Genomic DNA, 56,417 nt, shown 5'->3' on the forward strand with positions numbered 1-56,417 from the left:
CCAACGACACCAAAAGCTTCGCGGCCAACTTCACCTCGGCGTTCGGCGCCGACGGCGCGGGCACCCTCACCTATGCCCTGGGCGTGGTGGCGGGTGCCTCGGGGCTGACCGACTCGGCCACGGGTCAAGCCGTCAACCTGTCGCTCAACGGCGGCGTGGTGGAAGGCCGCACCGCAACCAGCAACGTGCTGGTGTTCACCGTCAACGTCGCCACTAACGGTGACGTTACCCTCGACCAATTGCGGGCCGTGATGCACCCCAATGCGACCAACCCCGACGACGCCACGAGCCTGACCTCGGACAACCTGGTCACCCTGGTCGCCACCAAGACCGACCGGGACGGCGACAGTGCCCAGGCCACCCTCAACATCGGCCAGAACCTGGTGTTCGAGGATGACGGACCGTCACTCGCGTTCGGCAACTTGATCGGCACCGGCAGCGTGCTGGCGCAAACCGGCTACTGGACCAAGGTGGCCGGTGCCGACGGACTTGGTACGGCTGGCCTGGACATTTCACTGGTCAACGGTCAGTTCACCCTGGTCCGCCCAGACGACACGACCACCACCGGAACCGGCACACTCGTCGAGCAGTCGCCCTCACCGGACGCCAATGGCGCCTACCACTTCGCCGGTACGCTGACCGGTGACTTCGACAACAACGCCGCCACCGCCAACACCAGCGTCGACTACACGCTTACCGCCTATGATGACGGGCACTACACGCTGGACCTTGTGCAGGGCTTTGCCTCGACCATCGTGCGCAGCAGCGCCGACGGCTCGCTCGATGCCGGCGGCCCGGATCCGGTGCGGACCTTGTTGATTCCAAAAACCGCGGATCCGACCATCCCGTCCACCTCCGAAGAAATCGTGTTCTTCTCCGTGAAGGCGCTGGCCTCGACGTCGGATATCTTCACCGGAATCGGTCTTGGCAAACCCGACCCCACCGAGGCCGCGTTGCAGACCAACCCGCTGCCGTCGTACATCGACCCGACGGCGATGAACGTCAGCACCTCCGGTATCGGCGTGGGCAACAACCTGCTGCAAGGCGACAGCCTGGTGGCCATCGGAACCGCCGATGAAAGCTTTGTCATCAACCCGGAAAGCCTGCTCACGGGCATGAAAGTCTTCATCGACAACTCCGTGGCCGGCTACGACACGGCGACCGAAGACCTGTATTTCAGGGTCTTCTACCAAGACGGTACGGTCTCCGCCCTCACCGAGGTCAACACCCTGACACCGGAAGCCGGCGGCCAGGTGTCCTTCACCATCGAGAAAGCAGGTTCGGCACTGATCGACGCCGTCCAACTGACGATGGGGCGCGGTGCGATCAAGATTCCGGTGATCCAGTTCATCCAGGAAACCGAGAACCTGGCCAGCGACATCAAGCTGGTGTTCAACGCGACGCTGACGGACAAGGATGGCGACTCGGCGACCAGCTCGTTTGACGCCAACCTGTTCGCCAACGACGCGGCCAACGCCCAGTTCGATTTCACCTTGGTGGGCACCAGCGGCGAGCGCGATGCGTTTAACGTCGACCTGACGTTCACCCAGAACAAGTACCAGGTCACCGGCTTCGACACGACGCCGGGCCAGCACGACACCCTGGTACTCAACGGTGATCCGACGGCAGTGGTCCAGTCGATCAACAACACAGGAGCCGACAGCATCGTGACCATCGCCGAGACCGGCGGGCAAACCACCACCATCACCCTGGTCGGGGTGGACGTGCTCAACACCGACATCGTCATGGGCGCCTGATACCTGACAGGCCTTGAAAAATGCGCGGAGGGTTGAGGAACCACCCGCGCATTGTTTTTTGCTTCACCTGAACGTCAATCCAACTCCACCCACGTCGACTCGGGTGGTTCTTCCTGGTTGGTGATCCCATGCTTGAGCGCATACATCAGCAAATCCATCCGATTGATCAGGTTGAGCTTCTGATAGATGTTGCTCAGGTGGTTGTGCACGGTGTGCTCGCTGATGCCAAGGCGCTCGGCGATGCTGATGTACTTGGCCGACGGGTCACCGACGATGGCATGGATCAGCTCACGCTCGCGCAACGTCAGCCGCGCCTGTTTCGCCTGTTCCAGGTTGCACTTGAGGGGCACATGCCCGTTGGCGGCGTAGCCGCACAGCCCATCGGCCCAGGCCCGGTCCATCCCGATGTCATGGTGGTGGACCGTGAGAATCGCCCGGACGATCGATTCCGTCGGGTCTTCCGCCAGCACGATGCCCCGCGCACCCGCCTCTATCGCCTGGGCCGCCGGCACGGCCTCGTACAAGCCCTTGAGCACCAGCAGCTTCATGCCGGTGCTGCGGGTGAGTTGCGCGACGACTTCCAACGGGTCCAGCGCATCGGGAAAGAAGCTGAAGAAAATCACGTTGGGACGCAACTGATCAGCCAGGTTCAGCGCATTAGTGTAGGTGGACGCCTGGCCGCTGACTTCCATTCGCGGCTTCCTCGCATTGATCAAGTCATGAAGCCCCATGAGCACCAGCGGACGGCAATCGACCAGCAACACACGGATGGTCTTTCGGTGATCCGGCATCATCGTTACGCTCCCTCTTGGAAACCAAGGGTGACGACAACCGTGTCGAGAGTGATGGCAGGCTGTGAAAAAACAAGAAAACCTTCGGCGCTGCCTATAGGAATAACGATCAACAACTTACACATGACAACGTGCCCCTTTCGAGCCCCAAGGCTGTGTACGAAATTGTTTGAAACGCAGGTTAGGCAAGGCAAAAACCGGCGAGGAACGGCCGGGGTCGCGCCCGACTTGACCGGCTGTCAATGAGCATTCCGTGCCGGTTTTTAACGCCGCATAACCAAGTTTCAAGCGATTTCGTACATAGCCTAGGCTGAGTCTAGGCCAGCCCGTCGCACAGCCGCGCGCCTGAGCCCCGGCGCCGGCCTTGGCCCGGAGGGCTTGGCTCGGTGGCGGCGGGCTGTCGCAAGTGTTTATTGCTCGGAAAATCAAGGCATTGCCGTCGTCAACCAATGATCGCGAAGCAAACGCCGTCGCGAGCGCATCGTCAATTAAACGACGAGCGGTGCGACAGGTTCGTTAAGTAGAATAATGCCGTCAATTAACCGCCGAAATCAGGGCGCTAAAGAGGCTTGGCGAGTACCGGCGGGGCTCAACCAGGCGTTCACGCTATCGATGCTTTCCGCCGGCGGTTTGCCTGCCCAACGATTGAGGGTCAGCACGTTGCTGAGGAATTCATATTGCGTCTTGAGCAGGTCGCGCCGAGCGCGAAACTCGTTGCGCACGCTGGCCAGTACGTCGACGGAATTGACCATGCCATAACTCAGCGCTTTCTCTGCGGCCACCCGGGACAGCTGGGCCGAATCCAGGGCCATGCGGTTGGCCCCAATCTTCTCGCCGTTGGAATTGGCGGTCAGGTAGGCGTTGGTGATCTCCTTGACCACCCGACGCCGGATCGCCTCCAGTTCCTGCTCGGCAACCACTTGGTCCTGGTAAAGCCCACGGACCCGCGCCGAGGTCGAGCCGCCGCTGTACAGCGGCACTTGCAGGCCAATACCGGCGACATAGCTGTCGGTGCGCGGCGCCTGGGAGTTGTTGTAGCCCTCGTCGGTCTGCTGCGCGCTCAGGTTAAGGCTCAAGGTCGGGTAGTGCCCGCCCTTGCCGCTGCGCAACGCCGCCCCCGCGGCTTCGACGCCACTCTCGTTGGCCTTGAGCGCCGGGTTCAGCGCGATGCCGTCACGCACCCAACTTTCCAGGCTCTGCGCCGAGACCTGCAATTGCACGTCATCGCGGACACGGTTGAGCTTTTCCTTCACTGGTCGCCCGACGATTTCCGCCAGCGCCTCGCGACTGAGGCTGGCCTGGTTGCGGGCGTCGAGTTCTTGCGCGGCAAGCAGATCCACCCGGGCCTTGAGATCGAGCTGATCGGTCACCAGGGCCATCTGTTTTTCGTACAGCGCGTTGACCCGGTCCAGGCTTCTTTGGGTGGTTCGACGCTCCGCCCTGACCAACTCCAGTTCATCCTCGGCCGCCAACGCGGTGAAGTAGCGCTGCGCCAATTCCACCGTGGCTTCGGCCTGGGTGTCCAGCGCCTGGGATTCAGACTGCTTGGCCAGGCTTTTGAACTTCTGGTAGTTCTCCCACGCGGCCTTGTTGTAGAGGTACTGACGCAACACCAACCCGTAGCTTTCACTGTCGAAACTGCGTTGCAGAAAGTCGTTCTCCTGATGAATACGGTTCTTCCCGGCATTGAACGACAGCTGTGGCAGCAAGGCCCCGAAGGCTTCGTCCTGATGTTCCTGGCCCGCCTTGGCCCGGGCATGGGAAGCGAGTACCTGTGGGTCCTCCAGCCGTGCTTCGCGGTACAACTGCGCAAGGTCGGTGGAAAACGTCGAGGCGCTGACCTCGGTCGGTGTAGCCCCATCGGCTTGCGCCGCATGGGTTTGCGCCCCGACGGCCCCCGCCGCCAACATGAACATCCCCCCCAATAGCATTGCAGACACATCCATGGTCATTCCTCGATCAATGATTGAGACAGGGCATTGCGGGCCGGCTGCATCAAGTACTGCAACAGCGTGCGTTGCCCGGTGATGATCAATACATCCGCCGGCATTCCCGGCACCAGTTTGCGTTCGCCCAACGTGCGTACGCCTTTGTCGGTCACCCGCACCCGCGCCAGGTAGTAGGCGGCGCCGGTCTTTTCATTGGTCAGCCGGTCGGCCGAGACACTGCTGACCTCCCCTTCGATCACCGGCGTGGTGGCGCTGTTGAACGCGTTGAAACGGATGTCGGCCCGCTTGCCGATGCCGATGCGGTCAATGTCCACCGGGGCCACCTGGGCTTCTATGACCAGTTCGGAAATCGACGGCACGATATCGAGCAAGGGCGTCGCCGCGCGCACGATCCCGCCGACGGTGTGCACGGTCATGCCGATCACCATGCCCGCGTCAGGTGCGCGAATCACGATACGGCTGAGCCGATCCGCCAGCGCCGCGGTTTTCTCCTGCAGGTCGTAGAGCTTGGTCTGGACTTCGGCCAGTTGCTTGGCCACGTCGGCGTCGAAATCCTTGTCGACCTGGAGGATCTGCAGCTGTGTTTCGTTGATCTGCAGCCGCGTCTTGTTGATCATCGAGCGGTGATCGGCCACCTCCGACCTGAGCAACCCCAACTTGCGCTCCTGCTCCAGCAGGCGTTGTTTATCGACGAAGCCTTGCTTGAGCAGGTCGCTCAGTTCCGCGATCTCGCCGCTGTAGGAGTTCTCCAGATGAACCTTGGCGTCGATCATCGACTCCAGGCCCTTGATCTGTTGCTGCAACTGCCCGATGCGCTCGCGCAGCACAGCGATCTGACCCTGGCGCGAGCCCTGCCGGGCATTGAACAGCTGGTTTTCTCCCTGCAACGCCTCGACGCCACGTGGACTGCTCGAATCGACCACCTGGGCAAAGCTGATCGCCGGCAGCCTGTCGCGCTCGGCCTTGAGCCGGGCCTCCATGGCACTGGCCGCGACCAGCTGGTTATGGGTCATCTCGTACTCGGAGCGCAGTTGGGCATCGTCCAGGACGATCAGCGGGTCATCACGCTTGACGATGTCGCCGTCACGGGCGAGCACGGCCTTGACGATGCCGCCTTCCAGGTGCTGCACCGTCTTGCGGTAGGCCTGCACGGTGACGACGCCTGGGGCATAGGCTGCGCCGTCCAGTGGCGCAAACGCCGCCCAAGTGCCAAACAACCCGAAGGTCAACCCAACAATGCCAATGCCCAGGCGGCGAATCTTGTGATCAGAGGTTGGCAGTTCGCTGGTGCTTTCAATTTGGCGGATGGGCACTGTGGGGTTCATCGGTATCACCTTTGCTGGTAACGACCGAAGCCATGCCGAATCCTGCTGGCACAGCTTGCGTATGCGCCTGCGGATGCTGCGCGTTGAGTTCGGCCAGCACATGCTCGCGTGGCCCGTAGAGACTGATCACCCCAGCGTTCAGCAGCATCAGCCGGTCAAGTTGCGACACGATGTTGGTACGGTGGGTGATAACGAACAGCGTTGCGCCGCCCTGCTTGAGTTGATGAATGGCCGAAGCCAGGGCACGGTCACCGACGTCGTCCAGGTTGGAGTTGGGCTCGTCGAGGATGATCAGCCGCGGGTTGCCATAAAGGGCGCGAGCCAGCCCGATACGCTGGCGCTGCCCTGCCGAGAGCATGATGCCTTCGCTGCCGATCACGGTGTCGTAGCCGTCGGGAAACTGCAGGATCATGTCGTGGACCCCGGCGATCCGGGCCGCCTGGATGACTTTCGCCGAATCGACCTCGGCAAAGCGCGCGATGTTCTCGCCGATCGTGCCTTCGAACAGCTCGATGTCCTGGGGCAAGTAACCGATGTACGGCCCGAGCTCATGTTTGTCCCAGGCGCTGATGTCCGCGCCGTCGAGGCGGACAACGCCATGCTGCGGCGCCCAGACGCCAATCAGGGCCCTGGCCAGGGTCGATTTGCCGGCGGCGCTGGGACCGATGATCCCCACCACGCAACCAGCCGGGGCACTGAAGCTGATGTTCTTGATGATCGGGGTTTTCGAGCCGGGCGCCATGACCATCAGGTTCTCGACCTGCACATGGCCCTGGGGCGCCGGCAACGGCATGCGCTCGGGCTGCGCCTGTTGTTTGGCGAGGATGTCGCTGAGGCGGTTGTACTGCGAACGGGCCGCAATGAAACCCTTCCAACTGCCGATGATCAGGTCGATGGGCGCCAGGGCCCGCCCCAGCAGCACCGAGCCGGCAAACACCATGCCGGCCCCCACCTGATGGTCCACCGCCAGATACGCCCCCAACCCCAGCACCCAGGATTGCACCAGGAGCCGGAAACTACGGGAAAACGTACTGACCACCGCGCCCCTGTCGCTGGCCTGCGATTGCAACAACAGAATGTTCTTCTGCCGACGCCCCCAACGTTCCATCAGGGTTTCGAGCATGCCCATGGACTCGATGACTTCGGCATTGCGCAGGTTTTTCGTGGTGTGCAGCGTGGCCCCGATGTTCTCGCGGTTGGCCTGGGCCAGCGTGGGGCCGGTCAGTCGTTCATTGAGAAAGGCCAGCGCCAGCAGCAACAGGGCACTGCCGGTCGCCACCCAGCCGAACCAGGGGTGGAACATGAACATCACGGCGATATAGATCGGCAACCACGGCGCGTCGAAAAACGCGAACAGGCCGTTGCCGGTGAGAAACTGGCGCAAGCCGGTCAAGTCGTTGAGCGCCTGGGCCGAAGCGTCCATCCCGCCACTGTCCAGGGCCCGCTTGAAACTGGCCTTGTAGACCTGGCGACCGAGCAGCACGTCCAGCCGGGTACTCACCCGGACCATGATCCGCGATCGGATCCACTCCAGGAAACCCAGCGTCACCACCAACCCGGTCAGGATCAGCGTCAGCATGGCCAGGGTGGTCAGGCTGCCGCTGGTGATGACCCGACCGTACACCTGAAGCATATAAAAGGTCGGCACCAGCATGAGCGCGTTGATGAATAGGCTGAAAAAGCCGACAGAAATGAAGCTGTCTCTACAGGCCTTCAGTGCTTTTTTCAGACTGTTTTCAGGAACGCTCCGCATGGAAACCCCCTGCTGGTGGGACCCTCCCTTGGAGCGTAGATCATGCCGAACGAGTGTGTGGGGCAACTGGCCATATCTTCCATCCGACACCCGGGGACGCCTGTGAGGTGAACACCTTTGTGGCGAGGGGATTTATCCCCGCTGGGGCGCGCAGCGGCCCTGAAACCAGACGCTGCGGTGTTTCAGAATGACTGCATTCAGACTTATTGGGGCCGCTGCGCGCCCCAGCGGGGATAAATCCCCTCGCCACAGGAGTTCACTTCACAAAAGTGTTTACCTCACAGAAGTGTTCACCTCATAGAGTGTTCACCCTCGAAGCCAAAACGAAAAATGCCCCGCATCTTTCGATACGGGGCATTTTTACCTACCGAGGAACGACCTCAGGCGTTCTGGTCCCAAGGACGATCGCCATGCTCATCCTTGATGCGCGTCGGCAGGCCCATCACGTCCAGCGCCTTGAGGAACGCCTCGGCAGGCAGCTCCTCGACGTTGGCCATGCGCTGCACGTCCCACTCGCCGCGCGCGACCAGCAAGGCCGCGGCCACCGGTGGTACGCCGGCAGTGTAGGAAATGCCCTGGCTGTCGGTTTCGGCGTAGGCGTCCTCGTGGTCGGCTACGTTGTAGATGAACATCTCGCGGGCCTGGCCATCCTTGGTGCCCTTGACCAGGTCACCGATGCAGGTCTTGCCGGTGTAGCCCGGCGCCAGCGAACTCGGGTCAGGCAGCACGGCCTTGACCACCTTCAATGGCACGACTTCCAGGCCTTCGGCGGTCTTGACCGGTTGCTCGCAGAGCAGGCCGAGGTTGCGCAGGACGGTGAACACATTGATGTAGTGCTCGCCGAAGCTCATCCAGAAACGCACGTTCGGCACGTCGAGGTTCTTGGACAGCGAATGCACTTCGTCGTGGCCGGTCAGGTACAGGTTCTGCGAGCCGACGACCGGCAGGTCGTCGGTGCGCTTGACTTCGAACATGGTGTTGCTGGTCCACTGGCTGTCCTGCCAGCTCCACACCTGTCCGGTGAATTCGCGGAAATTGATTTCCGGGTCGAAATTGGTGGCGAAATACTTGCCGTGTGAGCCGGCATTGACGTCGAGGATGTCGATCGAATCAATGCGGTCGAAATACTGTTGCTGCGCCAATGCCGCATAGGCATTGACCACACCCGGGTCGAAGCCCACGCCGAGAATGGCGGTGATGTTCTTCTGTTGGCATTCCTCGAGGTGTTTCCACTCGTAGTTGCCATACCAGGGCGGCGTCTCGCAGACCTTGCCCGGTTCTTCGTGGATGGCGGTGTCCAGGTAGGCCACGCCGGTATCGATGCAGGCACGCAGCACCGACATGTTGAGGAAAGCGGAGCCGACGTTGATGACGATCTGCGACTCGGTTTCGCGAATCAGCGCCTTGGTCGCTTCGACATCCACTGCATTGAGCGCAAAAGCCTTGATGTCGGCGGGTTGCTTGAGGCTACCCTTGGCCTTGACGCTGTCGATGATGGCCTGGCATTTGGAGATGTTGCGCGACGCGATAGCAATACGACCGAGTTCGTCGTTGTGCTGCGCGCACTTGTGGGCCACCACCTTGGCGACACCTCCTGCACCAATGATAAGTACGTTCTTCTTCAATTCTTTATGTCTCCTTGCGCCAGCTCAAGAGAGGCTGGACAGATAGTCGTCATAGACAAACTCGCGCACCACCTCGACGCTGCCGTCGAGTTGCTTCACGACAATGGACGGCATTTTCAAGCCGTTGAACCAGTTTTTCTTGACCATGGTGTAGCCCGCTGCGTCGACGAACGACAGCCGATCGCCGATGGACAGCGGACGATCGAATTGGTACTCGCCGAAGATGTCTCCGGCCAGGCAGGATTTGCCGCAAATCATGTAGGTGTGCTCACCCTCGCTCGGCGCCAGCTTGGCGTTGAGGCGATAGATCAGCAGGTCGAGCATGTGCGCCTCGATAGAGCTGTCCACCACGGCCAGGTGCTTGCCGTTGTAGAGCGTGTCGAGCACGGTGACTTCCAGCGATGCACTCTGGGTGATCGCGGCTTCGCCTGGTTCCAGGTAGACCTGTACGCCGTATTTCTGCGAGAAGGCCTTGAGGCGTGCGCAGAAGGCATCCAGGGCGTAGCCCTCGCCAGTGAAGTGGATGCCGCCACCGAGGCTGACCCACTCGACCTTATGCAATAGATGACCGAAACGTTCCTCGATGGTGCCCAGCATCTGGTCGAACAGACCGAAATCGTCGTTCTCGCAGTTGTTGTGGAACATGAAGCCGGAGATCTGCTCGATGACTTGCTCGACCTTCACGGGATCCCATTCGCCCAGGCGACTGAACGGTCGCGCCGGGTCGGCCAGCAGGTAATCGGAGCTGCTCACTTGCGGGTTGACCCGCAGGCCACGGACCTTGCCCGCCGACGCCTCGGTGTAGCGCTGCAACTGGCCGATGGAGTTGAAGATGATCTTGTCGCAGTTCTCGAGCATCTCTTCGATTTCGTCGTCGGCCCAGGCCACGCTGTAGGCGTGGGTCTCGCCGGCAAACTTCTGCCGACCGAGCTTGAGTTCATACAGCGACGACGACGTGGTGCCATCCATGTACTGCTCCATCAGGTCGAACACCGACCAGGTGGCGAAGCACTTGAGTGCCAGCAAGGCCTTGGCCCCGGACTGCTCGCGGACGTAGGCGATCTTCTGCATGTTCGCCAGCAGTTTCTGTTTATCGATGAGGTAGTACGGCGTTTTGATCATTTTCGCGGCCTCCGGCAAGGCGAGCCAAAAAAGGATGCGCATTGTGCCTACACTGACTGCAGATCGAAAGAGCGAAAAGCCCCATTCACGCAATCCGCCGGCTCCTGACCGACGCTTTGCACTTGTGGCGAGGGAGCTTGCTCCCGCTGGGGCACGCAGTGGCCCTGTTTTTCGGGTCTGCTGCGCCCGAACGCGGACCGGCCCAGCGGGAGCAAGCTCCCTCGCCACGGGCGATCGGCCTGAGTGCGCAGTGAATTCCTTGCTCCCACAGGACGATCCTGTCTGGTCGAGCTGTGTGTCAATTCATCGACATTCATCTCGCCCACCAGAAACAGTTAATATCGCCCGCCTTCGTCTACCCTTCACTCTGCGGCGTAGCGTCATCCACGCACGCGTGATCGTTCACTATTGCTTGCCTTCCTGTACCGGAGATTTCCATGTTCAAACGTTCCCTGGCATTGGCCGTTGGCGTGACCCTGTCCTTTTGCAGCCTGCTGACCCTGGCCGCCGACACCTTGAAAGTCAGCGCCATTCCCGATGAGGCACCGACCGAACTGCTGCGCAAGTTCAAGCCGCTGGGGGCTTACCTGGAGCAGCAAACCGGCATGAAAGTCGAGTTCGTGCCAGTGAGCGACTACCCGGCCGTGGTCGAAGCGCTGGCCACTGACCGGATCGACATGGCCTGGCTGGGCGGTTTCACCTTCGTACAGGCGCGCCTGAAGACCGGCAATGCCATCCCGCTGGTGCAACGCGAACAGGATGCCCAGTTCACCAGCAAGTTCATCACCGCCGACCCTGCCGTCAAATCCCTCGCCGACCTCAAGGGCAAGACCTTTGCCTTCGGTTCGGTGTCGTCGACGTCCGGCAGCCTCATGCCGCGCTATTTCATGCTCCAGGATGGCATCAAGCCGGAAAGCTATTTCAGCCGCGTGGGCTACTCGGGTGCCCATGACGCCACGGTTGCCTGGGTCCAGGCCGGCAAAGTGGACGCTGGGGTACTGAACGCCAGTGTCTGGGAAAAACTGGTCGCGGCCGGCAAGGTCGACACGTCCAAGGTCAGGGTCTTTGCCACTACCCCGGCGTACTTCGACTACAACTGGACCGTGCGCGGCACCCTCGATCCGGCGCTGGCGGCCAAGATAAAAGCCGCCTTCCTGGCACTCGATCCGGCCAATCCGAAGGACAAGGAAATCCTCGACCTGCAGGCCGCCAGCCGCTTCATCGAAACCAAGCCTGAAAACTACCAGGGCATCGAGCAAGCCGCGCGCGCCGCCGACCTCCTCAAATGACCCTGCAACTGACCCAGGCCAGCGTTACCCACGCCAACGGCGTCCACGCGCTGCGTGGCGTGGACCTGCACATTGGCGCTGGCGAGCAGGTCGCGATCATCGGCCCATCCGGCGCGGGAAAATCAAGCCTGCTCAATGTGCTGGCGACCGCCCTGCGTCCGGTCGGCGGGGATATGCAGGTGCTCGGTGAGCGCGCCTGGCAGTTGTCTTCCGGCCAGCGCCAGCGCCTGCGTGCACGCATCGGCCTGATCCATCAATCGCCGCCGCTGCCGCCACGCCAGCGCGTGGTCACGGCGGTGCTGGCCGGAAAACTGGGCCAGTGGAGCTTCGGCAAAAGCCTGTTGAACCTGCTGCTGCCCCTGGATGTGCCGGGCGCGCGGGCGGCCTTGGCCCGGCTGGACTTGAGCGACAAGTTGTTCGCCCAATGCCAGCAACTCTCCGGCGGACAGCTGCAACGTGTGGGCATTGCCCGGGTGCTGTACCAGGCGCCCGAAGTGTTGCTGGCCGACGAACCGGTCTCGGCGATGGATCCGGTGCTGGCCGGGCATACCCTGTCGGTGCTTTGCCGCCATGCTCGCGAACACAACGTCACCCTGGTCGCCAGCCTGCACGCAGTGGACCTGGCGCTGGCACACTTTTCACGCGTCATTGGCCTGCGCGAGGGACAGATTCTGTTCGACTTGCCGGCCGACGCCGTCGACCGTCCGTTGCTCGACACGCTCTACGCCAATGAACAGTTGCAGGCTTCTCCAGTGCCTCCCTCGCCCCTGACCGTGCAGATCCCCCGATGCTGACACGCGATACCCGAGACCCCGCCACCCGCCCCCGCCTGCTGCTCGGCCTGTTGGCCCTCGTATTGCTGTGGCCGGCTGTCCAGCTCAGCGAACTGGACCTCAGCGTGTGGGTGGCGAGCGACAGCCGCAGCGAGATGGGCCGGTTCGTAGCAGCCTTCTGGCCTGCGGCCCATGGCGATGAATTCCTTGGCCTGCTGTGGCAAGCCACCCTGCAAACCCTGGCCATCGCCACGGCGGGCATGGTCCTGGCGTTGCTGCTGGCCGTGCCCGCCAGCCTGCTGGCAAGCCGGGCGTTATCCCTGTCGGCGGCTTCCCGGGCCGGTCATCCGGGGCGCTGGGGCCAATGGCTGCGCTGGCCCGTGCGCGGGCTGCTGATCTTCCTGCGCAGCGTGCCGGAAATCGTCTGGGCCTTGCTCTTCGTGCGCGCCGTCGGCCTCGGCCCCACGGCCGGTGTGCTGGCCATCGCCATTACCTACAGCGGCATGCTGGGCAAGGTCTATGCGGAAATCTACGAGTCGGTCGACCAACGGCCGGTGCATGCGCTCTTGCAGGCGGGCAGTGGTCGACTGAGTGCCTTCTGCTACGGGATCCTGCCCAATGTCGCGGCGGAATTGCTGTCGTACACGGTGTATCGCTGGGAATGCGCGATCCGCGCCTCGGTGGTGATGGGTTTCGTCGGCGCCGGCGGCCTGGGCCAGCAGATGGACTTGTCGTTGCGCATGTTTGCCGGCGGTGAGGTCGCCAGCCTGCTGCTGACGTTCCTGGTGCTGGTGTTGCTGGCCGATCAACTCAGCCGCCTGCTACGCTGGAGGCTGGCATGAATCGCCTGCTCAACGCGCTCATTGTCCTGTGCCTGGGCGCGGCGGTCGTCGCCTCGTTCGCCTACTTGGGCCTCGACCTGGGTGAGCTTGGCGACAGCGGCAACCTGGGTCGAATGGTCGCCTACGCACAACGCTTTCTCAGCCCGGACCTGAGCCCGGGCCATCTGCAAGCGATCGGCCATGGCGCCTTGGAAACCCTGGCCATGTCGGCCCTCGGCACCCTGCTGGCGGCGGTCCTCGGCCTGCTGCTGGCACTGCCCGCCGCCGGGCGTTTCGGCTGGCCGCTGCAAAGTGCTTCACGGCTGCTGCTCAATGCCCTGCGCGCCGTACCCGAACTGGTGTGGGCCGCGCTGATGGTCCTCGCCGCCGGCCTCGGCCCCAATGCCGGGACCCTGGCCTTGGCCCTGCACACCACCGGCGTGCTTGGCCGGTTGTTTGCCGAGGCGCTGGAAAACACCCCCGCCGAACCAGCCGACGCCATCCGCCTGCAAGGCGCCAATGCGGTATTGGCGTTCTGTTACGGCACGCTGCCCAATGTCATGCCCCAACTGCTGGCGTACATCCTGTACCGCTGGGAAAACAACATCCGCATGGCCAGCGTGCTCGGCTTCGTCGGCGCTGGCGGCCTGGGGCAAATGCTCTACGTCAGCCTCAGCCTGTTCCAGGAGGCCCAAGGCAGCACGGTGATCCTGGCGATGCTGCTGCTGGTTTTCGCGGTCGATACGTTGAGCGGTTGGAGTCGTCAACGGTGGGTGAAGGCTTGATGTGACATCAGCCCAGACACCGCAAATCCCCTGGGAGCGAGCCTGTTCGCGATGGCGATTGTGCCTTCGCCCCAACACCCAAGCCTAACCACACCCCCTGTGGCGAGGGAGCTTGCTCCTGCTCGGCCGGTCCGACGCCTCGGGCGCAGCAGTCGTAAAACCCGGCAACGCGGTTTGCCTGAAACAATGCAGGGGCCTGCTGCGCAGGCCAGCGGGAGCAAGCTCCCTCGCCACAGATTGGTCTGCGTGATGCCAAGGGGGGCTTGACAAGCCGGCCGTTTCTACAGGCTGGACTCAAGCCGATGCCAGTCCGGCCGATAACCCTGTCAGTGATAGTGCCCAGGCTTCCCTGGGCGCTGCTGGTTGCCTAGGGTAATGGTCGATGGGTTTGCCGCTTCTCAATCGCCTGCTGATGTGGGGCGTCCTGACGTGCCTCGCCGCAAGCGCTTGCGCGGCAGAGGCACCGCTGCGCATCGTGACGGAGGAGCTGCCGCCCTACAACATGACGCAGGACGGTCGCGTGACCGGCATGAGCACCGAAGTGGTCCAGGCCGTGCTCAAGGAACTCGGCATGGACGTGCCCATCCATCCCATGCCTTGGGCTCGGGCCTACGAACTGGCGCTCAATGAAAGCAACGTATTGATCTATTCGATCGTCCGCACGCCCGCCCGCGAGTCGCTTTTCCAGTGGGTAGGCGCCATTGCCCCGACGCAGTGGTACATGTACTCACTGGCGGACCGGCCGGTCAAACTCAACTCGCTGGCCGATGCCCATGGTCACCAGATCGCCACCGTCAATCAGGACGTCGGCGAGCAATACCTGATCTCGAAGGGTTTTCGCATTGGCGAAGAATTGCAGTCGAGCACCAAGTACGAACACAACTACCGCAAGCTCAAGGTCGACCATGTCGAGCTGTGGATTTCCAATGAACTCAACGCACTGTACATGACTCGCCAGAACGGCGAGGACCCGGACAAAGTGCTGGTCCGCTCGCTGGCGCTGCCCGAACTGAGCAGCGCCGATGGCTTCAGCATGGCGTTCAGCCGCAAGACCCCGGCCGAAACCGTGGAGAAGTTCCGCGCCGGCCTTGAGACCATCCGTCGCAATGGTGTCTACGATGCCATCGTGCGCAAATGGTTATGACATGGGTAACGACTTCCGCACCGCGTCCTCCCCGCAACCGCACACCAAGGCCTTCAGTTCGCTAGGCCGGCGCCTGGTGCTGGCGACGCTGTTGTTCTGCCTGCTCTTTACCCTGGCGATGGTCACCTGGCGCACCTGGCAGGCATGGGAAAACAACCTGGCGGAAATGAATTCGGAGCTGGCCCTGATCGACCAGGTGTTCCAGAACACCCTCGCCCACGCCATTTGGGAGATGGACCGCGAGTCCCTCGACCAGCAAATCAGCAGCGTTGCCGCGGCAGCCCCCGTGGGCCGTGTAGTGTTGAATATCCTGCGCCCCAGGCAGGCGCCTGAAGTCGTCGAGCTCAATCGATATACCGTCACGCAATCGGGCGTGGTGCCAGTGTTGCATCGCCAACTCATCGCCCAGCCCTACGCCGGGGCCCATGAAAAAGTCGGCGAGCTGACCATTGAAGGCGACCATAACCTGCTTTGGGAGCGACTCTGGGGCGAAGCGCGCAGCATCGTCATTACCCAGATCATCCAATCCTTGTTGCTGGCCGGGTTGATCATGACCATGTTCAACCGCCTGGTGACTGTGCACGTGGTGCACATCGCCCGGCACCTGGGCGAACTCGCACCGCAAACCCTCAAGCATCACCTCAAGCTGCAACGCGCGGTGCACCGCCAGGACGAACTGAGCCTGCTGGAATTCCAAGTGAACGAATTGCAGGACAATCTCCATGCCCACCTGGAGCGCCAACATTCGGACGAACTGGCCCTGGCCGCCAGCCGCGATCAACTGGCTGAGCTGGTCGAGGCACGCACCGCCGAACTGAAGGCGGCCAACCAGTCCCTCGAAACGCTGTCCCGTCACGACGCCTTGACCGGCCTGGCCAACCGTCGCTATTTCGACGAACTGAAGGACGTCGAGTTTCGTCGGGCGATCCGTCACCAGACTCCGCTGGCCGTGCTCATGTGCGATGTCGATTTCTTCAAGATCTACAACGACACCTACGGCCACATGCAGGGGGACCAGTGCCTGAAAGAAATCGCCGAGACCCTGCGCAGGGTCTTCGCACGCTCTGGCGAACTCACTGCACGCGTGGGTGGCGAGGAGTTCGTCGTGGTCCTGCCCAACATCGACGCCACCCTGGCGTGCGAGGCGGCCGAACGATTGCGCACCAGCCTGGCGGAACGTGAGCTGCCCCACAGCGGCTCCAAGGTCTCGCCGTTCGTCACCGTGAGCGTCGGCGTCGCCGAACTGGACCGGCAGACCATGGACCATTTCGATCAATTGCTGCAACGCGCCGACCAGGCGCTGTACCGGGCCAAACACCAGGGACGCGACTGCGTCGCCCTGTAAAACCGTCGCCTGCCATGAGGTTTGTATATGCACAATCGCCTGTCGCTCTGCTCATGCCTGCTGCTCGCCTTGATCAGCCTGAAAAGCCACGCCGAGGCGATCGAAGTGGTCACCGAAGATTCCCTGTATGCCTATCAGCGTGACGACAAGGTCGCAGGCCCCGGCATTCGCATCGCCGAACAAACACTCAAGAACGCGGGGCTCACCGACTACAGCCTGTCGCTGTACCCGTGGGCCAGGGCCTACGAAAAGGCCCTGCACGAGCCCAACGTGATGATTTTCCCGTTGGACCGCACCCCGGCCCGCGAACCCTTGTTCAAGTGGGTCGGTGAGATACATCGGGTGGCGAGCCGGCTCTATAAGCTGCGCGGAACGGACGGCATCAGCGTCAGTAACCTGGAAGAAGCCAAGCAGTACAGCATCGGCGTGGTGCGCAATGACGCCAAGCAGATCTACCTGCAACAACGCGGTTTCACCCGGCTGGTCATATCGGCCAACAATCACGACAACTTTCAGAAACTGCTGAATCACCAGGTCCAACTGGTGCCCATGCCGGAGAACACCGCACGGCTGATGAGCCAGGATGCCCAGGTGGATTTCAATTCGTTGGAAGAGGTCTATACCCTCGACGAGCAACCCCACAGGGTCAACCTGGCCTTCAGCCTGAGTACGCCGGACGACGTCGTCGCCAAGGCCCAACGCGCTTTCGATCAGCTCAAGGCTTGCGGTGAAGTGGCGCGGATGATGAACGAACAGCGGTAGACTCTGGGAACCACACCGCAAACGAAGAGGTATGTCCCGATGAGCAAAGCGTCCTACGTTCCGCCCAAGGTCTGGAAAAACGACGCCCCGTCTGGCGGCCAGTTCGCCAGCATCAACCGCCCCACCGCTGGGCCGACCCACGAAAAAACCTTGCCGGTTGGCAAGCATCCCTTGCAGCTCTACTCCCTCGCCACGCCCAATGGCGTCAAGGTGACGATCCTGCTGGAGGAGCTGCTGGCGCTGGGGCATACCGGCGCGGAATACGATGCCTGGCTGATCCGCATCAACGAGGGCGACCAGTTCTCCAGCGGCTTTGTCGAGATCAACCCCAACTCCAAGATCCCGGCCCTGCTGGACCGCAGTGTCGAGCCGGCTATCCGGGTCTTCGAGTCCGGTTCGATCCTCCTTTACCTGGCAGAGAAATTCGGCGCGTTGCTGCCCACCGATCTGGCCGGTCGCACCGAAACGCTGAACTGGCTGTTCTGGCAGATGGGCTCGGCACCGTACCTGGGCGGCGGCTTCGGGCATTTCTACGCGTATGCGCCGGAAAAACTCGAATACCCCATCAATCGCTTCACCATGGAGGCCAAGCGTCAACTCGATGTGCTGGATCGTCGCCTGGGCGAAAGCCGCTACCTGGCCGGCGAGCACTACACCATCGCCGACATCGCGGTCTGGCCCTGGTATGGCCAACTGGTGCGCAATAACGTCTACGGGGCCGCGGAATTTCTCGATGCCCAGCGATACACCCATGTGCAGCGCTGGGCCGAGGAAATTGCCAAGCGGCCGGCGGTCCTCCGTGGGCAGCGCGTCAACCGCACGTGGGGTGACGAGGCGAGTCAGGTGCCGGAGCGGCATCAGGCGCAGGACCTTGGCTAAATGCGAAAACCGCGGTCGCTGAAATACCGGGTCAAGGCGGCCACATCTGCTTGGGAATCCGCCACGGCGACGTAGGTATCGGGGCGCAGCAGGTAAGCGGCGTCCCGGCACAAACCGGCCTGCTGATGCGCAGCTTGCCAGGCGAAGGTGTGCAAGGGGATTCGATGCTGGTCGCTCCACGCCTTCAGGTCGGCTCGCGCCTCGCCGTAGACATGCACCTGCCAGCCAATGGCCGAGAGCGGTTCGTAATTGTCTGCACCCGGCAGCGGCACCCACGGTAAACGGTCCCCGCCCCGTACATCGCCCGCCTTGCCGACACTCAACGGACTTTCGTGATAGTGCAGCGTGGTTTGGGAAACCATCCGGAACAGGTATTCGCGTACGTTCTCGTTTTTATAGGCCACGCTGGCGAAGATCGGCGCAATGCGGGTTCGCACGAAGTCGGCGAAGCTGCCTTGGGCGGTTACAAAGGTGAACATCCTGTCCGTCGTTTCCACCAATTTTTGCGCAAATGCCTGGCGCTCTGCCTGGTAGCTGTCGAGCAACGTATCGGCGGCCTGCCCCTTGACCACCGCTGCCAGTTTCCAGGCCAGGTTGATCGCGTCGAGGATGCCGGTGTTCATGCCCTGGCCACCGACCGGGCTGTGGACGTGAGCGGCATCGCCCAGCAAAAACACCCTGCCCCAGCGGAACCGGTCCGTGACGCGATGATGGACCCGGTAAGTGGAGAACCAGTTCACGCCATTGATCGTGATGTTCAAGCCGTTGATGGCGGCATGCCCCACGTCGTCGAACGTGAGGGACTCGGGGTGTTCTGCGCGCTCGTCGCGCACGGTGCCGATCAGGCGATAGCGGTCGGCTTCGCCATAAAAGAACACCAGGACAAAGTCGGATTGATCGAACGCGATGTGGGCCTCTTGCGCAGGATCGAGACCGCTGGCAGAAACGTCCGCCACGTAGAACAACTGCTTATAGGTACCGCCTTCAAAGCCGCTGCCTACCTGATGACGCACAAGCGAACGCGCGCCATCGCAGCCGGCGAAGTAGCGAACGGTGAGCGTTTCTTCACGGCCCTGCGCGTGTCTCACGCGTGCGGTCACCTGGTCGCCACCGTCTGCGAAGGACAGGAGTTCGGTTTGCCGCTCGACTTCGACGCCCAGGGTCTGAAGCTCTTTTTCCAGCAGGCGCTCATGATGATCCTGGGGGTAGATGAGCACAAAAGGATAAGGCGAGACGCCCCGGCCAGCGTCCACCAGCGCAATGCGCGCCTTGTGTTTGCCCAGGGCCCACATGTTCATGGCCGGGGTCTTGTAGCCGTCCTCGATGACCGCCACGGCGAGATCGAGCTGGCGATACAGTTCGAGGGTGCGCGCCTGGACGGCCATGGCACGAGAAGTTTCCCCCGGCCCGCTGCTTTTATCGATGATCCTGACCGCAAGCCCTTGCCGGGTCAGCCATAAAGCCAGGACCAATCCGGTAGGCCCGGCGCCCACGATGAGGATGTCCGTCGCTGCCATGACCGCCTCCCGCAATGCCCCATGACCTTGAGGTGTCACTTAATCATGGTCGAGGCCAAGTGAAAGTCAACGACCTGCCGGCAGCCGGCCATGCAAGCTTTGCATACAGCCTGTGGGAGCAAAGCTTGCTCGCGATGTCGTCAATCGGCCGTCGCAAGCGGCAACCAGACACGGACTTCGAAACCGTCCTGGCGCCCCGTTGCCGGTGACGTCAGCATGACTCGCCCGCCCACGCCCTGCACGATGGTTTTGACAATCGCCAGTCCCAGCCCGGCCCCACCGACGTCACTCTGGCCGCGAACAAACCGCTCGGTCAGGTGCTGCAACACCGGCTCCGGCACGGCCGGCCCGCCGTTGACCACCCGCAACAGCGCCTGGCTCGTGAGGCTGACCTCGATGGGTTGGTCCGGCGCGCCATATTTCAAGGCATTCTCGATCAGGTTGCGCAACAGAATGGCAAAGGCGTCCGGGTCGATGGTCGAGTACACGCTGGCCTGCGCCGGCAGCCGCAGTTCGACCTGGCGAGCGCTACCTTGACGCCATTCGTCCACCACGTGGGCCAGCAATGGAATGAGGTCCTCGGGGGCTTCCGACAACAGGCCACCGCCCTCGGCCTTGGCCAATTGCATGAGTTTTTCCGAAAGCCGCGCCAACTCGCGCAAGGCGTTTTCGATCTTTGCCGCACGCAGCCGCAACGGCCCTTCGGGCGCCTCATGGCGCAGCCGCTGAACCTGCGCCAGGGTCGCGGCCAAGGGCGTGCGCAATTCATGAGCGCTGTTGGCGGTAAAGCTGCGTTCGCTCTCCAAGGCCTTGCGCAGGCGCTCCAGCAGATGGTTGACCGCCTCGGCCAACGGATTGATTTCCGCCGGCAAGCGCGACACCTTGATCGGCGATAAATCGCCCACACCCCGGGCCTCCACGGCACGTCGATAGGCAACCACGCTGGCCAGGCTCATCCGGACGAACAGCCAGGTGCCCAACAAGCTGATCGGAATCAGCGCCAGTAACGGCAAGAGCAAGGCGAACAGGGCTTCCCGTGCCGCCTCACGGCGATGTTTCAGGGGCTCGGCGATCTCGATGAATACCGTCTCGCGCAACGCGCTGGTGCCGTAGAGCCGGTATTTGCGCGTGGTGGCAAAGCCTTCGGTTGGATGCTTGCGAAAGACCTTCGGATTGGCATCGTGGGATTGCATCAGGATTTCGCCGGCGGCGTCGCGCACCAGGTACGACAAGTATTGCTTTTGCATTTCCAGGGACGCGACTTGCTGCGCCTTATCCGGCTTTTCCCGGTTGCTGATCTCAAGCACCGCCAGGGGCAGGATCCGCTGCGCGGTTTCTTGCAATGCACTGTCAAACGCCTCGTCCAGCTCGTGCCGCACCGCCAGCCAGGCACCAGCGGTCGCGCCCAGCCAAAGCAAAGTGATGCCCAAGGTCAGGCCCACGCCCAGGCGTTTTTGCAGGCTCGACGACGACTTCATGAGGATGCCAACCGATAGCCCATGCCACGCACGGTTTCAACCAGGTCGCGCCCCAGCTTCTTGCGCAACCGGCTGATGTACACCTCGATCGTGTTGCTCTCGATTTCGGCGCCGAAAGCGTACAACCGCTCCTCCAGTTGCGCCTTGGACAGCAACGCGCCAGGACGCTGGACGAAGGCCTCGAACAGCGCCCACTCGCGCGCGGTCAGGTCCACCGTCACGCCCGCTCGCTGCACCGTACGGGCACTCATGTCGATGTGCAGTTCACCGACCCTGATCTGCGGGTTGGGATTGCCGCTGTAGCGACGGGCCACCGCCGCCACACGGGCCGAGAGCTCACTCAGGTCGAAGGGTTTGACCAGATAATCGTCGGCCCCGGCATTGAGGCCGGCGATGCGATCGGAAATCTGGTCCTGGGCGGTCAGGATGATGACCGGCGTCGGGTCGCCTGCGCGTCGCTGTTGACGCAGGAAGTCCAGCCCGCGGCCGTCCGGCAGCATCAAATCCAGCAGGATCAGATCGTAGGGGGTGGTGCGCACGCTGTTGCGCGCATGCTCCAGGCGCTGCACCCAATCGACCGCGTGGCCGTCATCGGCGATCTGTTCACGTACCGCATCTCCCAGTCCTGGTGCGTCCTCGACCAGTAAAACCCGCATCTTGGCAATTCCTGTGGTGGTTGTCGTGCTGCACCTTAAGCGCCCTACCTGACGTGAATCTGAAGATTCAGCTGGTTGTCAGGAATGCCCTTCAAGGTAGGCCAACGACGACACCCCCGGCAGGAGACAGATCAATGAAATCCGCTTTTATCGCCAGTACCACCCTGTTAAGCGCGCTGCTGTGCGGCTACGCCCTGGCAGACGACGACTGCAGCGACCCGGTGAATCAATGGCAGCCGCGCGAAACCTTGCGCCAGCAAGTGGAGCAGCAATACGGCTGGAGCGTGCAACGCATCAAGGTCGACGACGGTTGCTACAAGCTCATGGGACTGGACCGCAAGGGCAATGTCATCCAGGCCAGTTTCCTGCCGGCCTCGTTGCGCCTGCGCACGCTCAAGATTTATTTCCAGGACGACGGTGATGCCCGGGATTACCTCGGCATCCCGCTCTCCCAATGAACCGCGTTCCCCCTGCTGCGCTTCAGGTTGCTGTCAGCAAGCAGGTCCACCCTTGCGACCGACCGATCAAAAAGGACACCCCCATGAAAAAGCTCATCGCCGCCACCTGCCTCGCCGGCGCCCTTGCCTTGCCAGCGCTGGCCCAGGCCCGTGAAGTGACCCTGACCACACAGCTCAAGCCCTACAGGGGCAATGATGCGTACCTGGCGATCTACCTCACCGATGCCAACGGCCAATACCAGAAAACCCTCTGGGTCGCCGGCAAGAAAGCCAAGTACTACAAGCACCTGCCCGACTGGGCCCGGGGCAGCCAGATGAACCCGAGCGAGTACGACGGCGTCAGCGGCGCCAGCGTCGGCAGTGGGGACACACTCAAAGTCAGCGTCGAGCTGGCAGACACCTTGATTGACGCCGGGTACCAGATCCGCATCGACAGCGCCGTCGAAGACAAGCGAGATGCCCGCGCCGATGTCAGCGTACCCCTGACGTCCGCAGGATCGGGCCAGCCAGCGACCGGCAACACCTACGTCGAGTCCTTTACCTACGACCTTTAGTGGTCATTCCTGGAGGCTGCACATGCTTCGCCAGTTCCACTCACTGCCCGGCCTGGTGGCTGCCCTGTTGGTGGCGCTGCTGGCCATCAGCGGCGCGTTCCTGTCGGTCGACCCGGCCCTGGAAAGATTGCACGGCACCGCCACCGAGGCCGGACAGGTCAATGTCGCTCAGTTGGCCGGGCGCGTCGCCAGCCACTTCCCGGGCGTGGAGCAAATCCAGCGCACGGCGTCCGGCACGGTCATTGTCTACTACACCGAGCGAGGCCAGGCCGGCGCCGAAAAGGTCGATCCACTGACCGGGCAAGGCCTCGCGCCCTACCAGCCGTCCGACGTTTCACGCTGGATCAAAGACCTGCACCGCTCGCTGTTGCTGGGCACCGCCGGCCACGGCATCGCGGGCTTCGGGGCGCTGCTGATGCTGGTCCTGTCGGTGTCCGGCGCGCTGCTACTGGTGCGGCGGGTGGGCGGCTGGCGCAATCTGCTGCGGCCGTTGCGTGGCGACTTCAGCCAGCGCTGGCACGCGCAGGTCGCGCGCCTGGCGGTGCTGGGCTTGCTGTTGTCGTCGCTGAGCGGGCTCTATCTGTGCGCCACGACTTTCGACCTGATCACTGACGGCAGCCAGGGCGAACCGCCCTTCCCGGCCCAGCTCAGCGCCGGGCCGGCCATGCCGGTGGCAAGCCTGGCCGCCTTGCAGGCGACCGACCTGAACGACCTGCGCGAACTCGTCTATCCAAGCCCCAGCAACCCGCAGGATGTGTTTTCCTTGCGCACGGCCCAGGGCGACGGCTACGTGGACCCGGCCAACGGGGCACTGCTGTCCTATCAAGCCCATGACCCGATGCACAACCTCTACGAACTGATCTACCAACTGCATACCGGCGAGGGCCTCTGGTGGCTCGGCCTGTTGCTGGGGCTGAGCGCCCTCGGCGTGCCGTTGATGAGCGTCACTGGTGTCCTGATGTGGTGGCGTCGTCGCCAGGCCGGGCCGCGCATCCGCCACAACGTTGCCGTCCAACTGGCCGATACCGTGATCCTGGTGGGCAGCGAAAACAACAGCACCTGGGGCTTCGCCAGCGCGTTGCATGAGGCGCTGCACCAGGCCGGGCACCGCGTCCATAGCGCGACCATGAATCAGTACGCTAATGGCTGCGGCAATGCCCAGCGCCTGCTCATCCTCACCGCCACCCATGGCGACGGCAATGCCCCGGCGCAGGCTTCACGGTTCCTGTCGCGGCTGGCCAAGACCGGCCTGAAGCCCGGCCTGCCGTTTGCCGTACTGGGCTTTGGTGATCGACAGTTTCCGCAGTTCTGCCAGTTCGCCCATCAGGTCCAGGACGCCATGTTGCAGGCCGGAGGCCGGCCGCTGCTTGAACTGGAAACCGTCAACCGCCAGTCGTCCCAGGCATTCACCCGCTGGGGCCACCTGCTGGGTCAGGTACTGGGGCACGACCTGACGCTGGCCTACACGCCACGGCAGCAGCCCACCCACGAACTGGAGCTGGCCGAACGTCGCGCCTACGGTGCACAGGTCAATGCACCGACCCACATACTGCGCTTCAAGGCGCCGGCCACCTTGCCGGATTTCGAGGCCGGCGACCTCGTCGCAATCGTCCCTCCGGGCAGTACGACGCCACGGTTCTACTCGCTGGCCAGTGGCTCGCAGGATGGCTTGCTGGAGATCTGCGTGCGCAAGCACAAGGGCGGCCTGTGCTCGCAGTACCTCCATGACCTTGGCATTGGCGCGTCGATCCAGGCGTTCATCCAGCCCAACCCGCAGTTTCGTCCGGCTTCGGGCAATCACCCGGTGATCCTGATCGGTGCCGGTACGGGCATCGGTCCCCTGGCCGGGTTCATCCGCAACAACAAGGCCCGCCACCCCATGCATTTGTACTGGGGCGGACGCAGCCCAACCTCGGATTTCCTCTATGAAACCGAGCTCAAGCATTACCTGGATGACCGGCGACTCACCGCGTTGCGGGCGGCATTCTCCCAGGTCCTGGACGGCAGTTACGTGCAAGACCGGCTGCTCAGCGATGCCTTGATCCTGCGCCGCCTGATCGACAAAGGCGCCCAGGTCCTGGTCTGTGGCGGGCGCGAGATGGCCAAGGGCGTGATGCAGGCCCTGGACGAAGTGCTGGCGCCACTCAACCTGAATGTACTGACCCTCAAGGCACAAGGACGCTACCGTGAAGACGTCTACTGAACTGAAACGCTACAGCCTCAACGGCGAGACCATGGGCACGCGATACACCGCCCTGTTCTACGCCGAAGCCGGCATCGACACCGACACCCTCGACGAACACCTGTCCCGTGCCGTGGACCGGGTGGACCAGCAGATGTCCCTCTATAAGCCGAACTCCGACCTCAACCGCCTCAATGCCGCCCCCGAGCAGGAATGGGCGGTGGTACCCGAGGAACTGCTCAGGGTCCTGACGGCGGCGTTGCGGGTCGGTCGGCTTTCCAGCGGCGCCTTCGACATCGCGGTGGGTGACCTGGTCGACGCCTGGGGATTCGGCCCCGGCCAACCGGCCGTTCCCACCGCGACACCCGATACGACGGCGCCGCAACCGCGGCTGTCCGCCTGTGCCGGCCTGGCGCTGGACCCACCGCGCAAACGGGTGCGCAAACGGGGCCCACTGAGCCTGGACCTGAACGGCATCGCCAAGGGCTTCGGGGTCGATGAGCTGGCCCGCTGCCTGGACGACCAGGGCATCACCGATTACCTGGTGGGCATCGACGGGGAAATGCGTGCTCGTGGCACCAAGCCTGGCGCTCAACCCTGGGTCGTGGCCATTGAGAAGCCCTGCCGGGGTGTTCGTGAAGTCATGGGGGTGATGGACCTCAGCGACGCGGCCATCGCCACCTCCGGCGACTACCGCCACTGGATCGACGTGAAGGGCCAGTCTTATGCCCATACCCTGGATCCGGCCACCGCGGCCCCTGTGCGCAACGCCCTGGCGGCGGTCACCGTGGTGGCGAGTTCCTGCATGCTGGCCGATGCCTGGGCCACCGCGCTGATGGTACTGGGCCCGACCGAAGGCCCGCGCCTGGCGCAAGCCCGGGGAATGGATGCGCTATTCGTGCTGCGCGACGGCGACCGGTTCCACGAAATAGCCATTGCCGGCGGGCAATTGCAGGCACAGCTCGAAACGCGCTGAAGCCCTGCGCTGCGGGCCTCGCCCGCAACGACACAGGCGAGCCGGCCCAAGGGGCTGGCCGCCGGGAGGCTCATGACGCCGGCCTTCGGCGAAGAGGTTGAACAATACGGGCAATAACGCCGGGAACCGGAAACGTCCTGCCGACGTCCCAATAGTGGACGTTGTGCTTGATGAGCCGGTCCGGCGAGTGGTCTTCACACCCCAATAAAGGCATGATGACCCACGGATTTTCCCTGATGTTCAACTCAGATGAGCCCTTACTGTGTCAGTGATTCCCCTAGTAGTGTGTGACGACTCCACCATGGCCCGTAAGCAAGTCTTGCGGGCGCTGCCGGCGGATTGGCCGGTGTCGGTCACCGAGGCCGTGAATGGTCGCCAGGCGATGGACGCCATCCGCCTAGGGCTGGGACAGGTGGTGTTGCTCGACCTGACCATGCCGGAGATGGACGGCTACCAGGTGTTGAGCGCCCTGCGCAACGAAGGGTTGAAGGCACAGGTCATCGTGATCTCCGGTGACGTCCAGGAACAAGCGGTGCGCCGCGTGCTCGAACTGGGCGCGCTGGCGTTCCTGAAAAAGCCCTTCGATGAAAGCGAGTTGCGCCAGACCCTCAACCAGCTGGGGCTGCTGACCAAACCCGGCGAGGTCGCACTGCGCCAGCATGCCGGCTCGAACACAGCCGTCAGCTTCCACGACGCATTCCGCGAGACGGTCAACGTGGCCATCGGCCGGGCGGCGGCCTTGATCGCCAAGGTCCTTGGGGTTTTCGTGCAGTTGCCCGTACCGAACGTGAACGTCCTGGAGGTCGGCGAGCTGCACATGGCGCTGAACGACGCGGGCAATTCCCAACACCTCACGGCCATCTGCCAGGGCTTCATCGGCAGTGGCATCGCCGGCGAGGCCCTGTTGATCTTCCACGACTCGGAAATCGCCGACATCGGGCAACTGATGCAGCGCCAGAGCGCCGATTATTCGGACCTGGAAATGCTGCTCGATCTCTCCAGCGTCCTGATCGGCGCCTGCCTGAGCAGCATCGCCGAGCAGATCGACGTGGTGTTTTCCCAGGGCCACCCGCAGATTCTCGGCCAGCATGCCGCGATCGAGGAACTGATCCGGGCCAACAGCAAACACTGGAAAAAGACCCTGGCCGTGGAGATCAGCTACAGCCTGGAAGGACACGACATTCGCTTCGACCTGTTGCTGCTGTTCACGGAGGATTCCATCGAGCGCTTGACCCATAAACTCGCCTACTTGATGAGCTGAGCCATGAATCACTCTATTGATGTGCATGAATTCCATTGGCTGTTGGCCATCGTCCAGAGCATTGACGTGGGCGTGGTGGTGCTCGATCGCCAATACCGCGTGCAGGTCTGGAACACCTTCATGGAGAACCGCTCGGGGATACAGCCGAAGGACGCCCACAACCAGCACATTTTCAGCCTGTTTCCCGACATCGATCAGCAGTGGTTCAGCCGCAAGGTCGAAAGCGTCGCGACCCTCGGCACGCCGGCGTTCACCATCTGGGAACAACGGCCGTACCTGGTGCGTTTCAAGAGCTACCAGCCGATCACCGGCCAGGAAGAGTTCATGTACCAGAACACCACGCTGCTGGCACTGCGCTCCTCGGACAACAGCATCAACCATGTCTGCCTGGTGATCTATGACGTCACTGACGTCGCCACCAACCGGCACCAGCTCCAGGCCGCCAATGCGCAACTGCAAAAGCTCTCCAGCACCGATCGGCTGACCGGCCTGTATAACCGTGGGCACTGGGAAGAGAGCCTGAAAACCGCCCACGCTCGCCACCAGCGCTACGGCACCGCCTTGAGCCTGGTGATGTTCGACATCGACCACTTCAAGCGGGTCAACGACACCTACGGTCACCAGGCCGGGGACAAGGTGATCGAGCAAGTCGCCGGGCTGTTGCACGAACACGTCCGCGAGTCCGACGTGGCCGGGCGCTATGGCGGAGAAGAATTCGGCGTGGTGCTGTCGGACACCGACAAGGCCGGCGCCCAGATCTTCGCCGAGCGCCTGCGCAAGGCTATCGAAGCATTGGACGTGCGCTACAACGACCAGCGCATCCGCTTCACCATCAGCCTGGGGGTAGCCGAACTGAACGCCCCCTCGAACAGCCATGCCGACCTGATCAGCTGGGCGGACCAGGCCTTGTATTCGTCGAAGAAAAACGGGCGTAACCAGGTGACGGTGTACGAGTCGTAGCGCGGCGAAGAGACTGCGATGGCGTCAGCTCAAACAACTCAACTCCCAAGCATAAAACCACTCCTGTGGCGAGGGAGCTCGCTCCCGCTGGCCTGCAAAGCAGGCCCCTGCATTACTTCAGGAAAAACCGCATTGTCTGGTTTTGCGACTGCTGCGCAGCCGAGCGGGAGCAAGCTCCCTCGCCACGGGTTGGCTGTGTCGGTCACGAGCAGCCTCAGGCGCTAGGTTCCCACCGCCGGAACAGCACGCTGGCATTGACCCCACCAAACCCGAAGCCATTTGAAAGCGCGTGCGTCATCGGCATCTTCCGCGATTGCAGGGCCACCAGGTCGAGCCCTTCTGCGCCTTCGTCGGGATGGTGCAGATTCAGGGTCGGCGGTGCGATCTGGTCGCGAAGCGCCATGACCGTGAAGATCGCCTCGATGCCTCCGGCCGCGCCCAACAGATGCCCGGTGGCGGATTTGGTCGAGGTGATCGCCACACCGGCATCACGCCCGAACATCGCACGAATCGCCGCCAGCTCGCCGTTGTCGCCCACCTGGGTAGACGTCGCATGGGCATTGATGTGCTGCACCTCGCCAGGGCTCACCTTGGCCTGTCGCAGCGCCTGTTCCATGGCGCGCCGGGCGCCGTTGCCGTCTTCCGGCCCGGCCGTCAGGTGATAGGCATCGGCGCTGGTGCCATAGCCCACCAGTTCCGCCAGGGGCTTGGCACCCCGGGCAAGGGCATGTTCCAGCGACTCGATCACCAGCAACCCTGCCCCTTCGGACATGACAAAGCCGTCGCGATCACGATCGAACGGACGCGAAGCTTCCTGCGGGCGTTCGGCAAACCCCGTGGACAACGCCCGGGCGGCGGCAAAACAGCCCAGGGTCACCCGGTCTATCGCCGCCTCGGTGCCACCGCATACGGCGATGTCCGCTTCACCGCTCCTGATGAGCCGGGCCGCATCGCCAATGGCCTGCACCCCGGCGGCACACGCCGTGACCGGCGCACCGAGCGGCCCCTTGAACCCGTGCTGGATGGAAACGTGCCCGGCCGCCATGTTGGCGAGGAACGCCGGCGCCGTGAACGGCGACAATCGACGAGGCCCACGCTCATCCGTGGTGCGCACGGCGTCGGCAATCGTCCCGAACCCGCCCACTCCCGATGAAATGATCGTGGCCGTGCGCTCCTGGCTTGCGGCATCGGTAGGGTGCCAGCCGGCCTGCTCCAATGCCTCGTGGGCGGCCACCAGGGCAAATTCGATGAAACGGTCCATCTTCTTGCGGTCCTTGGGCGAGATGATGCGTTGCGGGTCATAACCGGCAACGGCGTCCTCCTCCAGGGACGGCACCTGGCCGCCGACCGCCACGCCGGTGCCCTCGGTGATCGCTTCAGGCAACTGACGGATACCAGAGCGCCCGGCCAGCAACCGTGACCAGACCTCCTCGACACCGCAGCCCAGTGGCCCGACCATACCCACGCCCGTGACGACGATTCGCTTTTGACCTTCGGCAGTCATCATAAAAAACCTCTTCACTTCTCAGTCGACGCTCAGGACCTGCAGCGGCATTCGCTTGCCTACGCCGGCCGTGCTGTTTGAGTTTGCCCCGCCGTGACGGGATGGATCTTGAACCAGATGGAATACATCGCCGGCAGGAACACCAACGTCATGAGGGTGCCGGCGAACGTGCCGCCAATCAGGGTGTAGGCCAGCGTTCCCCAGAACACCGAGTGCGTCAGGGGGATGAATGCCAGGATCGCCGCCAGCGCCGTCAACAACACCGGGCGGGCTCGCTGGACCGTGGCCTCGATCACCGCCTGGAACGGGTCCAGCCCTTCCTTCGCGTTGTGATGGATCTGGCCGATGAGGATCAGCGTGTTGCGCATCAGGATGCCCGACAGTGCGATCAGGCCGACCAAGGCGTTGATCCCGAACGGCTGGTTGAAGATCAGCAGCGTCGGCACCACGCCGATCAACCCCAGGGGCGCGGTGAGGAACACCATGATCATCGCCGCGATCGAACGCACCTGCACAATGATGATCAACAGCGTGATCGCAATCATGATCGGCAGCAGCGGCAATATGGCCATGCCGGCCTTGCCCGACTCCTCGATGGCGCCCGCCTGCTCGATACGGTAGCCGTCGGGCAGCGTGTCGATCACCGGTTGCAGTTGTTTCATGACGATGCTCGACACGTCCGGTGGCTGCTGACCTTCGGCGATGTCGCCGCGCACGGTGATGGTCGGCGTGCGGTCGCGGCGGCGCAGGATCGGATCTTCCATGCGCACATCGACCTCGCCGACCTGGGACAGCGGAATGCGCTGTCCCGCCGCGCCCACCAGGGTGAAACCTTCTATCCTGGCCGGGTCGAGACGGATCTCACCCGCCGCACGCCCCACCACCTGCACCGAGCGAATGTCCTCGCGCACCGAGGTGATCGGTACCCCCGTCAGCAAGAACTGCAGCTGCTGCGCCACGGCACTGGAGGTCAGCCCCACGGCCTGCAAACGGTCCTGGTCCAGGTTGAAATGCAGCGTCGGCGCCAGCGGTCCCCAGTCGGTGTTGACGGTGCGCATCAACGGGTTTGCCCGGATCACGTCCTGGACCTGAGCAGCGATCTCTCGCAACGTCACAGGGTCCGGCCCCATCACCCGGTACGCCACGGGAAATGGCGAGTACGGCCCAAACACCAGTTGACTCACCCGCACGCGCGCCTCTGGGGCCAGCCCCTGGGCAGCCGCCTCGCGCAGACGGAACTTGAGGGCCTCGCGCGCCTCCTGGCTGTCGGTCAGCACCACGATCTTGGCGAATGACGGATCCGGCAGTTCCGGCGCCATGGCCAGGAAGAAGCGCGGCGCGCCCTGGCCGATGTAGGCCGTGACGATCTTGGCCTCCTTCTGCTGCTGCAACCAGGCCTCGACCTTGGCGGTGGCGGCGCTGGTCTGCTCGATAGCGGTTCCATAAGGCATTTGCACCTCCACCAGGACTTCCGGACGGTCCGAGGTGGGGAAGAACTGCTTCTTGACCAGGCCCATGCCCAGGATCGCCACCACGAAAGCCGCGATCACTGCGCCAGCCACCGACCATTTGTGGGCAATGACCCGGGTCAGCAGCCGGCGAAAGCGGTTGTAGCGCGGGGTGTCGTAAATGGCCGCGTGGCCGCCTTCGACTTCCTTGATGTGCGGCAACATCTTCACCCCCAGATAGGGCGTGAACGCCACCGCCACCACCCAGGAAGCGATCAGGGCGATGCCCACGATCCAGAACATGTTGCTGGTGTATTCGCCGGCGGTCGACTGGGCAAAACCATTGGGCAAGAAGCCGATGGCCGTCACCAGCGTGCCGGACAGCATCGGGGCGGCCGTATGGCTCCAGGCATAGGCGGACGCTTTGATGCGGTCGTAGCCCTCCTCCATTTTCACCACCATCATCTCGATCGCGATGATGGCGTCGTCCACCAGCAACCCGAGCGCCAGGATCAGCGATCCGAGGGTGATACGGTCAAAGTTCTTGCCGGTGGCCGCCATCACCACGAACACCACGGCCAAGGTCAACGGCACCGCTGCCGCGACTACGATCCCGACGTGCCAGCCCATGCTGATGAAGCACACGACCATCACCACCAGCAGCGCGACGAAGAACTTGACCATGAACTCGTTGACGGACGAGTCGATGTTGACCGACTGATCGGTAACTTTGCTCAGGGTCATGCCCAGCGGCATGCTTGCATTGATCTTGCTCGTCTGCGCATCCAGCGCCTTGCCCAGGTCCAGGCCGTTCCAACCCTCGCGCATGATGACGGCCAACAACAGGGCCTCTTCGCCATTGTTGCGCACGAGGAAAGTCGCCGGGTCTTCATACCCGCGCTCGACGGTGGCGACGTCGGAAAGCTTGAGCGTACGGCCCTGGATCGCCAGGGGCGTGTCACGGATTTTCGCCAGCTTGTCGAAGGCGCCGTCCACTCGGAGAAAGACCTGCGGGCCATTGGTTTCGATCGAGCCCGCGGGCGTGAGCACGTTCTGGCTGTTCAGCGCGGCGAAGATGTCCTGGGGCGATACGCCCAGGGTGGCCAGCCGGTCATGGGAAAAGGAAATGAAGATGCGCTCGGCCTGCTCGCCGATGATGTTGACCTTTTTCACCCCAGGCACGTGCAACAAGCGTTGGCGCAACGCTTCGGCATCGCGCACCAGCAAGCGCTGCGGCTCACCCTTGGCCTTGAGGGCGAACAACGCGAAGGTCACGTCCGAAAACTCATCGTTGACCATCGGCCCGATGACGCCCGCCGGCAGCTTGATGGCTTCATCGTCGAGCTTTTTCCGGGCCTGGTAGAACTCCTCCTGCACCTGGGAGGGCGGCGTGCGATCGAGCAGCGACACCATCGTGAACGCCAGGCCGGGCCGGGTGTAAGTCTCCGTGCGGTCGTACCACTTCAGTTCTTGCAGGCGCTTCTCAAGGGGCTCGGCGACCTGATCCTGCATCTCCTGCGCCGTCGCGCCCGGCCAGGCGGTAATCACGGTCAATTGCTTGACCGTGAACGGCGGGTCCTCCGCACGCCCCAGCTTGAAGAACGCCAGGGTCCCGGCCACTGCGATCAGGAAAATCAGGAACACCGTGATGGCGCGCTCGCGCACGGCGAGCGCCGAGAGGTTGAGGCTCATTGGCGGCTCCCGGCAACGTTGACGTCACCCGACGGGATCAGCCTCACCTGCTCGCCTTCATGCAGCAAATGCGCGCCCAGTCCGACAATGCGCTCACCCACGGCAAGATTGCCGGTCACGCGTGCAGCGTCGTCGCTCAGCCCCAGGACTTGCACCGCTCGCCAACTGACTTTGGCCGGCTCGCCGCCGATCACCCATACGCCGCTGCCTTTGCCCGGATCGTACAAGGCCGCCATCGGCACTTGCAGCACCGGCCCTTGGGCCGCACCGTCGGCAATGCGCAAAGTGACGGTGGAACCCAGCGGCGCGTTGGCCAACGCCCCTTCCAACACATAGCGTGCCTCGAAGGTGCGCGTGATTCGGTCGGCCGAGTCCGACAGGAGCCTGAGCCTGGCGGTCACAGCCGCCGCGCTGTTGCCATACAGCGTCGCCTGCGCGCTGGACCCGACGGCAGGCCGCAAGGTTTCGGGCAGTTGCACAACGGCTTCGCGCTGCCCGGCTCGCGCCAGTCGAACCACCGGTTGGCCGGGGCTGACGACTTGCCCCGGCTCGGCGAGCGTGTCCATCACCACGCCATCGGCGTCGGCGAGCAGCACGGCATAACCGGACGCGTTGCGGGCCACATCGGCCTGCGCCTCGGCAGCGCTGAGCTGCGCCTTCGCGGTGTCCGCCGCGGCTTTGATCTGGTCGTAGCCCGAGGCGGAAATGGCGCCGGCGGCGACCAGCTCGCGGTACCGAGCCTCGTCATCCGCCGTCTGCTTGGCCCGGGCACGGGCGGCCGTGACCGCCTCTTGCTGCGCACGGGCCTGCAACCCCAGATCGATCGGGTCCAGGCGCATGAGCGGCTGGCCCTTTTTCACGCCCTGGCCGGCGTCCACCAAACGCTCCAGCACCTTGCCGGACACGCGAAAACCCAGGTCACTCTGGACACGAGCCGCGACGACACCGGTGAAAGAACGCGAGACATCGGACGAACCCCGAACTTGGGAAACCCTCACCAGCGGGGCGAGCGTGCGCGGGTCGTCAGCGGTGGATGAGTCGCCACACGCCGTGAGGACGAGAGGCAACAAGCAGGCGGCGAAGGTGACAGGTCGGAGCCGGAGCATAGGTTCCCTACTTGAAAGCAGATATATGATGGAGATCATATAGTCAGATCAAGTGACCAGTATTGTCAATAGTCACAATCTTTTTACTTGTCGCCCGTGACGAGGGAGCTTGCTCCCGCTGGGCCGCGAAGCGACCCCAAAACCTACCGAATGCGGAGTATCAGGTGCACCGCACTTGGTGACTCACGACTGCTTCGCAGCCGAGCGGGAGCAAGCTCCCTCGCCACAGGGGTGTCGCCGGCCTTAAGTGAGCGAGCATGACCCCATAGGCGAGCTTTGCCTGATGGCACAGCGAAACGATCCCGGCCACCTCGCCTCATGAGTTGAATTGACATCCAGTGACCATTATGTAATATGGTCACCAACTATCCTTTACCCCAAGGAACCTCGATGCCTCCCTTCCGCCCCCTAGCTCTTTTGGTGAGCGCCAGCTTGATGGCAGGCTGCGCGGTCGGTCCGGACTACCAGCGCCCGGACGCCCCGCTCTCGGACCATTACCTGGGTCGACCTTCTGTCGAACAGCGGCGCGCCGCGACGTCGGCCGATCTCGAAACGTGGTGGGAAGGGTTTGACGATCCGGTACTGACCCGCTTCGTCTCCCAGGCACTGGAGCAGAACCTCGACCTGATGCAGGCTTCTGCGCGAGTCGCACAAGCCCAGGCCGGCCTGGGCGCCGCCAATGCCGCCTTGCTGCCTTCGGGAAATGTCAGCGGCCAGGCCGCTCGTTCCTATCAGTCGGTCGAGACGCCCCTCGGCCAGGCGCTCAGCTCAAGGCCTGGCTTTGATCGATACGGAAATGCCTACGGGCTCGACCTCGGGGCCAGTTGGGAAGTGGATCTGTTTGGCGGCCTGCACCGCGCACGAGAAGCTGCGCTGGCCGAGTACCAGGCCTCCGAGGCGGGCGCGGTCGCCACGCGACTGGCCGTCGCGGCGCAAACCGCCGATATCTACATCACCCTGCGCGGTTTGCAGTCCCGGCTGGAGATTGCGAACCAACAAGTCAAAACCCAGCAAGACCTGCTGGAAAAAGTCCAATTGCTCTATGGCAAAGGCCTCGCCGCCGACTACCAGGTCCGCCAGACCGAGGGCTCGCTGGCGCAGGTCCAGGCGACCGTGCCAGTCCTGCAGACCGGCCTGGAAGCGGCGATGAACGCCCTGGATGTCATGCTCGGCACACCGCCAGGCACCCACCGCGCGCAACTGGCCGATGCCGGCAGCATTCCGCTTGTGCCGGCGATCAAGGCCACCGGGACGCCCGCCGACCTGCTGCGCCGTCGACCGGACCTCATCGTGGCCGAGCGACGCCTCGCCGCCTCCAACGCGCGCATCGGCGAAGCCGTCGCCGAGTACTACCCCAAATTCTCCCTCAGCGCGTTGCTCGGCAGCGCCACGTCCGTCTCCGCCGGTCACCTGTTCTCCAATGGCGCCAGCCAGGCGACCGGCGCACTGGGGCTGCGCTGGAGACTGTTCGACTTCGGCCGCATCAACGCCCAGATCGATCAAGCCAAGGGGCAGGAAGCCGAAGCCCTGGCCGCGTACCGCCAGTCGGTCTTGCGCGCCACCGAGGACGTCGAAAACGCGTTCTCCGCCCTGGTGAACCGCCAAGCCCAATCCACCACCCTCGTCGACGGGGAAACCTCGCTGACCAAGGCTCGCCAATCGTCGTTCATTGCCTACCAGAAAGGCACCGCCAGCCTGATCGACGTCCTGCACGCCGACGAGACGGTGCTGCAAGTGGCCGATGCGCGGGCACAGGCGCAAACGGAATCGGCACGGGCGGCGGTCGCGACATTCAGGGCCCTGGGTGGCGGCTGGCAACCACTCGAAGCCCAGCCGCTGGCCGCTCGATGACGTGATCCGGTGCCGCGTTTTTCCGGCGGGCACCGCCCTCTTCCTTCAGCCCGACAATCAGAGAACAGCGACATGAAATCGAATGTAAATGCCTGGGTGCTCATCACCGGCGCATCGAGCGGCTTTGGCGAGGAGTTTGCCCGGCAATACGCCGCCCAGGGCAAATCACTGGTCCTGGTGGCCCGGCGGCTGGACCGGCTCGAAGCCTTGTCGCAGGAACTGCGCGAACGCTTCGGCGTGGCGGTGATCGTCGAGCAGGTGGACCTGTCCTCGATCCCGGCGGTCATCCAACTGCACCAGCGACTCAGCGAACGCCACATCGTGATCGACGTGCTGATCAACAACGCCGGCCATGGCTTGCAGGGACCTTTCCTGGATCAGCCCCTGGATGCGTCCTTGGCCATGATCGACCTGGACATTGCCAGCCTGACTGCCATGACCCGCCTCTTCGCAGCCGACATGCGCGCCCGCAAACGCGGCCAGATCCTCATGGTCGCCAGCCTGCTGTCTTTCCAGGGCGTCAAGCATTTCGCCGTTTACTCGGCCGCGAAGGCTTATGTGCTGCGCTTTTCCGATGCCCTTCACCGCGAACTCAAGCCCGACGGCGTCACAGTGACCGCCCTGTGTCCGGGCCTGTCGGACACCGGGTTTGCCGAAAGCGCCAGGCAGAAGCTCACGCCGATCCTGCAAAAGGTGATGATGCCGCCCCAGCCGGTCGTCAGCGCGGGTATCCGAGCGCTGCAGGCCGGACGCATGAGCGTCGTGCCAGGCTTCGGCAACAAGGCCATCACCGTCTTGACCTGGGCCACGCCACGGTGGCTTCACCAGGCGCTCATGACGCGCGTCATGGGGGCCTAGGCGGGTTGCAAGATGCCGTAGACTCATAAGACACATCTCCCAAAGGCCCGCCAGTGATGGCAAGGGCCTTTTTTTGCCCTTGTGTCGCGGGCCCATACCCAAGGAACGTATCATGCCGGGCCGGTCATATTGATCTCAAGGAGTTGACTACATGGACCCGTTATCCCCCTCGCAATGCAGCAACATGGAAGACATCCGACAAGAAATCGATGCCCTCGACCAGACCGTTATCGAGCTATTGGGCAAACGCTTCCAGTACGTACTGGCGGCCTCGAAGTTCAAGACTTCGGCGGCTTCGGTGCGGGCGCCGGAGCGTTTCAAGGCGATGCTGGCGACACGGCGTGAGTGGGCCGAGGCGCAGGGCCTGAACCCGGATGCGATCGAGAAAATGTACAGCGACCTGGTGAATCACTTCATTGCCGAAGAGATGAAACACTGGGCGGCGCGCCAACCCGAAGCCTGAGGATTAACACAACCCCTGTGGCGAGGGGATTTATCCCCGCTGGGCTGCTTAGCAGCCCCAAACCAGGCAACTCGGTGTGCCAGGAAGATTGAGTTCACTGTTTTAGGGCCGCTACGCAGCCCAGCGGGGATAAATCCCCTCGCCACAGAAGGCCGTGTGCACTGGCAGGATGGGTGGTGATCATCGACATCTGTTGTAGGTCTTTGCCCACTGATGCCGCCAGCGAACCACCGCCTACCCGCTAGGAAATCTACCAGCCCCGAAGCAAATCAAGGCATTACCCTCGCCGCGTTTCGCTGCGTTTGATCCCCGTCGAGCGTTCGAGATTTGACACCACTCGGCCACCACCTATCGTTCCTTCCACGACCGCACCCAGGGACCGGGTGGCCCGGACGCCTTTGCAGGCGCGGTCGTCCCTGTCATTCCCAAGCAAGGAGCAGCAAATGTCTGGAGCGACCCAAACCATTGATGTGCTCGTCAACGTCGATGCCGATTACCTGCTTGCCCACCCCAACGATGTCGGCGGCGCCATTTCCATGCTGGTGACGCGCGATGCCGTCGACAGCCACGCCAGCGGCAACACCGGCGAAGGCGGCAACGAGCTGTGGATCGACGTCAAGCCCGGCGACAACATCCGCTGGCGTGCCACAACGCTGTCGCGCAACTTCGACCGCATCGCATTGATCGTTGATGTCCAGAATGGCGACCCCCACAAGGGCGGAAACTACCAGGGCACCATGTCCACTCCGATCTCCTACAACATTCCCGGCATCCCAGTGCCGTACCTGGACAAGAACGCCCCCGGCGGTATAGCCAAGACCGATGTGACCTACACCTTCTGGCAAGCCATCGCCGAGAATCCGGGAAAACTCTGGTACACCATCACCTTCGTCCTGCTGGACCGTAACCTGAACCAGATTGGCCCGAACTACACCTGGGACCCCTACGTCACCGTCAATAACCTGTAACTGAAACGCAAAAAGCCCCGGCCGGCGCCTTCATCAAAACGAAGGTCACCGACCGGGGCTTTGTGCATCTACCAGACCAGCTAGGCCGGTTCGGCAAACTCCGTCAACGCTTCCAGCACCAGCGGATGCAGGACCGCTTCGGGGTGTTTCGTTTCCCAGGCCAACAAATCGCGGCACATGGCCGGCGTCCAGAAGCTTTTCATGTGCTGATAGACGCCACGCACCGCCTGCTCTTTATCTGGCTCGCTGGCGAAGTATTGGCCGATCTGGTTGGCCATCTTGATCAGGCTGTCAGAACTCATCGACGTACCTCGGCTTTCTCGGCGTGGCGACGCTCGCGCAACAGGCGACCCTGTTCATCACTGAACGCCTGATAACGCTTCTGCCATTCGGAAGGTTGGTTGACCCGCACGATTTCCACCGCCGTCACTTTGTATTCCGGGCAGTTGGTGGCCCAGTCGGAGTTGTCGGTGGTGATCACGTTCGCGCCCGATTCGGGGAAGTGGAAGGTGGTGTAGACCACCCCCGGTGCCACCCGCTCGCTGATCTTGGCACGCTGCACGGTCTGCCCGGCACGGCTGCTGATGCCGACCCAATCACCCTCGACAATGCCACGGTTCTCGGCATCGGTCGGGTGGATCTCCAGCCGGTCTTCCTCGTGCCAGGCGACGTTGTCGGTACGCCGCGTCTGGGCGCCGACGTTGTACTGGCTGAGGATGCGGCCGGTGGTGAGCAGCAACGGATAGCGGCCGTTGACCTTCTCTTCGGTGGGCACGTAGCCGGTGAGCATGAAGCGCCCTTTGCCGCGCACGAACTCGTCGATGTGCATGGTCGGGGTGCCATCCGGCGCGGCATCGTTGCACGGCCATTGCAGGCTGCCGTGACGTTCCAGCTCGGCGTAGCTGACGCGATGGAACGTCGGCGTCAGGCGTGCGATTTCATCCATGATTTCCGAAGGATGGCTGTACTGCATCTTGTAGCCCAGGGCGTCGGCCAGGGCGACGGTCGCTTCCCAGTCGCCTTTGCCGGCCAGGGGCTCCATGACCTTGCGCACCCGCGAAATGCGGCGCTCGGCGTTGGTGAAGGTGCCGTCCTTCTCGAGGAACGAGCTGCCCGGCAGGAACACGTGGGCAAACTTGGCCGTTTCGTTGAGGAAGATGTCCTGCACCACCACGCATTCCATGGCGCTCAGCGCGGCGGTCACGTGCTGGGTGTTCGGGTCGCTCTGGGCAATGTCTTCGCCCTGGCAGTACAGCGCCTTGAAGGTGCCGTCCAGCGCCGCCTCGAACATGTTCGGAATGCGCAGGCCCGGATCGGGTTGCAGGGTCACGTTCCAGGCCCGCTCGAACTCGGCGCGCACGGTCTCGTTGGAAATGTGCCGATAACCCGGCAACTCGTGGGGGAACGAGCCCATGTCGCAGGAACCCTGGACGTTGTTCTGCCCACGCAGCGGGTTCACGCCGACGCCTTCGCGGCCGATGTTGCCGGTGACCATGGCGAGGTTGGCGATGCCCATCACCGAGGTGCTGCCCTGGCTGTGTTCGGTGACGCCGAGGCCGTAGTAGATGGCCGCGTTGCCGCCCGTGGCATAGAGCCGTGCAGCGGCGCGGATCTGCTCGGCGGGAACACCGCAGACCGGACCGAGGACTTCAGGGGCGTTATCCGACTGGCTGACGAAATCACGCCAGCGGGCGAACTCCGCCGCCTCGCAGCGTTCGTCGACGAAACGCTGGTTGACCAGCCCCTCGGTGACGATCACGTGGGCCAGCGCATTGAGCATCGCCACGTTGGTGCCTGGACGCAGTTGCAGGTGCAACTCGGCACGGGCGTGAGGCGAGTCCACCAGGTCGATGCGACGCGGGTCGATCACGATCAGCCGTGCGCCCTGGCGCAGGCGGCGCTTGAGCTGGGAACCGAACACCGGGTGTGCATCGGTGGGGTTGGCGCCCATCACCAGGATGACATCCGCCTGCATCACCGAGTCGAAACTCTGGGTACCGGCGGACTCGCCCAGGGTCTGCTTGAGGCCATAACCGGTCGGCGAGTGGCAGACACGGGCGCAGGTGTCGACGTTGTTGTTGCCGAAGGCCGTACGCACCAGCTTCTGCACCAAGTAGCTTTCTTCGTTGGTACAACGGCTGGAGGTGATCCCGCCGATGGAGTCGCGGCCGTACTTGAGCTGGATGCGCCGCAGTTCGCTGGCGGCGTAGGTGACCGCCTCTTCCCAACTGACTTCCTGCCACGGATCGCTGATGTGCTTGCGGATCATCGGCTTGGTGATGCGGTCCGGGTGGGTGGCGTAGCCCCAGGCGAAACGGCCCTTGACGCAAGAGTGGCCGTGGTTGGCCTGGCCGTTCTTGTCCGGGACCATGCGCACCAGTTGGTCGCCTTTCATTTCAGCGCGGAACGAGCAACCCACGCCGCAGTATGCGCAGGTAGTGATCACGCTACGCTCGGGCTGGCCCAGCTCCACCACGCTCTTTTCCATCAGGGTGGCGGTGGGGCAAGCCTGCACGCAGGCGCCGCAGGACACGCACTCGGAGTCGAGGAAATTGTCGCCCCCGGCCGCTTCCACGCGGGACTCGAAGCCGCGACCGGTGATGGTCAGGGCGAAGGTGCCCTGGGTCTCCTCGCAGGCACGCACGCAACGGCTGCAGACGATGCACTTGCTCGGGTCGTAGTCGAAATAAGGGTTGGAAACGTCCTTTTTCTCGTCCAGGTGGTTGGCGCCGTCGTAGCCGTAGCGCACCTCGCGCAAGCCCACTTGGCCGGCGACGGTCTGCAACTCGCAGTTGCCGTTGGCCGAGCAGGTCAGGCAGTCCAGCGGGTGATCGGAAATATACAACTCCATCACGTTGCGGCGCAGGCCGGCCAGCCTGGAGGTCTGGGTGCGCACCACCATGCCTTCGGTCACCGGTGTGGTGCACGAGGCCGGGTAGCCGCGCATGCCGTCGATCTCCACCAGGCACATGCGGCAAGAGCCGAACGCTTCCAGGCTGTCGGTGGCGCAGAGTTTGGGAATGGTGGTGCCGAGCAACGCCGCGGCGCGCATCACCGAAGTGCCGGACGGCACGCTGATTTCACGGCCGTCGATGGTCACACTGACCTGCACTTCACTGTCACGTGCCGGTGTGCCGAGGTCGATATCGCTGGCTGGGTCGAAGATATTGATCATTGGTCGGCCTCCGTCGCCAGACCGAAGTCGGCGGGAAAATGCTTGAGGGCGCTGGCCACGGGGTAGGACGTCATCCCCCCCAGGGCGCAGAGCGAGCCGTATTGCAGGGTGTCGCAGAGGTCATGCAACAACAGCGCTTGTTCCTGGCGAACGTTGGCGTCGGTGCTGGCAATCAAGCGGTCCACCGCTTCCACCCCACGGGTGGAGCCGATCCGGCACGGCGTGCACTTGCCGCACGATTCCTCGGCGCAGAACTGCAAGGCGAAACGCGCCATCTGGGCCATGTCCAGGCTATCGTCGGCGACCACCACGCCACCGTGGCCGAGCATCGCGCCCATCGCGGCGAACGCCTCGTAGTCCAGCGGCGTGTCGAATTGCGAAGGCGGCACCCAGGCGCCGAGTGGTCCACCCACTTGCGCGGCCTTCAGCGGCCGACCGCTGGCGGTGCCTCCACCGTACTCTTCCACCAGTTCGCGCAGGCTCAGGCCGAACGCACGCTCGACCAGGCCACCCCGGCGAACGTTGCCCGCCAGTTGAAACGGCATCGTGCCCAGGGAACGGCCCATGCCGAAGTCACGATAGAACTGCGCGCCCTTCTCCATGATGATCGGGATCGAGGTCAGGGTCAGCACGTTGTGGACCAAAGTCGGCAGACCGAACAGGCCTTGCAGGGCCGGCAATGGCGGCTTGGCGCGAACCGTGCCGCGCTTGCCTTCGAGGGATTCGAGCAGCGAGGTTTCCTCGCCGCAGATGTACGCACCCGCGCCCACCCGGACTTCCAGGTCGAACGCGCGGCCGCTGCCGCTGACATCAGCGCCCAGGTAACCGGCTTCCTGGGCGATGCGCAGGGCGTCGTTGAGGGTGCTGACGGCGTCCGGGTATTCCGAGCGCACATAGATGTAGCCTTTGTTGGCCCCCACGGCGATGCCGGCGATGATCATGCCTTCGATCAGCAGGAACGGGTCGCCTTCCATCAGCATGCGGTCGGCGAACGTGCCGGAGTCGCCTTCGTCGGCGTTACAGACCACGTATTTCTGGGGGCCCGGCGCTTCGCGCACGGTGCGCCACTTGATCCCCGCCGGGAACGCCGCGCCACCGCGACCGCGCAGGCCGGAGTCGAGCACGCTGGCCACCACGTCGGCGCCATCCATCTGCAGGGCGCGGGCCAGGCCCTGGAAACCGCCCTTGGCGCGGTAATCGTCCAGGGACAGCGGCTGGGTGATGCCGGCGCGCGCGAACAACAGGCGCTGCTGGCTCTTGAGATAAGGGATTTCTTCCACCGGCCCCAGGGCCAGCGGATGGCTGCCGGGGTCGCCCGCCAGCGCGTCGAGCAGGCTCGGCACGTCTTGCGGCGTGACAGGACCAAAGCCCAACCGGACGCCGGCGCTTTCGATTTCCACCAAGGGTTCGAGCCAATAGAGCCCACGGGAACTGGTGCGCAGCACTTGCAGCGGCAACTGCCGCTGTTCGGCCTCGCGGGCCAACGCCACCGCCACCTTGTCCGCGCCCACGGCACGGGCCACCGAATCACGGGGAATGCAGAGCTTCAGCATGCGCCCTCCTCCAGGCAACCATTGACCAACTGGCGCAGGCGCTCCGGCGTCAACCGTGCATGCAGCTCACCGTCCACTTCCAGGGCCGGCGAACAAGCGCACGCACCCAGGCAATAGACCGGCCGCAGGCTGATGCTGCCATCGGCGCTGGTGCCGTGGTCGTCCAGCGACAGTTGCTCGCGCAACTGGGCCGCCAACGCCTCGGCTCCCATGCTCTTGCAGGACTCGGCCCGGCACAGGCGCAGCGTATGGCGCGCGGGCGGCGTGGTACGGAAATCGTGGTAGAAGCTGATCACACCGCGAACTTCAGCCTGGCTGAGATTGAGCGCATGGGCGATCTCAGGGACGGCGGCATCGGGGACGTACCCGCAACCTTCCTGGATGGCGTGGAGAATGGGCAGCAAGGCACCGGGGGTGTCCTTTTCGCGCACAAGCACACTGTGAATCAGAGGCAGGTGAAGCGTCTCATCGGGCATAAATGTACCTCGGCATCCCGAACGACGGCGCCTCCCAGGGCGCTCATCGTGCGGAGTCTTGGCTCCGGCGTCCGGCCACGTCACGGAAGCGTGGCTAATCCGGTCGCCATTCTCGCTCGCCGGCCCAGTGTCTTGCGCACTCGGTCCGGGGCATCCTTACAGCTTGCCACTCCCGGGGGTTGGCGATTGCACATGGACGACTCAACGTGTTCTGAAAGCGACTTGGCTTGAGAGTCATCCTACGTCCTTGCAAAGTCAACGGTATGAACAATGTCGACCGAAATCTCCACCGCTGCGACAACACCTCTGTTCTCAAGCCAGTGAGTGGTGTTCCGGTCCTCGGGCCAGCCCAGGCCTGGGCCATAGTCCGTGGCAAGCCCATTGCGATGATCGGTGATCGTGCCTTGCAGAATGTAGACCGCACCGGGTCGATCCTTATGGCTGTGCATGGGCCCGAAGACACCGCCTGGCTCGATGGTCACCTTGCGCATTCGAAGTTGGCGCCCCGCCATGCCCTCGATCTCGGGGCCCAGGTCAATCGTCGCCAATAGCTCCACCGTCACCCCACTCGTCTCTGGCACCGTCTGTTCGTTGCTCATCACACCTACCTCTGTGCATAGACCGGTATATGCAAGATTAGATGCCTGGTAAGGATTGTCGGGGTGGGAGGTGACGAAGGGTGGAGATACTTATGCATCACACACCATAAAAGCATCGCTATGCTTTCAACGACAGCGGTGGCTCTGGATAAGCGACCGTCTCAAGCCCTACATCAAGGAGGATCCGACGATGCCCGAAGCCGCCCATGGACTCGAAAAACAAATCGAGCTCGTTACAAAGCTCCTTTCCCTGGCCGCCAAGATCGGTTTGCTCATTGGCAGCTTGTGCATCGTCAGCTATCTGCTGATCAATGGTCACTTTCCGCAAGGCGTGTCCCTTGGCGACAGTTTGCTGTTTTCAGTCGCCGCGTTCTGCTTTGGGGTCGTCTGTCTTTATTTTTCTGTTTCCGTCACGGCAGCCGGGATTTTGCTCTCACCGTTGTTCATCCCCCTGCTCAAGCTCTTTAGCTGGATCAAAGGAAAATTCGGCAAAGACAAACCCACGCTGGACTTCAAGTGGCAAAGAATCGGCTTACTCTCGGTGTTCTTTGGGCTTTGTGGTGTGGCGATCATTTATTTCATCGCTCACTCAAACCCCATCGAACACCTCCCGCTTATCGTGCTGCCCTTGTTCCAGTACATCGTCTATACCGCCTTCTGCGAGCAAAACAGCAAGGTTAAAGCGGCGCAGCAGGCTGAGCTTGAAGGCGGTGAGGTGAAATCCCTGAAGAAAATCAGGGCGATGATGGCTGCCCTCCTCATCCTGACGCCCATTCTCATGGGCGGCGTGACCTCGGACCTGCTGCAAGCGGCCATGAGCGTGGCGCAAATACGGATAGAAAAAGCGACGATTCTGGTCAAGCAACCCTTTGCCGACCTGTTGCCGGAGCCCAAGGACTCACCGTTGCCGGATTACAAAACCTTCGAACAGGCCACGGTGGTTTTCCGCGGCATCGGCGACTCGACACTCATTGAGGTGCGTTCCCCGCAAACGGCGATCCGGCTGGAGGTTCCCAACGACTCGATCATTATCGAGCGTCGGGGGAAGCTGCTGGCGAAGGTGGATAAGCGTGCGCAAACAACGGAGAATTGAGCCATTGAGCGCGGGCCGCTATCTCTGTGGGAGCAACGCTTGCTCGCGATGGCAACTCAGCCTCAAGCCGACTCCCGTGGTGAGGGAGCTTGCTCCCGCTGGCCTGCAAAGCAGGCCCCAGCCTATCTTCAGCCCATGACCTACAAGCCGAGCCACAAATGAACCGCCGTAAAAAGATAAAGCAGCTACTGCAAGCCCACGCCAAGAAGGCCAGCGCCAAACTGGCACCGGCCAAGCCTAAATACATCAGCAAGGCCGATCGCTTGAAGCTGGCGGCTGAAGCCAATGAGGACTCGGTCAGTTCTCCTGAGAGCTGATTCACGTCGCCATTTCCTTGGCCGCTTTTTCATCAAAGCAACGTTTAGATGGCAGAATCTCCGTCATTGATCGTTTCGGAGACCACCATGCTTCGCTTATTTGAGCAACGACTCGACCCCTTCCCGCCCGATGAGGTCCCCCCGCCACCCCACGGCCTGGCCCGGTTTCTTTGGGCCTGCACACGGGGCGCCCGCGGTTACATCCTTGCGTTTGCGCTGCTCAGCGCCGCGGTGTCGATCTACGAAGCCTGGTTGTTTTCTTTCCTCGGTCAGATCGTGGATCTACTCTCGACCTGGCAAGCCGGCGGTGATGCGACAGCGCAGGAACGTCGCGTGTTGTGGGGCATGGGCATCGTCATGCTGGCCAGCATCGGACTGGTGGCGTTGCGAACCATGGTGCAGCACCAGATATTGGCGATCAATCTACCGTTGCGGCTGCGTTGGGACTTCCACCGCCTGATGCTGCGCCAAAGCCTTTCGTTCTTTTCCGATGAGTTTTCCGGCCGGGTCACCACCAAAGTGATGCAGACCGCACTGGCCGTGCGTGACGTGCTGTTTACCCTGATCGAGATCGCACCCGGAATCGGGGTGTATTTCATCGCGATCATTGCGCTGGCCGGCGGCTTCGCGCTGAAACTGATACTGCCCTTCGTGGCGTGGGTCGTGCTGTTCGCGCTGGCCATGCTCTACTTCGTGCCCCGCTTGGGGGAAGTCGGACAGGAACAGGCCCATGCGCGCTCCTCGATGACCGGGCGTATCTCGGACGCCTACACCAACATCACCACCGTGAAATTGTTCTCCCATTCCAACCGTGAAGCGCATTTTGCGCGCGCGGCCATGGAGGACTTCAAACAGACCGGCTTTCGCCAGATGCGCCTGGTCAGCCAATTCGAAATCGTCAACCAAGCGTTGGTGGTGGGGTTGATCATGGCTGCGGGCGGTTATGCGCTTTGGCTGTGGCACCTGGGCGAAGTCGGCGCAGGGGCCGTGGCGGCGGTCACCGCCATGGCGTTGCGTATCAACGGCATGTCGCATTGGATCATGTGGCAAATGACTTCGCTGTTCGAAAGCATCGGCACCGTGCAGGACGGCATGGTCACCCTGACCCGCGGCCCGAAGGTGCAGGATGCGCCGGACGCAGGGGTGTTGGTGACCACCGGCGGAGCGGTCACTTTCGATAACGTGAGCTTCAATTACAACGGTGAGCGCCAGGTGCTCGACGGCCTGAGCCTGGACATTCGCCCGGGCGAGAAAATCGGCCTGGTGGGCCGCTCCGGCGCGGGCAAATCCACGCTCATCAACTTGCTGCTGCGCTTCTACGATGTCGACAGCGGGCAGATTCGCATCGATGGGCAAGACATTGCGCACGTAACACAAGACAGCCTGCGCGGCGCCATCGGCATGGTCACCCAGGATACGTCCCTGCTCCATCGCTCCATTCGCGACAACATCGCCTACGGCCGGCCCGATGCCAGCGACGCCCAAATCCGCCGTGCCGCAGCCAACGCCCAGGCCGACGAATTCATCAGCCAACTGAGCGACCGACAAGGCCACACCGGCTACGACACCTTGGTCGGTGAGCGCGGCATCAAGCTTTCCGGCGGCCAACGCCAGCGCATCGCGATTGCTCGAGTGATGCTCAAGAACGCCCCGATCCTGCTACTCGACGAAGCGACCAGCGCGCTCGACTCGGAAGTCGAAGTGGCCATCCAGGAAAGCCTCGATGAAATGATGGAGGGCAAAACCGTCATCGCCATCGCCCATCGACTGTCCACGATTGCGGCGATGGATCGCCTGATTGTCATGGATGAAGGACGCATCATCGAACAGGGCACCCACGCTGAACTGCTCGCCAGGAACGGCATCTATGCGCGGCTGTGGCAGCATCAGAGCGGTGGTTTCCTGGGTGAGGATCGGTGGGTGACTGAGGCGGTGGATCAGGTGTGAGCGTTTGGCGGGAGCAGGTGGTGGAGTGATGAAAGCGGGCGACCCATTGGTCGCCCGCTTTCATGGCCCAGGTTATTCAGTTGCGATGGCTCTGCTGGGCCTGCATGTATTGGCGCAGGAGCTGATTGATACGCGTCTGGTAGCCTACACCCTGCCCCTTGAACCACTCCAGTACGTCGGCGTCGAGGCGAATAGTCACTGCCTTCTTGACCGGCACACGCAACTCAGCGCGGCGAAAGAAATCCTCATCCAGCTCAGGAATATCGCTGGTATCAATATCCTGGTCATTCATCTTGGCCAGGCGCTCCCAGTCAGTTTTCGATGCTTTCGACATAATGTTTGGCCTCCTGTTGGGTGGCTTTTCGGGCGGAGATGATGCGGATCACATCGCCCTGCTGCTCGGTGTAAACGACCACGCCAATCAACGATTTGATCCACCCGATGCTGATCCACCGCTCTTCACCATAATTTACCCGGTCATCGCGCAAGCTCAGCATCGGGTGGTTGAAGGCATCCAGCACATCGTTGAAGTCAATACCGTGCTTGCGGATGTTGGCCTCGTTCTTGGCTTCGTCCCATTCAAACCGCATGGGACAACCTGTATTTACTGATGTACATACAATACCCCTCACGACGGAAATGTGCAGCCCTTGATAGGACGGTCATGACACCGCCGACTGCCAGCAAAAATGGAGAGGCTGAAAGGAGTAAACCCCAGGGCCCTTTTTCCCCGAGCTTATTATCGGAACTGGTTACCCGAAATCAGACGTCTCTTTTAGAAAGGTGCGAAAAATCCCCTTTAAATCCGGAAACCTTCCGTGAAGCGGCCCAGACGATAAAAACTCACTGGACCCACCGCTTTCGCGAGCAAGCCTCCTTTCACCCCCGTGGCGAGGGAGCTCGCTCCCGCTCGACTGCGCAGCAGTCGCCTGCTTTGCCTGAGCCAAGGCCGACAGCTGCCAGGTCAAAGTTCCTACATGAAGCTCGGAAAGCGGTGTCTTGTGGCTCAAGATCGATGCGTCCTATAGTTCCTCGTCGCCCAAAAGGCGTCCGGGTTTGGCGACCCGCTCAACAGAGAGACTCATCAACTCCAGAGGCTCTTACTATGACCCGATACATGCCCATCACCGGCATCGACTGCATTCCCGCAACCCTGCTCATCGACACCGAAGCTCCACTCGACGCCCTCTTCGAAACTGCCGACTACCGCATCCGCAGCGTGACCCAGGTATTGGAAAACATCGCGTTCCGCTCGGACATCAGCTCTGACACGGTGGTGCTGTCCGACTTCTGCAAAATGCTGACGATATCGCTGCGCGATGGGTGTGACGTGATGGATGTGATTGGGCGACGATTGCGGGCGCAAGCGGCGGAGTAATGTAAATGGGCGACTTGTGGGTCGCCCGTTTCATGTGTGCAAATCGCAAATCGCGTGATCTGTCCCCGTTATCCCTTTGCATCGACCTCACTGGGCCCGGATCACAATCGTAGAAGCAAGCACCGGAAAAGCAGCCATGGACGCTGTGTTGGTGGGTCAGCACACCAACCGATAGGTGGACTGCACCAACCCCGAAGGAAAGCTGCGGCTGGACACCAATTCCAGGTCGACGTCTCGCCCAAGCCCGCCGAACAATGGTCGCCCCGCGCCAATCAACACGGGAACGGTGGTGATCACCATGTCGGTGACCAGGCCCTCGCGCAGAAACGACTGCACCACCTGCCCGCCGTCCACGTAGACGCGGTGCACACCTTGGCTCGCCAGCTCCGTCATCAACGCCTTGGGGGCCAGGCGGGAGAAACGCAGCTTGCCCTTCAACGACTTTGGCACTGGCGCATCGACCAGTTGCTCGGACAGCACCACCACGGGCAGTTCGTAGAACCAGGTGTCGAAGGTCAACGCCTTTTCATAGCTGCCGCGGCCCATCACGATCACATCTTTGTCGGCGATAAACGCTGGATAGCCGTGGTCCTCGGCGGGGTCGTCGCGCTGTAGAAGCCAGTCGATGTCACCGTCGGGACGGGCGATGAAGCCATCCAGGCTGGTGGCGATGAAGACGTGGGCGGTGGGCATTTCTGGAGTCCTTTCAGGGGGCGTAGGGGTTGATCATAGGCCGGACAGGCGCGCCTTTTGTTGCCGCCGGTCCAGGTGCGAATCAAACACAAGCTTGCCCAACGGTCGGGATCGCTGAGCCGCTATGCCCCTTGCAGGCACGCCAACCTTACTTCACCTCGACCAACCGCAATGAGTTCGAGCCTTCCAAAGACAGGTGGATCACGGCCGCTTTGCTTGGAAAGTTCGGCGCATCGCTGTCGGTGTTTTCCATCACGGGGATGTCGATCAGGGTCTGCTCACCCGCCGGGTCGCTGACCAGCTTGGCATCGAGCTTGTCGATCGCACGCCAGCTGTCCCCGCCGATGCGCATCACGTCCAGCAGGCTGTAATGGGACACGCCCTCTTCGTTCTCCTCGGGCGTAAAGGCCGCCAGGTACTGGCTGTAGTTGTTGCCCATGCCGAAACCTTCGACCGTGAAGACCGCCAGGGTGACCTGGCTGTCCTCGCCGGTGTCCAGCGTCTGCACCAGCGTCGCTTCGGGATAGCCGGTGGCGTAGCTGTCCTTGACGAGCGCCACCAGGTGGCCGATCTGTTGTTCCAGGGTTTTCGGGATGGGCTGAGATTCGGCGGCGTGGGTCAGGGTCGAGGCGAGAAACAGGGTAGCGGCAAGCAGGTGCAATTTCATGAAGGGGAAGTCCGAAGTGTCGGGAGGTCGGCGCGGATGTTAGTCTCAAACCGCCCTCTGTGGCGAGGGAGCTTGCTCCCGCTGGACTGCGCAGCAGGCCCCTGCATGTCTTCAGGTAAACCGAGTTTCCCGGTTTTACGACTGCTGCGCCCGAGGCGTCGGACCGGCCGAGCGGGAGCAAGCTCCCTCGCCACAGGGGTTTGCGGTGTACAAGACAGATCGACTTTCGGCCGGTGCATTGCATCCCTATAGAATCTGCCCCTAAAAAACGGCCTTGAGCAAACGCGGCTAGGCACGCTCACAGCGCTATAGTCGACTCTATTGCCGACCGTACTTCCAAGAGCCTTCCCGATGTCTGACACGTCGACTCATTGCGCCTACACCAAACGCTTCAACGCCGTACTCGCCTACATAGATGCCAACCTCGAAGGTGACTTGTCGGTGAAGACGTTGAGCCAGGTGGCGAACTTTTCGGCGTTTCACTTCCATCGACAGTTCACCGGTTTCGTAGGCGTGCCTGTTTCACGTTACGTGCAACTGATGCGGCTGCGCCGTGCGGCACATCGCCTGGCAGCCCTGGCTGATCACTCGGTATTGGACGCCGCACTCGGTGCCGGTTTTGAAAGTCCCGAGGCCTTCAGCCGGGCCTTCAGGCGCGCGTTCGGCATGACGCCCAGTGCATTCAGGAAAGAGCCGAACTGGCAGGTCTGGAATACGGTATTCACCATCCCTCACTTTTCCAGGACTGTCCTCATGCAAGTAAAAATCGTGGAATTCCCTGAAACCAGGGTCGCAATGCTTGAGCATCGCGGCCCCAGCGCTCTGGTCAATGAAAGCGTGCGTCAATTCATCGAATGGCGCATGCAGAGCGGACAATCGCCGGTGGCATCGAGTCGCTCCTTTGGCATTCCCTATGGCAATCCCGATACCACACCGCCACAAGACTTCCGCTTCGCGATCTGCGGAGAAATTCACGAGGCCGTGGCGCCTAACGCATTCGGCGTGGGCGAACTCACCATTCCCGGCGGTCGCTGCGCCGTAGTCAGGCACATGGGATCACCGGATCACATCGGCGAAACGATTTATCCGATTTACCGAGATTGGCTTCCCACCAGCAACGAAGAACTTCGTGACCATCCGCTGTTCTTCCACTACCTGAGCGTCTATCCGCAAACACCGCAGGATCAATGGCAAACGGATGTGTATGTTCCGCTGCAATAACAGGTGAACAGTCTCGACATCGCGGCAAGCTGATCGACCGCTATCGTCGGATCGCCGCCCGGAGCAGGCTCGTTCCCATAAGGCATGGATTCGACCACCGGCACGACGGGACGTCACACAAAACAGGCACGATGGCCCCGTCCCCTCTATGCTTGCTTCAAACGACGGAATCCATGCCCATGCCCGACTCCGAACCCCAGCTCCTGCACCTGCATGCGCTCAAAGCCAGTTGCTCCAGTTGCAGCGTGCTGGAGCTGTGCCTGCCGATCGGCCTCACCGGCGTTGAAGTCGAGCGACTCGACACCCTGATCGCCCAACGGGTCAAGATCAAAAAGGGCGCGGCGCTGTATCGCACCGGCGAGCCTTTGCGCTCGCTGTATGCCGTGCGGCTGGGCTTTTTCAAGACCAGCGTGCTGTCGGTGGACGGTCGGGAACAGGTCACCGGGTTTCAGATGCAAGGGGAAATGCTTGGCCTGGACGCCATCAGCACCGATCACTACGCCTGCAATGCGATTGCACTGGAGGACAGCGAAGTCTGCCCGATTCCGTTTTCGAACTTGGAGAAACTGGCCCGCGACCTGCCGTCGCTGCAGCACAACATGAACAAACTGCTGAGCCAGGAAATCGTCCGTGACCATGACATGCTGCTGATGCTCGGCAATATGAACGCCGACGAGCGCCTGGCGGGTTTTCTGTTGAACCTGTCTCAGCGGCTTAACAGGCGCGGTTATTCATCCCGGGATTTCGTGCTGCGCATGAGTCGCGAGGCCATCGGTTCCTACCTGGGCCTGCGCCTGGAAACCATTTGCCGGTGCATCGCCCACTTGCGCGAGGAGAACCTGGTGGACCTGCAAGGGCGCAACGTGAAAATCCTCGACCTGCCCGGCCTCAGGCAGAAAGTCACCGGCTGCCATCGGCACACCGAATTGTAGACAGCCAGCGGCACTCCCCCGGCAACCGACTTTCAAGCTTGTTGATATAGCTCAATGTCTTTACCCCACCCAAGGGTAGAACACACACCATGGGCGCTTGCGAGCGGCCGTCCTCGGGAAAGGTTCCCTTGATATCGCCAGCGAGCCCAGGCCATGAAAAAAACCCATCAGTGGAATATTTCCTTCTTCCTGGTCGCCATGGCCGTGCTCAGCCTGACGCAGTTCCTGTTCGTTGAACGCTCGACGGTACAGGTCATTCCCTACAGCCAGTTCCTGCAGTTACTGAACGAACAGAAGGTCAGCGACTTGCGCGTGGAGAAAGACCAGATCAGCGGCAAGCTGCGCGACCCCGTCGAGGGGCATACCCAGTTCTCCACCGTACGGATCGACCCGGCGCTGGCAACAGACCTCGCCCGCTCAGGTGTCGGATTTACCGGTGTCACTGACAACAACTGGCTGAACGGCCTGCTGGGATGGCTGTTGCCTTTCATGCTGATCATGGTGGCCTGGCAATTTCTGTTTCGTGGCCTTGCGCAAAAGCAGGGCCTGGGCGGGTTGATGAACATCGGCAAGTCCCGGGCCAAGGTGTTCGTCGAGCGCGATACCGGGGTGAGCTTCGCTGACGTCGCCGGGATCGATGAGGCCAAGGCCGAGCTGGTGGAAATCGTTTCGTTTCTCAAGGACAAGGCCAAGTATGCCCGCCTGGGCGCGCACATTCCCAAAGGCACGCTGCTGGTCGGCCCGCCAGGCACCGGCAAGACGCTGGTGGCCAAGGCCATCGCCGGTGAAGCCGGTGTGCCCTTCTTCTCGATTTCCGGCTCCGAGTTCGTCGAGATGTTCGTCGGCGTTGGCGCGGCCCGCGTCCATGATTTGTTCGAACAAGCCCGCCAGGCTGCGCCCTGCATCATCTTTATCGACGAACTCGATGCGCTGGGCAAAATGCGTGGCGTCGGTTCCTTTGGTGGCAACGACGAGAAGGAGCAGACCCTCAACCAATTACTGGCGGAACTGGATGGGTTCGACCCCCGCGAGGGCGTTGTGCTGCTGGCGGCGACCAACCGGCCGGAGGTACTGGACCCGGCGCTGCTTCGAGCCGGCCGGATCGACCGGCAGATTCTGATCGATCGCCCCGACCGCAAAGGTCGACAGGCCATTCTCCAGGTCCACCTGAAGAAAATCGTCGTGGCCCCGGACCTCGACAGCGACCGTATCGCCGACCTGACCACCGGTTTCACCGGCGCCGACCTGGCCAATCTGGTCAACGAAGCGGCCATCGTCGCCACCCGACGCGGCGCCGAAACCGTCAACCTCGACGATTTCACCGCCGCGGTCGAACGCATCGTTGCCGGCATTGCGCGCAAAAGCAGCCTGCTGCGTCTCGATGAACGCCAGGTGGTGGCTTATCACGAGATGGGCCATGCCCTGGCAGCCAGCAGCCTGCCGGCCATGGACCCGGTGCACAAGGTGTCGATCGTGCCTCGCGCCATAGGCTCGCTCGGCTACACGCTGCAACGACCGACCGAAGACCATTTCCTCATCAGTTGCCAGATGCTCAAGGATCGCATGGTCGTCCTGATGGCAGGGCGCGCCGCCGAACTGCTTGTCTACGGCCAGGTCTCTACCGGGGCGGCCGATGACTTGGGCCATGCCACGGATATCGCCCGCCAATTGATCACCCGCTTCGGCATGAGCAGCGAACTTGGCCTGGCGGTGCTGGAACGCAAGAGTGCCAGCTACCTGAGCGAGCGCCTCTCGGACATAGGTGAGAAGGATTATTCGGAACAGACGGCCCGGGAAATCGACCTGGGCATTCGCTCCTTGCTCGACGAAGCGTACCAACGCGCTCAAACGCTGCTGCAAAGTCGTCGGGCCGACCTGGACGCTGGGGCACATTTATTGTTGGAAAAGGAAACCCTGACGCCAGAAGAGTTCGCCCCGCTCCTGCCGACCGGGCCTGCGGAGCAAGCATTGCAATGGTGTTGAGCCCCTTGGCGCATGTCACCCGTCACCCATTCATGTCGCAGGCCGGCCATGCTGATCGTTACGCTGATTAATACCCTGGTCGTGATCTGCGTGGTGGTGGTCCACTATGAATGCCTGTTGCGCCTGAACGACTGGCTGCCCCGGCTCAAGCTGTGGAGCCGGTTCAGGATTGTCGTCGGGGTCTTCGGCGCCTTGGTGGCTCACGCCATCGAGGTCTGGTGTTTCGCGCTGGTCTATTACCTGATGGCACGCTCCGGCGAATGGGGCACCCTGACGGGGCATTTCAACGGTTCGCTGCTGGACTGTGTGTACTTCTCCTTCACCACCTACACCACCATCGGCTTCGGTGATATCTCCCCCGTGGGCAACCTCAAATACCTCACCGGGGTAGAAGCCCTGACGGGCCTGGTGCTCATCACCTGGACGGCTTCGTTTCTGTTTCTGGAGATGCAGAAGTACTGGAATCGCAAATCGGGCGGGTAACAATGCCACCCGCACCAGGGGCCGTTCCGGGCAGGTATTGCTCGAACCAGTCGCCCGCCAGCCTGGCGACTTCCTCAAGGGTGCCCGGCTCCTCGAAAAAATGCGTGGCGCCGGCCACGATTGAAAGTTGCTGCTCGCCACGCAAGGCACGGGCGGTGCGGCGGTTCAGCCCGAGCACCACCGGATCTTGCGCGCCGACGATCTGCAGCGTGGGTGCCTGCACCCGCGCCAATGCGGCGCCGGCCAAGTCTGTGCGCCCTCCTCGGCTGACCACCGCACGCACCACGTCCGGCCGCTCGGCCGCCGCCATCAACGCGGCGGCAGCCCCTGTGCTGGCACCGAACAGACCAATGCGCAGCGATCGCAAGGTCCTGTTCCGGCCGGCCCAATCGATCACCTCCACCAACCGTCGAGCCAACAGCGCCTTATCGAATCGCAGCTCCCCGGTCAGGTTGTCCAGCCGCTGCTCCGATTTCGTCAGCAGGTCAAACAACAGCGAACCCAACCCTCGCCCTGCCAGCACCTGTGCAATGTATCGATTGCGCGGGCTGTAACGGTCGCTACCGCTGCCATGGGCAAAGATCACCAGGCCGTGGGCGTGGGGAGGCAGGCAAAAATCGGCCGGCAGCTCAATGTCCGTCAGGTCCAGCAGGCGCGCGTGCGTCTCAAACATCGAAACCCTCCCGGGCCGCGCCACCGTCAACCGACTCGCGGTGCCAGGCGCGCTGCAACAGCTCCATCACGATGTCGTCCGAGGTCTGGGTAAAGTCGTTGTACCAATAGCCGATGGAAACCATCCACTCCAGCACATGCGGGCAAACCACTTCGTTCACCTCGCCACGCAGCGCCTCGACCGTTTCCAGTGGTGCCACCGGCACAGCGACCACGATGCGTGAGGGCGCTTGCGTGCGCACCGCGTGGATAGCCGCCATCATCGAAGCCCCGGTCGCCAGGCCGTCGTCGACCAGGATCACCACCTGATCCTTGAGGTCTGCGGGTGGCCGCGCCCCCCGGTACGCTTGCTCACGACGCGACAGTTCCTGCTTTTCGCGAGCCACCAGCGCATCGAAGCTGGTGCGGTCGACCGGATGGGCAGCCAGCGCATCGTCGTTGAGTATCTGGATGCCGCCGCTGGCAATGGCGCCCAGGGCGAATTCCGGGCGGGAGGGAAAGCCCAGCTTGCGGACGATGATCAGGTCCAGACGCAGTTGCAGCGCCGTCGCCACTTCATAGGCCACCGGCACCCCGCCGCGGGGCAAGGCCAGGACGATCGCATCGGGCCGGCCGGCATACCTGGACAACGGCTCCACCAGCTCTTGGCCCGCCGCGCGCCGGTCCTCCAGGAGCGTTTGCATTGAGGGACTGTGCGTCATTGGGAACCTCCCCAGGCGATTGCGCCTGTCGTTTCGTTGCCAACACCTTCATTGAGCGACCACCTCATCCGCGTGGTCGACTTAATCGAGCTCCACCGTGTCGCGGTACTCCGGCACCGACACCGACCACCCCAGTTCGCAGTGAATGCGGTGGCGCAGCATGTCCGATGCGTTGGGTTCGCCATGGACGACGTAGGTATGCCGGGGCGGTGTCTTGAAGCCGCGCAGCCACTGCATGATCTCGTCGGCGTCGGCGTGGGCCGACAGCGTTTGCATCGGCACCACTTCAGCGTTGATGGGCACGTCCCGGCCATGGATGCGCACCGACGGCTCGCCCGCCACGATCCTCGCGCCCCGCGTGCCACCGGCCTGGAAGCCGGGCATCAACAGCGTGTTGTTCGGATCTGGCGCCAGGCTCTTGAGGTGGTACAGCACCCGTCCACCGGTGGCCATGCCACTGGCAGCGATGATCACC

51 protein-coding genes (1 of these 51 running past the window's edge) are annotated in these 56,417 nt (G+C 62.6%); 27 read left to right on the forward strand and 24 right to left on the reverse strand.

The genetic code is table 11. From position 1 onward, the window contains the following. A partial coding sequence (locus ACODSJ_RS11840; protein WP_489101893.1) for a DUF5801 repeats-in-toxin domain-containing protein occupies positions 1-1,757 on the forward strand: 1,757 nt, incomplete at its 5' end. Positions 1,758-1,831: 74 nt separating this feature from the next. Here the strand turns inward: ACODSJ_RS11840 and ACODSJ_RS11845 are convergent. The 6 genes from ACODSJ_RS11845 to nspC form a co-directional block, all read right to left on the reverse strand. Next, on the reverse strand, positions 1,832-2,548 hold the full coding sequence (locus tag ACODSJ_RS11845; RefSeq protein ID WP_489102008.1) for a LuxR C-terminal-related transcriptional regulator: 717 nt from the start codon (positions 2,546-2,548) through the stop codon (positions 1,832-1,834). Positions 2,549-3,099: 551 nt separating this feature from the next. After that, positions 3,100-4,494: a TolC family outer membrane protein gene (locus ACODSJ_RS11850; RefSeq protein ID WP_489101894.1), complete on the reverse strand. Its 1,395-nt coding sequence runs from the start codon at positions 4,492-4,494 to the stop codon at positions 3,100-3,102. A gap of 2 nt (positions 4,495-4,496) precedes the next feature. After that, positions 4,497-5,822, reverse strand: coding sequence for an HlyD family type I secretion periplasmic adaptor subunit (locus tag ACODSJ_RS11855; protein ID WP_489101895.1), 1,326 nt, complete (start codon positions 5,820-5,822; stop codon positions 4,497-4,499). Next, complete coding sequence (locus ACODSJ_RS11860; RefSeq protein WP_489101896.1) at positions 5,791-7,575, reverse strand: type I secretion system permease/ATPase; 1,785 nt, start codon at positions 7,573-7,575, stop codon at positions 5,791-5,793. Before ACODSJ_RS11860 ends, ACODSJ_RS11855 begins: the two co-directional genes overlap by 32 nt. A 380-nt stretch (positions 7,576-7,955) precedes the next feature. After that, a complete protein-coding gene (locus ACODSJ_RS11865; protein ID WP_489101897.1) occupies positions 7,956-9,200 on the reverse strand; it encodes a saccharopine dehydrogenase family protein in 1,245 nt (414 codons plus the stop codon). Between the two features lie 24 nt (positions 9,201-9,224). Further along, entirely contained in the window at positions 9,225-10,322 is a 1,098-nt protein-coding gene (nspC, locus tag ACODSJ_RS11870; protein WP_489101898.1) for a carboxynorspermidine decarboxylase, read from the reverse strand. A 437-nt stretch (positions 10,323-10,759) separates the two neighbouring features. Between nspC and ACODSJ_RS11875 the strand changes: the two genes are divergently transcribed. The 8 genes from ACODSJ_RS11875 (at position 10,760) to yghU (ending at position 18,120) form a co-directional block, all read left to right on the forward strand. After that, positions 10,760-11,611 (forward strand): putative selenate ABC transporter substrate-binding protein, encoded by an 852-nt coding sequence (locus ACODSJ_RS11875; protein ID WP_489101899.1) that lies wholly within the window; start codon positions 10,760-10,762, stop codon positions 11,609-11,611. Further along, a complete protein-coding gene (locus ACODSJ_RS11880) occupies positions 11,608-12,405 on the forward strand; it encodes a phosphonate ABC transporter ATP-binding protein (protein ID WP_489101900.1) in 798 nt (265 codons plus the stop codon). The genes ACODSJ_RS11875 and ACODSJ_RS11880 overlap by 4 nt, the downstream gene beginning before the upstream one ends. Next, positions 12,399-13,226, forward strand: a complete 828-nt coding sequence (locus ACODSJ_RS11885) for a PhnE/PtxC family ABC transporter permease (RefSeq protein ID WP_489101901.1) — start codon at positions 12,399-12,401, stop codon at positions 13,224-13,226. The genes ACODSJ_RS11880 and ACODSJ_RS11885 overlap by 7 nt, the downstream gene beginning before the upstream one ends. Continuing rightward, positions 13,223-13,990 (forward strand): phosphonate ABC transporter, permease protein PhnE, encoded by a 768-nt coding sequence (gene phnE / locus ACODSJ_RS11890; protein WP_489101902.1) that lies wholly within the window; start codon positions 13,223-13,225, stop codon positions 13,988-13,990. Before ACODSJ_RS11885 ends, phnE begins: the two co-directional genes overlap by 4 nt. A gap of 382 nt (positions 13,991-14,372) precedes the next feature. After that, positions 14,373-15,134, forward strand: coding sequence for a substrate-binding periplasmic protein (locus ACODSJ_RS11895; protein ID WP_489101903.1), 762 nt, complete (start codon positions 14,373-14,375; stop codon positions 15,132-15,134). A gap of 1 nt (position 15,135) precedes the next feature. Beyond that, positions 15,136-16,479, forward strand: coding sequence for a GGDEF domain-containing protein (locus ACODSJ_RS11900; protein WP_489102009.1), 1,344 nt, complete (start codon positions 15,136-15,138; stop codon positions 16,477-16,479). A 27-nt stretch (positions 16,480-16,506) separates the two neighbouring features. Beyond that, the gene (locus ACODSJ_RS11905) at positions 16,507-17,241 is read left to right on the forward strand and encodes a substrate-binding periplasmic protein (protein ID WP_489101904.1); all 735 of its coding nucleotides are present in this window, start codon (positions 16,507-16,509) and stop codon (positions 17,239-17,241) included. 39 nt (positions 17,242-17,280) lie between these two features. After that, positions 17,281-18,120: a glutathione-dependent disulfide-bond oxidoreductase gene (yghU, locus tag ACODSJ_RS11910; protein WP_489101905.1), complete on the forward strand. Its 840-nt coding sequence runs from the start codon at positions 17,281-17,283 to the stop codon at positions 18,118-18,120. On the opposite strand, the gene ACODSJ_RS11915 is transcribed toward yghU, so the two are convergent. The 3 genes from ACODSJ_RS11915 to ACODSJ_RS11925 all read right to left on the reverse strand — a co-directional run bounded on the left by ACODSJ_RS11915 (position 18,117) and on the right by ACODSJ_RS11925 (position 21,771). Then, positions 18,117-19,637 carry an FAD-dependent oxidoreductase gene (locus tag ACODSJ_RS11915; protein ID WP_489101906.1) on the reverse strand — a complete coding sequence of 507 codons (1,521 nt, stop codon included), beginning with the start codon at positions 19,635-19,637 and terminating at the stop codon, positions 18,117-18,119. The genes yghU and ACODSJ_RS11915 overlap by 4 nt on opposite strands. Before the next feature lie 140 nt (positions 19,638-19,777). Beyond that, entirely contained in the window at positions 19,778-21,115 is a 1,338-nt protein-coding gene (locus tag ACODSJ_RS11920; RefSeq protein WP_489101907.1) for an ATP-binding protein, read from the reverse strand. Continuing rightward, positions 21,112-21,771: a response regulator transcription factor gene (locus ACODSJ_RS11925; protein WP_489101908.1), complete on the reverse strand. Its 660-nt coding sequence runs from the start codon at positions 21,769-21,771 to the stop codon at positions 21,112-21,114. The genes ACODSJ_RS11920 and ACODSJ_RS11925 overlap by 4 nt, the downstream gene beginning before the upstream one ends. Before the next feature lie 134 nt (positions 21,772-21,905). Here ACODSJ_RS11925 and ACODSJ_RS11930 point away from each other — a divergent pair, with 134 nt between their 5' ends. The 6 genes from ACODSJ_RS11930 to ACODSJ_RS11955 all read left to right on the forward strand — a co-directional run bounded on the left by ACODSJ_RS11930 (position 21,906) and on the right by ACODSJ_RS11955 (position 28,162). Next, positions 21,906-22,229: a PepSY domain-containing protein gene (locus ACODSJ_RS11930; RefSeq protein ID WP_489101909.1), complete on the forward strand. Its 324-nt coding sequence runs from the start codon at positions 21,906-21,908 to the stop codon at positions 22,227-22,229. Positions 22,230-22,312: 83 nt separating this feature from the next. Then, the gene (locus ACODSJ_RS11935; protein WP_489101910.1) at positions 22,313-22,783 is read left to right on the forward strand and encodes a DUF2271 domain-containing protein; all 471 of its coding nucleotides are present in this window, start codon (positions 22,313-22,315) and stop codon (positions 22,781-22,783) included. Between the two features lie 22 nt (positions 22,784-22,805). Beyond that, positions 22,806-24,986 carry a PepSY domain-containing protein gene (locus tag ACODSJ_RS11940; protein WP_489101911.1) on the forward strand — a complete coding sequence of 727 codons (2,181 nt, stop codon included), beginning with the start codon at positions 22,806-22,808 and terminating at the stop codon, positions 24,984-24,986. Beyond that, positions 24,970-25,941 carry an FAD:protein FMN transferase gene (locus ACODSJ_RS11945; protein WP_489101912.1) on the forward strand — a complete coding sequence of 324 codons (972 nt, stop codon included), beginning with the start codon at positions 24,970-24,972 and terminating at the stop codon, positions 25,939-25,941. Before ACODSJ_RS11940 ends, ACODSJ_RS11945 begins: the two co-directional genes overlap by 17 nt. 262 nt (positions 25,942-26,203) lie before the next feature. Beyond that, complete coding sequence (locus ACODSJ_RS11950; protein ID WP_489101913.1) at positions 26,204-27,202, forward strand: response regulator; 999 nt, start codon at positions 26,204-26,206, stop codon at positions 27,200-27,202. 3 nt (positions 27,203-27,205) lie between these two features. Next, a complete protein-coding gene (locus ACODSJ_RS11955) occupies positions 27,206-28,162 on the forward strand; it encodes a GGDEF domain-containing protein (RefSeq protein WP_489101914.1) in 957 nt (318 codons plus the stop codon). Positions 28,163-28,376: 214 nt separating this feature from the next. Here ACODSJ_RS11955 and fabF read toward each other — a convergent pair whose 3' ends face one another. The 3 genes from fabF to ACODSJ_RS11970 are packed head-to-tail and all read right to left on the reverse strand — an operon-like array spanning position 28,377 to position 33,912. Continuing rightward, the gene (fabF, locus tag ACODSJ_RS11960) at positions 28,377-29,669 is read right to left on the reverse strand and encodes a beta-ketoacyl-ACP synthase II (RefSeq protein ID WP_489101915.1); all 1,293 of its coding nucleotides are present in this window, start codon (positions 29,667-29,669) and stop codon (positions 28,377-28,379) included. Positions 29,670-29,725: 56 nt separating this feature from the next. Beyond that, positions 29,726-32,806 carry an efflux RND transporter permease subunit gene (locus tag ACODSJ_RS11965; RefSeq protein ID WP_489101916.1) on the reverse strand — a complete coding sequence of 1,027 codons (3,081 nt, stop codon included), beginning with the start codon at positions 32,804-32,806 and terminating at the stop codon, positions 29,726-29,728. After that, positions 32,803-33,912, reverse strand: a complete 1,110-nt coding sequence (locus ACODSJ_RS11970) for an efflux RND transporter periplasmic adaptor subunit (RefSeq protein WP_489101917.1) — start codon at positions 33,910-33,912, stop codon at positions 32,803-32,805. Before ACODSJ_RS11970 ends, ACODSJ_RS11965 begins: the two co-directional genes overlap by 4 nt. 390 nt (positions 33,913-34,302) lie before the next feature. Here ACODSJ_RS11970 and ACODSJ_RS11975 point away from each other — a divergent pair, with 390 nt between their 5' ends. The 4 genes from ACODSJ_RS11975 to ACODSJ_RS11990 all read left to right on the forward strand — a co-directional run bounded on the left by ACODSJ_RS11975 (position 34,303) and on the right by ACODSJ_RS11990 (position 38,052). Further along, positions 34,303-35,763: an efflux transporter outer membrane subunit gene (locus ACODSJ_RS11975; RefSeq protein ID WP_489101918.1), complete on the forward strand. Its 1,461-nt coding sequence runs from the start codon at positions 34,303-34,305 to the stop codon at positions 35,761-35,763. Positions 35,764-35,835: 72 nt separating this feature from the next. Then, positions 35,836-36,621: an SDR family NAD(P)-dependent oxidoreductase gene (locus ACODSJ_RS11980; protein WP_489101919.1), complete on the forward strand. Its 786-nt coding sequence runs from the start codon at positions 35,836-35,838 to the stop codon at positions 36,619-36,621. 151 nt (positions 36,622-36,772) lie between these two features. Then, on the forward strand, positions 36,773-37,084 hold the full coding sequence (locus tag ACODSJ_RS11985) for an isochorismate lyase (RefSeq protein ID WP_489101920.1): 312 nt from the start codon (positions 36,773-36,775) through the stop codon (positions 37,082-37,084). A gap of 443 nt (positions 37,085-37,527) precedes the next feature. Then, on the forward strand, positions 37,528-38,052 hold the full coding sequence (locus ACODSJ_RS11990; protein WP_489101921.1) for an AidA/PixA family protein: 525 nt from the start codon (positions 37,528-37,530) through the stop codon (positions 38,050-38,052). A gap of 80 nt (positions 38,053-38,132) precedes the next feature. Here ACODSJ_RS11990 and ACODSJ_RS11995 read toward each other — a convergent pair whose 3' ends face one another. The 5 genes from ACODSJ_RS11995 to ACODSJ_RS12015 form a co-directional block, all read right to left on the reverse strand. Continuing rightward, positions 38,133-38,354, reverse strand: coding sequence for a formate dehydrogenase subunit delta (locus ACODSJ_RS11995; RefSeq protein ID WP_489101922.1), 222 nt, complete (start codon positions 38,352-38,354; stop codon positions 38,133-38,135). Then, positions 38,351-41,227, reverse strand: coding sequence for a formate dehydrogenase subunit alpha (gene fdhF / locus ACODSJ_RS12000; RefSeq protein ID WP_489101923.1), 2,877 nt, complete (start codon positions 41,225-41,227; stop codon positions 38,351-38,353). Before fdhF ends, ACODSJ_RS11995 begins: the two co-directional genes overlap by 4 nt. After that, positions 41,224-42,780, reverse strand: a complete 1,557-nt coding sequence (locus ACODSJ_RS12005) for a formate dehydrogenase beta subunit (RefSeq protein WP_489101924.1) — start codon at positions 42,778-42,780, stop codon at positions 41,224-41,226. Before ACODSJ_RS12005 ends, fdhF begins: the two co-directional genes overlap by 4 nt. After that, positions 42,774-43,256: a formate dehydrogenase subunit gamma gene (locus ACODSJ_RS12010; RefSeq protein WP_489101925.1), complete on the reverse strand. Its 483-nt coding sequence runs from the start codon at positions 43,254-43,256 to the stop codon at positions 42,774-42,776. The genes ACODSJ_RS12005 and ACODSJ_RS12010 overlap by 7 nt, the downstream gene beginning before the upstream one ends. Before the next feature lie 239 nt (positions 43,257-43,495). Next, positions 43,496-43,855 (reverse strand): cupin domain-containing protein, encoded by a 360-nt coding sequence (locus tag ACODSJ_RS12015; protein WP_489101926.1) that lies wholly within the window; start codon positions 43,853-43,855, stop codon positions 43,496-43,498. 190 nt (positions 43,856-44,045) lie between these two features. Between ACODSJ_RS12015 and ACODSJ_RS12020 the strand changes: the two genes are divergently transcribed. From ACODSJ_RS12020 to ACODSJ_RS12030, 3 genes are all read left to right on the forward strand, one after another. After that, complete coding sequence (locus tag ACODSJ_RS12020; RefSeq protein ID WP_489101927.1) at positions 44,046-44,948, forward strand: hypothetical protein; 903 nt, start codon at positions 44,046-44,048, stop codon at positions 44,946-44,948. A 158-nt stretch (positions 44,949-45,106) separates the two neighbouring features. Continuing rightward, positions 45,107-45,265 (forward strand): DUF2986 domain-containing protein, encoded by a 159-nt coding sequence (locus ACODSJ_RS12025; RefSeq protein WP_489101928.1) that lies wholly within the window; start codon positions 45,107-45,109, stop codon positions 45,263-45,265. 87 nt (positions 45,266-45,352) lie between these two features. Next, complete coding sequence (locus ACODSJ_RS12030; RefSeq protein WP_489101929.1) at positions 45,353-47,212, forward strand: ABC transporter ATP-binding protein; 1,860 nt, start codon at positions 45,353-45,355, stop codon at positions 47,210-47,212. Positions 47,213-47,288: 76 nt separating this feature from the next. Here the strand turns inward: ACODSJ_RS12030 and ACODSJ_RS12035 are convergent, their stop codons facing one another. Both ACODSJ_RS12035 and ACODSJ_RS12040 read right to left on the reverse strand, forming a co-directional pair. Then, positions 47,289-47,546, reverse strand: a complete 258-nt coding sequence (locus tag ACODSJ_RS12035; RefSeq protein ID WP_489101930.1) for a BrnA antitoxin family protein — start codon at positions 47,544-47,546, stop codon at positions 47,289-47,291. Further along, positions 47,524-47,802, reverse strand: coding sequence for a BrnT family toxin (locus ACODSJ_RS12040; protein WP_489101931.1), 279 nt, complete (start codon positions 47,800-47,802; stop codon positions 47,524-47,526). The genes ACODSJ_RS12035 and ACODSJ_RS12040 overlap by 23 nt, the downstream gene beginning before the upstream one ends. Positions 47,803-48,317: 515 nt before the next feature. Between ACODSJ_RS12040 and ACODSJ_RS12045 the strand changes: the two genes are divergently transcribed. Then, positions 48,318-48,590 (forward strand): hypothetical protein, encoded by a 273-nt coding sequence (locus ACODSJ_RS12045; RefSeq protein WP_489101932.1) that lies wholly within the window; start codon positions 48,318-48,320, stop codon positions 48,588-48,590. Between the two features lie 156 nt (positions 48,591-48,746). Here the strand turns inward: ACODSJ_RS12045 and ACODSJ_RS12050 are convergent, their stop codons facing one another. Next, positions 48,747-49,283 (reverse strand): dihydrofolate reductase family protein, encoded by a 537-nt coding sequence (locus ACODSJ_RS12050; RefSeq protein ID WP_489101933.1) that lies wholly within the window; start codon positions 49,281-49,283, stop codon positions 48,747-48,749. A gap of 148 nt (positions 49,284-49,431) precedes the next feature. Further along, entirely contained in the window at positions 49,432-49,950 is a 519-nt protein-coding gene (locus ACODSJ_RS12055) for a hypothetical protein (protein ID WP_489101934.1), read from the reverse strand. A gap of 351 nt (positions 49,951-50,301) precedes the next feature. Between ACODSJ_RS12055 and ACODSJ_RS12060 the strand changes: the two genes are divergently transcribed. The 4 genes from ACODSJ_RS12060 to ACODSJ_RS12075 all read left to right on the forward strand — a co-directional run bounded on the left by ACODSJ_RS12060 (position 50,302) and on the right by ACODSJ_RS12075 (position 54,569). Then, positions 50,302-51,171, forward strand: coding sequence for an AraC family transcriptional regulator (locus ACODSJ_RS12060; protein WP_489101935.1), 870 nt, complete (start codon positions 50,302-50,304; stop codon positions 51,169-51,171). 179 nt (positions 51,172-51,350) lie between these two features. Next, on the forward strand, positions 51,351-52,103 hold the full coding sequence (gene fnr / locus ACODSJ_RS12065; RefSeq protein WP_489101936.1) for a fumarate/nitrate reduction transcriptional regulator Fnr: 753 nt from the start codon (positions 51,351-51,353) through the stop codon (positions 52,101-52,103). A 153-nt stretch (positions 52,104-52,256) separates the two neighbouring features. Next, on the forward strand, positions 52,257-54,086 hold the full coding sequence (gene ftsH, locus ACODSJ_RS12070; protein WP_489101937.1) for an ATP-dependent zinc metalloprotease FtsH: 1,830 nt from the start codon (positions 52,257-52,259) through the stop codon (positions 54,084-54,086). Between the two features lie 48 nt (positions 54,087-54,134). Continuing rightward, on the forward strand, positions 54,135-54,569 hold the full coding sequence (locus ACODSJ_RS12075; RefSeq protein ID WP_489101938.1) for a potassium channel family protein: 435 nt from the start codon (positions 54,135-54,137) through the stop codon (positions 54,567-54,569). Here the strand turns inward: ACODSJ_RS12075 and ACODSJ_RS12080 are convergent. The 3 genes from ACODSJ_RS12080 to ACODSJ_RS12090 all read right to left on the reverse strand — a co-directional run. Next, positions 54,502-55,242: a dienelactone hydrolase family protein gene (locus tag ACODSJ_RS12080; RefSeq protein ID WP_489101939.1), complete on the reverse strand. Its 741-nt coding sequence runs from the start codon at positions 55,240-55,242 to the stop codon at positions 54,502-54,504. The two genes, ACODSJ_RS12075 and ACODSJ_RS12080, sit on opposite strands and share 68 nt — an antisense overlap. Continuing rightward, on the reverse strand, positions 55,235-55,942 hold the full coding sequence (locus ACODSJ_RS12085; protein WP_489101940.1) for a phosphoribosyltransferase: 708 nt from the start codon (positions 55,940-55,942) through the stop codon (positions 55,235-55,237). The genes ACODSJ_RS12080 and ACODSJ_RS12085 overlap by 8 nt, the downstream gene beginning before the upstream one ends. A gap of 81 nt (positions 55,943-56,023) precedes the next feature. Next, a protein-coding gene (locus ACODSJ_RS12090) for an MBL fold metallo-hydrolase RNA specificity domain-containing protein (RefSeq protein WP_489101941.1) crosses the window boundary here: on the reverse strand, positions 56,024-56,417 show its end. Its footprint extends 965 nt past the window's final position; only the last 394 of its 1,359 coding nucleotides appear in the window; its start codon lies beyond the right edge, outside the window; the stop codon is at positions 56,024-56,026.

The organism is Pseudomonas sp. FG6 (assembly GCF_057809015.1).

What these genes read in the sequence shown, in the direction of transcription:
- ACODSJ_RS11995 (WP_489101922.1), bottom strand. Translation starts at nt 38,354, where the DNA reads ATGAGTTCTGACAGCCTGATCAAGATGGCCAACCAGATCGGCCAATAC.
- ACODSJ_RS12050 (WP_489101933.1), bottom strand. Translation starts at nt 49,283, where the DNA reads ATGCCCACCGCCCACGTCTTCATCGCCACCAGCCTGGATGGCTTCATC.
- ACODSJ_RS12005 (WP_489101924.1), bottom strand. Translation starts at nt 42,780, where the DNA reads ATGCTGAAGCTCTGCATTCCCCGTGATTCGGTGGCCCGTGCCGTGGGC.
- ACODSJ_RS11880 (WP_489101900.1), top strand. Translation starts at nt 11,608, where the DNA reads ATGACCCTGCAACTGACCCAGGCCAGCGTTACCCACGCCAACGGCGTC.
- ACODSJ_RS12075 (WP_489101938.1), top strand. Translation starts at nt 54,135, where the DNA reads ATGCTGATCGTTACGCTGATTAATACCCTGGTCGTGATCTGCGTGGTG.
- ACODSJ_RS11980 (WP_489101919.1), top strand. Translation starts at nt 35,836, where the DNA reads ATGAAATCGAATGTAAATGCCTGGGTGCTCATCACCGGCGCATCGAGC.
- ACODSJ_RS12025 (WP_489101928.1), top strand. Translation starts at nt 45,107, where the DNA reads ATGAACCGCCGTAAAAAGATAAAGCAGCTACTGCAAGCCCACGCCAAG.
- ACODSJ_RS11905 (WP_489101904.1), top strand. Translation starts at nt 16,507, where the DNA reads ATGCACAATCGCCTGTCGCTCTGCTCATGCCTGCTGCTCGCCTTGATC.
- ACODSJ_RS11915 (WP_489101906.1), bottom strand. Translation starts at nt 19,637, where the DNA reads ATGGCAGCGACGGACATCCTCATCGTGGGCGCCGGGCCTACCGGATTG.
- ACODSJ_RS11855 (WP_489101895.1), bottom strand. Translation starts at nt 5,822, where the DNA reads ATGAACCCCACAGTGCCCATCCGCCAAATTGAAAGCACCAGCGAACTG.
- ACODSJ_RS11845 (WP_489102008.1), bottom strand. Translation starts at nt 2,548, where the DNA reads ATGCCGGATCACCGAAAGACCATCCGTGTGTTGCTGGTCGATTGCCGT.
- nspC (WP_489101898.1), bottom strand. Translation starts at nt 10,322, where the DNA reads ATGATCAAAACGCCGTACTACCTCATCGATAAACAGAAACTGCTGGCG.
- ACODSJ_RS12010 (WP_489101925.1), bottom strand. Translation starts at nt 43,256, where the DNA reads ATGCCCGATGAGACGCTTCACCTGCCTCTGATTCACAGTGTGCTTGTG.
- ACODSJ_RS11885 (WP_489101901.1), top strand. Translation starts at nt 12,399, where the DNA reads ATGCTGACACGCGATACCCGAGACCCCGCCACCCGCCCCCGCCTGCTG.
- phnE (WP_489101902.1), top strand. Translation starts at nt 13,223, where the DNA reads ATGAATCGCCTGCTCAACGCGCTCATTGTCCTGTGCCTGGGCGCGGCG.
- ACODSJ_RS11970 (WP_489101917.1), bottom strand. Translation starts at nt 33,912, where the DNA reads ATGCTCCGGCTCCGACCTGTCACCTTCGCCGCCTGCTTGTTGCCTCTC.
- ACODSJ_RS12015 (WP_489101926.1), bottom strand. Translation starts at nt 43,855, where the DNA reads ATGAGCAACGAACAGACGGTGCCAGAGACGAGTGGGGTGACGGTGGAG.
- yghU (WP_489101905.1), top strand. Translation starts at nt 17,281, where the DNA reads ATGAGCAAAGCGTCCTACGTTCCGCCCAAGGTCTGGAAAAACGACGCC.
- ACODSJ_RS11940 (WP_489101911.1), top strand. Translation starts at nt 22,806, where the DNA reads ATGCTTCGCCAGTTCCACTCACTGCCCGGCCTGGTGGCTGCCCTGTTG.
- ACODSJ_RS12085 (WP_489101940.1), bottom strand. Translation starts at nt 55,942, where the DNA reads ATGACGCACAGTCCCTCAATGCAAACGCTCCTGGAGGACCGGCGCGCG.
- ACODSJ_RS12080 (WP_489101939.1), bottom strand. Translation starts at nt 55,242, where the DNA reads ATGTTTGAGACGCACGCGCGCCTGCTGGACCTGACGGACATTGAGCTG.
- ACODSJ_RS11990 (WP_489101921.1), top strand. Translation starts at nt 37,528, where the DNA reads ATGTCTGGAGCGACCCAAACCATTGATGTGCTCGTCAACGTCGATGCC.
- ACODSJ_RS11935 (WP_489101910.1), top strand. Translation starts at nt 22,313, where the DNA reads ATGAAAAAGCTCATCGCCGCCACCTGCCTCGCCGGCGCCCTTGCCTTG.
- fabF (WP_489101915.1), bottom strand. Translation starts at nt 29,669, where the DNA reads ATGATGACTGCCGAAGGTCAAAAGCGAATCGTCGTCACGGGCGTGGGT.
- ACODSJ_RS12020 (WP_489101927.1), top strand. Translation starts at nt 44,046, where the DNA reads ATGCCCGAAGCCGCCCATGGACTCGAAAAACAAATCGAGCTCGTTACA.
- ACODSJ_RS11955 (WP_489101914.1), top strand. Translation starts at nt 27,206, where the DNA reads ATGAATCACTCTATTGATGTGCATGAATTCCATTGGCTGTTGGCCATC.
- ACODSJ_RS12060 (WP_489101935.1), top strand. Translation starts at nt 50,302, where the DNA reads ATGTCTGACACGTCGACTCATTGCGCCTACACCAAACGCTTCAACGCC.
- ACODSJ_RS11920 (WP_489101907.1), bottom strand. Translation starts at nt 21,115, where the DNA reads ATGAAGTCGTCGTCGAGCCTGCAAAAACGCCTGGGCGTGGGCCTGACC.
- ACODSJ_RS12045 (WP_489101932.1), top strand. Translation starts at nt 48,318, where the DNA reads ATGACCCGATACATGCCCATCACCGGCATCGACTGCATTCCCGCAACC.
- ACODSJ_RS11900 (WP_489102009.1), top strand. Translation starts at nt 15,136, where the DNA reads ATGGGTAACGACTTCCGCACCGCGTCCTCCCCGCAACCGCACACCAAG.
- ACODSJ_RS12055 (WP_489101934.1), bottom strand. Translation starts at nt 49,950, where the DNA reads ATGAAATTGCACCTGCTTGCCGCTACCCTGTTTCTCGCCTCGACCCTG.
- ACODSJ_RS11985 (WP_489101920.1), top strand. Translation starts at nt 36,773, where the DNA reads ATGGACCCGTTATCCCCCTCGCAATGCAGCAACATGGAAGACATCCGA.
- ACODSJ_RS11925 (WP_489101908.1), bottom strand. Translation starts at nt 21,771, where the DNA reads ATGCGGGTTTTACTGGTCGAGGACGCACCAGGACTGGGAGATGCGGTA.
- ACODSJ_RS11975 (WP_489101918.1), top strand. Translation starts at nt 34,303, where the DNA reads ATGCCTCCCTTCCGCCCCCTAGCTCTTTTGGTGAGCGCCAGCTTGATG.
- ACODSJ_RS11895 (WP_489101903.1), top strand. Translation starts at nt 14,373, where the DNA reads ATGGGTTTGCCGCTTCTCAATCGCCTGCTGATGTGGGGCGTCCTGACG.
- ACODSJ_RS11965 (WP_489101916.1), bottom strand. Translation starts at nt 32,806, where the DNA reads ATGAGCCTCAACCTCTCGGCGCTCGCCGTGCGCGAGCGCGCCATCACG.
- ACODSJ_RS12040 (WP_489101931.1), bottom strand. Translation starts at nt 47,802, where the DNA reads ATGCGGTTTGAATGGGACGAAGCCAAGAACGAGGCCAACATCCGCAAG.
- ACODSJ_RS12030 (WP_489101929.1), top strand. Translation starts at nt 45,353, where the DNA reads ATGCTTCGCTTATTTGAGCAACGACTCGACCCCTTCCCGCCCGATGAG.
- ACODSJ_RS11850 (WP_489101894.1), bottom strand. Translation starts at nt 4,494, where the DNA reads ATGGATGTGTCTGCAATGCTATTGGGGGGGATGTTCATGTTGGCGGCG.
- fdhF (WP_489101923.1), bottom strand. Translation starts at nt 41,227, where the DNA reads ATGATCAATATCTTCGACCCAGCCAGCGATATCGACCTCGGCACACCG.
- ACODSJ_RS11860 (WP_489101896.1), bottom strand. Translation starts at nt 7,575, where the DNA reads ATGCGGAGCGTTCCTGAAAACAGTCTGAAAAAAGCACTGAAGGCCTGT.
- fnr (WP_489101936.1), top strand. Translation starts at nt 51,351, where the DNA reads ATGCCCGACTCCGAACCCCAGCTCCTGCACCTGCATGCGCTCAAAGCC.
- ACODSJ_RS11875 (WP_489101899.1), top strand. Translation starts at nt 10,760, where the DNA reads ATGTTCAAACGTTCCCTGGCATTGGCCGTTGGCGTGACCCTGTCCTTT.
- ftsH (WP_489101937.1), top strand. Translation starts at nt 52,257, where the DNA reads ATGAAAAAAACCCATCAGTGGAATATTTCCTTCTTCCTGGTCGCCATG.
- ACODSJ_RS11930 (WP_489101909.1), top strand. Translation starts at nt 21,906, where the DNA reads ATGAAATCCGCTTTTATCGCCAGTACCACCCTGTTAAGCGCGCTGCTG.
- ACODSJ_RS12035 (WP_489101930.1), bottom strand. Translation starts at nt 47,546, where the DNA reads ATGTCGAAAGCATCGAAAACTGACTGGGAGCGCCTGGCCAAGATGAAT.